We start from the raw sequence: 55,508 nt of genomic DNA, 5'->3' as shown, positions 1-55,508 counted from the left end.
ATAAATAAAACTAGATAAATAATTGTAGTTAAAATATCCATAAAATTCACAGCCATCTAATAATAAACATATATATTGTATTTATAATATTTAAAATAATTTTTTATAAATCAACATATTTTTACTATTTTGAGGCCATTCCACAACAATAATATTCTCGCCGCTATTTAGGGAAAAAGATGTTTCTTTTATGTTGGAATTAACGTGCTCCATAATACGTTTATTCGAATTATCATTAAGTCTTATATTTGAACTGATATAATCCTCTGCGATGTTTATTTGAACATCTTTTGATATATGCAACCTTATAATTTGTTTTGAACCCTGTCCTTGGCCATAAACTATTTTAATAGCTTGAGATATCTTTGACAAATCTGATTTTGCACTTAACGCATCATTGACATCCATTGTATCCCTGATTGATTCCTCCGTTAGCGGCAATGTGAAGACTATTATGACTATTAATGAGATTGTGAATATCAACAGGTATTCCAATGAAATTTGCGCAGTATCCTCTTTAATCAATTAAATCACCAAATAGAAGTTTTTTGTAAATAACATCATCAAATCCCCATAAAAAACCGAAATCAACAGTCCCAGTAAAATTGATGGTGTGAATGGAAATGAAATTTTAATGGAAAGATTGTCAGGAATGAATTTTTTTTCATTCATAATTTTAAGCAAACACATATCCCTATCTGTGATTCCGCCTGCACTTTGTGACTTAAAATAATATTTGAACTCATCATTTCCTTTGGTTCTATAAACTTTAAGATTTCCATCCACATCGTTTATTAAATCGACGATATGCTCATCATTAAAATAGCAGTCATTGACAATCATCCCCTCCTTTAAATCCAAAATTGATATTGTTTTATTAAGTGCTGAATCAAAAATGTATTTTAAACTAGCTAAATTTACTATATTTACCAAAAAATCAATATTGCGGTTAAATATTTTATTCCGGAATGTCAAGTGAGCTAAAAAAATCACCAGAAACGGGAATGAGACCAGAATGCTATTGACTATAACACTGAAAGAAAATGGATAGACAGACAATTTTGGAAATATGTTCAAAAAGTCAATATTTATGCCCAAAGGTATTGCTGCAGCGATAGCAGTAAATAATTTTACATCACCACCACCCCACATATTCAATTTCCAAAGCATATAAGTTACACAATAAGTAAGAAGCATTGAAATAAATGAAGCTAAAATGAATTTAATGTTATTTGAAATTAATGAAAGAATCAAATTGGATATTAATCCGAAAAGCAATAACGAATAATTCAACCTGTTCGGAATGATATTTTTTTTAATATCATAAATTGAAGCCATTAATGAAAAAAATATAGTAACGATTATTTGAACCAGAAATATAATGTTAAAATTCATAGTTTACTATTTAACATGATATAATATTAATTAGATAGAAAATAAGCTTATCAAATTGAAATTGAAAAGAAAAATTGAAATAAAAAAAGAAAAATCAGTATTTAGAATACTTATAAATAGCTTCTAAAAATGATTTAAATAACGGGTGTGGCCTATTAGGTCTTGATTTGAATTCCGGATGGAACTGACATCCAATAGCCCATGGATGATTTGGCAATTCAATAATTTCAACCAAGAAATCATCAGGACTTGTACCAGATATAACCAATCCTTTTTCTTGTAGGTCATCCCTGTAGTCATTGTTGAATTCATATCTGTGCCTGTGACGTTCTTCAATATCGATTTGGCCATAAGCTTCATATGTTTTTGTGCCTTCAACAATTTTACAATCATAAGAACCTAAACGCATTGTTCCGCCCATGTTCTTGATTTTCTTTTGCTCTTCCATCATGTCAATGACAGGGAATTCAAGATTATCATCAAACTCTGAACTGTTAGCTCCAGGATATCCGTTCATTCTTGCAAATTGAGTTACCATACATTGCATTCCAAGACAGATTCCGAATAAAGGCACATCATTTTCAATAGCATATTCGACTGCGCCCAATTTGCCTTCAAAACCACGTTCTCCAAATCCTCCAGGAATCAGTATACCATCCAACTCATCCATAACATCAGGATCCAACTTTTCAACATCAGAACTCAGGAATATGATATTGGCCTTGACACCAATGTTTGCAGCCGCATGAAGCAGGGATTCTCTAATACTGATGTATGAGTCTTCAAGTTCGACATATTTTCCTACAATTCCTATATTGACTTCAGGTTCGGTTATCTTTAAGGATTTGACAATTTCTCTCCATTCATCCAATTTGGAAGAATCAGGTTCTATATCCAATCCTATTCTATTGACAATGAATTTTCCGATGTCATGTTCCTCCAAAACCAAAGGAACTTCATAAATTGTTCCCGCATCAGGAGTGTTTACAACGGCTTCATAATCCACATCACAGAAATGAGCGATTTTTCCTCTTAGTGCATCATCAATTGGCTCTTGTGATCTGCATACTATTACATCAGGATTTATACCGACACTTCTTAATTCTTTTGTAGAGTGTTGGGTTGGTTTTGTCTTGAATTCTCCAGCTGCATTCAGGTAGGGAATAAATGTAACATGGACAAACATGACGTTATCTTTTCCTTCCTCATTTCTCAATTGTCTTAACGCTTCAAGGAAAGGTTGACTTTCAATATCTCCAACAGTACCACCAAGTTCAACTAAAACCACATCATAATCAGCACTTTCAGAGTTTTCCCTAATCATTTCCTTAATACGATTAGTGATGTGCGGAATAACCTGTACACATTCGCCAAGATATCCCCCTTCTCTTTCTTTCGCAATGACTGATTCATAGACTTTACCTGTGGTAATGTTAGCCAATCCATCAAGTTCAACGTCTAAAAATCTTTCGTAGTGACCAAGGTCCAAGTCAGTTTCCATACCGTCGTGAGTTACAAATACTTCACCGTGCTGATATGGATTGAGTGTTCCAGAATCCCAGTTCAAATAAGGGTCTATTTTAATAGCTGAAACTTTTAAACCGTAAGACCTTAAAATCCTTCCCATAGATGCAGAGGTAATACCTTTACCTATGGAACTAACTACCCCACCAGTAATAATAATATACTTTGTCAGAAAAATCCTCTCCATGAATAAAACTTATACTATAATTTTAGTTTTTCATGATATATAAAAATTTAAATCACTATATAAATAGGGAATTTATTTTCCGTTTTTCCAATGATATAATTTATTTGAGATGGCATTGCCAGTTTCATCAAATTGAAACTCACCGCCATTTCCATAGTTTGCAAACTGACTTTCTCTAATGAACAGTTCACAGGAATCGCCAGGGCCGTCTGAAAGCTGGCCTTTTCTGCAGACCATTCCATGAGCTGCCCCATAGGGACTTACGCTCCAAAAAGTGCAATTGAGGCAAATATTCTCCCCATTATTCACCATTGAATCATAATCAGGCTCTTCATAATCATAGGAATTCTCATCCTCATTGAAAAATTCCCCACATTCACTGCAATAGTTGTCCTCATCCAATTCGCTACCGCAATTAGGACATCTCATAATACACACCTTCCTATATACTATTAATATGATATTGTGTTTAAATTGTTATAAACTTAATGTTTTAATGAATTCCTTGATGTATTTGTCACAAAATTCCCATGTATGCTCTCCAGGAGCTTCTATAAATTCAACATCAATGCCTTTAGACATTAAAAAGTCATAAAAATCAACATTCTTCTCAAAAAGGAAGTCATCGACACCGCAGGCCATGAAAATATCCGGAATGTCCTCACAATTTTCAATCAGATATTTTGGATTCTTGTCTGAATCTTCAACCTTTTCCAAATCACCGAAGATTGATTCGTAGAAATCCCTTGATCTTAAAACATTATCATCGCTGACATAACTGGCAACATCATCAGTAATCAAAGCCGCTGAAATCATTCCAATTTTGGAGAAGTTTTGAGAGTATTTCAAACCGTTTCTAATGGCACCATATCCTCCCATTGAAAAACCTGCAATAAATGTATCTTCCCTCCTATCAGACAAAGGAAAAATGTTTCTTGTAATGTCCAGAAGTTCCTGGCCGACATATTCACCATAGTAGGCGTGAGCCTTTTCGTTGTCAAGATAGAAACTGTTGTCACCGCATGGAATTACAACAGCTATCCCATTATCTTCAGCAAATTTCTGAATGGAAGTGTTTGCAAGGAATATGTCATCGCTGCCGTATAATCCGTGAAGCAGATATAATGTCCTGTAAGGCTTCGGAACAATCTCTTCCGCATCCTGCAGGAAATGAATATTGTCTGATGGAAGAATTACGCTGATTGATGTTCTTCTCTGCAAACTCTTGCACTTAATGTCTCCCCTAAATAAAACCATGCTAAAACCTCAAGTCCACAATTTTGTAATGAACATCGGACTGGCATCATCAGCCTTTTCAAAACCGCAATATTCATAAAATTTCATTTCCGCATCATATGCAACAACTACAATACGCATGTAATCTTTATAATGGTCTTTAATTTTTTGAAGCAAAGCTTTTCCGATACCTTTCAATTGGTATTCGGGCCTTACCAAAAGATAATGGACATATGCATTCATTATTCCATCATCCATTGCACAGACCATGCCTACAAGCTCATCTCCGTCCCATGCGGAAAAAACAGTTTCAAAATTCCTCATTGAAATTACCAGTTTTTCCGGAAAATGGCCTGAAGACCATTCAACGGATAAAAACAAATCCTGAAGTTCTTTTTTACTGAAATTATGTGTATTCTTATATACTATCTCATTCATTAAACCACCCTATATTCTGTCCATTTATTTGAAAAATATCTGTAAACGTAAATTCCAGCCCTTACATACCAGTCGATAAACATCGCTATCCATGTTCCGAACACACCAATACCCATCCAGTCTGCTATAACATATGATAGTCCTATTCTGCAGATAAACATTACTGCCAAACTTATGTACATGACTGATTTTGAATCTCCCGCACCTCTGAATGTGGCCGGAAGTGTAAATGAAAGAGGCCATATTATTATTGCAAATATACCATGCCATATAACCATTTCTGTTGTCATCACCGCTGTTTGGGCTGAGAGATTGTAAATTCCTAAAATCAAAGGAAGGCCTGCAAAAATCAGAAGATTTATGGCAATATGTGAAATGACAACAATGACCAAGCATTTCTTATTGTAGTATCTTGCCTGTTCATAGTCGTTGGCTCCGACACATCTTGAAATGACGGCAGTCAATCCCAAATTAATTGCAAAACCCGGCAGAACTGAAAATATTCCTATTGCATAACCGACTGAATTTGCAGCTATCGCCATTGTACCAAATGTGGAAACCAGACTTAAAACCAGAACCCTTCCCAATTGGAAAAGACCGTTTTCAACACCATATGGAATGCCTACCTTCAATACTTTTCCAAGTATATTGAAGTCAAACTTATGTTTAAATGTTCTTTTAATATGCAGCCTGTAGTCATCATCAACAACAAAGTGCAGTATCAAAATTGCAGCCAGCGCTCTTGAAATGACTGTTGGAATAGCTACGCCACGAACGTCCCAGCCCAAATAATAGATGCAAATTGCATTTCCTATGATATTCAAAACATCACAAATGAGCAGTACTCTCATCGGCAAAGATGCATTATTTGTTGTTCTGAAAATTGCCGCACCTGCATTGTATATTGCTAAAAATGGAATTGACAATGCTACGATATATAAATACATGTCGGCATTTGCCCAAACGTCAGCTTCAATCTGGCCGAATAAAATTCCGATTAAAAAATGCCTCAAAATAACTACTGCAATCATTAAAACTGTAGATAAAATTGTTGAAAACCAAACCAGCTGTGTTGCTGAGTTTTGCGCCTTTTCAATCTGGTGATCACCAAGATACTGGCCAGCCACAACCGCACCTCCAGTTGCAAGTGCTGAAAAGGAAAAGATAAGTAGCTGAACCAAAAAGTCAACTAATGAAACCCCTGAAATAGCGGCTTCACCCAATGATGCCACCATGATGGAATCGGCCAATCCTACAAAGAATTCCAAACCATATTCTATTAAAAGCGGAATAAACAATGCTAACAATGCCCTATTTGAATAAATATAACCTTCAGGAGTTTTAAATAAATTAGTTACATTCATAATATCAGAAAAAAATAATTCTAGATTATAGTATCTAAATAACTACATATGAACTTTTTGTAAGTTAACAGTTGAGCTACAAGTTCAGCAAAAACAAGACATTTAACATTATAAACTTGATTCAATATTTCAAAAAAAAAGAATTGAAAGGTAAATAAATTACCTTATGAAATTTGTACGGGCTTTAGGCTCTATTTCTAAAGTAATGCCTTCTTTTTTACCCGCTTCAATGCATTTTAATAAATAAGCCATATTGCGGCCTAATTGCCTCATTGTAGAAAGTCCCTCTTCATCCTGCATGACCTCTTTAGGAGTGTTTCCATGAACCATATTCCAATAATATGATGAAACAATTGGCATTTGGCTAATTCCCAAATATTTTATTAATTGGTCGTAGGTTGAGGTTGTTCCGGCACGCCTTGCAGAACATACCACTGCACCAGGCTTATGTGCAAAGGCTTCCCCACCTTTTCCATGGGAGTTTGAGTAAAATGCACGGTCCAAAAATGAAACCATGGATCCGTTTGCGCCTGCATAGTAAACAGGTGAGCCGAATACGAATGCATCTGCATCATATGCCTTTTCAACAAACTCGTTTACAACATCATTGTCAAAGGTACATTTTCCTTTTTCACCACATTTCATGCATGCAATGCAGCCTGTAATCGGTTTTGTCTTAATCCAGAATATTTCTGTTTCGATTCCGGATTCATTTAATGTTTTTTCAACTTCAGTGAGCGCAGTGTATGTGCAGCCGTTCTTATTTGGGCTTCCGTTTACCAATAATACTTTCATTTAATAATCCCCCTCTATTAATCTTTGAACTAAAAAGTGTCCTTTTTTGAATTCCAGTGACCCCTTCTTAACTCCCTCTTCATCAAATGATTCGCATTCATCACCTTCACGTGCTGAATCATAGATTACCAAAGGCACATCATCACGGGTGTGGGTTCCGACGCTGATTGGAGTTGGATGGTCAGGCAATATCGCTACTCTAAAGTCTTCACCTTCCAAACTGTCAACAATAGGTCCGACGATAAATTCATCAATTCTTTCAATAGCTTTAACTTTTTCAGCTGTATTTTGAGCATGTCCCGCTTCGTCAGGAGCTTCAATATGGATTAACAATAAGTCAGTTTCCTTTAAAGCTTCAATTCCATATTCTCCTTTCTGCTTATAATCTGTGTCAAAGTATCCTGTAGCTCCAGGAACATTGACAATATTCATTCCGGCAAAGTTTCCGATTCCCTTAAGCAAATCAACACCTGTGATTACTGAAGCGGTTATGCCGTAGGTCTGCTCAAAGTTAGGCAAACTTGGAGTTACTCCCTGTCCCCATAACCATACCATATTAGCAGGAATTTCTCTTTTTTGGTTAACTTGATGATTTTTAAGGAATTCCCTTGATTCGAACATTATTGATTGGATTTCCTGAGCCAATTCGCACTCTCCAAATAGATTGTCCACCAATTTCTCACCGGATATGTCATGAGGAGGCATTGTCTTAATGCTGGACAATATCTTCGCATCTTCAATGCTGTCGCAGGAATATATGAAAAGATGCCTGTAGCTTACTCCTGTGTAGAATTTGCCCTTGAAGTCAGGATATTTCTCAGTGAAATATTCGTTTAATCCTTTCATAAGCTCATCAGCTTCTTCAGTAGTGATGTGACCTGCATTAAAGTCATCCATTTCATCATTTTCACTGAATATTGTATTGCATCTGAATATTACATCACAGGGTGTTGTTGGAATGCCTTCACTGCCTGCTTCAAGAGGTCCGCGACCAGTATAGAAATCAGCAGGATTATATCCGAAAATGCTCATATTGGCCACATCAGAACCTGGAGTGTATTGTTCGGGAACGTTGTTTGTAAATCCTCCAAAACCTCCACGAGCCAATTTATCAATGTTTGGAGTGTTTGCTACCATCAAAGGAGTTTTACCGTCTAATTCTTCTACAGGATAATCACTTGATCCATCTGGGATAAATATTACGTATTTCATGCTATCATATAAAAAAATTATAAAAAAAATAAAATATTTAATTAGTTTTTATTTTTTAAAATACTAATTAAATCAGTCAACATCGCAGAAGCAGTTTCAAGGGAACCTGCTCCGAGTCCAATAACAGATATCTCATCAGCCAAATCTGTTTTGATTGTAGCCATGTTCAAGGTTCCGCTTACATCATAGGAACTGCCCCTTTTGACTAAACGTGGAGATACCTGGAGATTATCAGGAGATACTTCAGCTATTAATTTGATTAGATAATCATCTTTTTTGGCAAGTTCAATAGCTTGTGAGTTAATTTTTGAAATACCTTCCACTTTAACATCACTGTATGTTGCATCGATTCCTAAAAGGGAGTTCGCTAAGATTACGGTTTTGCATGCTGCATCAATACCTTCAACATCTTGAGTTGGGTCGGTTTCTGCAATACCCAATTCCTGTGATTCCTTTAAAATAACTTCATATTCTGAACCTTCTGAAGTCATTCTTGATAGAATATAGTTTGTGGTACCGTTTAGGATACCTTTAATTGATTTGATTTCACAGGATGCCAATGTATCTTTTGTGAAATTAATAATCGGCATTGATCCACCAACACTGGCTTCATATTTGAATTCAACACCTGCTTCCTCAGCTGCTCCGACAACTTCCTTAAATTTGAGAGCAAGGTGTCCTTTGTTTGATGTTACGACATCCTTTCCTTGTTGGAATGCTTTAAGGGTTAGTGAGAATGCTGGTTCCGCATCAACAATATTTGTAGGAGTTGCTTCTATAAGACAATCATATTCAACGGCATCCAAAACATCCGCTCCACATTTATCGCTTCCAAACTCAGGATATGCTGATAATTTTCCTTCTTCATTCTTAGTTTTTACAAGTAATTCTTCATCTAGTCCATCTTGTGAGATTGCAGATGAAGATGAGTCGGCTGCAGCCACAACTTTTACTGCAATGCCTGTTTTATCTTTAATTAAATCTTTTTTCATGGAAAGTGCATTAGCCACACCTTGACCTACTGAACCAAATCCCATGATAATGACTTTACATTCATCCATAATAATCACTTAAACTTCATTAATCACTAATAATTCCTTTTCTTCGGCAATTTCTGCAATTTTATTAAATGCTGTCTGTTTTTTGCCAACATCCGCTTCAATATTAATTAATGCTGTGGATTTATCTTCTCCGTTTAATTTAATATCAAATCCAACGATTGTAATACCATCAAGTTTGTTAATTCTATCCATAGTGTCCCTTAAATCCCGATCGACAATATGGCCAAAAAGGATAGTGGTTATTTTTTCCTTTCTGACAACACCATCCATTTCAATAATGGAGAATCCTAACTCTTCAAACTTGTTCACTACACTTTTAAGGTCTTCATGTTCACCCTCCAAAGTGAGCTGAACAGGGACCTTGCCGTCGTCATGTTTATAGTCCCTCTTGTGGATAACGGTTACTAAATTAGCACCAAGTGTGCTTATCGGTTCTAATACTTTAACTAATTGTCCTGGAGTATCTGAAAGCTCTAGAACTAAATTTATTCTCATATGAATTCCTCTTAATTTGTCCAATCTGCTCTTTTAACAATGAGATTTCCCTCTTTATCAATATTGGCATTTCTTAAAATTTTTTCAGGGTTTTTCTCTTGAGATTCATCATTACGGGTTAAATTTAAATTATCGGTAATGTACCATGTTTCATCAGAATCCGGAATATCTTCTAAAATTTTTGAGAATTTTTCAATAATATCCTCTGCATCTTTTTCGATTGTCATAAAATAAAAACTCCTATTAATTAATAATATATTTATTATGTTTTTTAATATTAATAAAGTTAAAGATATTTATAAAAAAATAAGTGAAAAATAGAATTAATTATTTTAAATATTGGGAAATATCAGTATCCTTTATAATCTTCTTCCTTAAGATTTTATCTATGCCTGTCCCATACTGGGCTGCCTTTTTAGGCCTGTATGCAATTTCATAGTCAAGGCCTTCCTCAAAGGCCAATTTCCTTAGAATGCTTTTTCTCATATCATCATGCATTGAAACAATTTTTTTATTGTCCTGAATGTTCAATACCAGCTCGACAAGAGTCTTATCTAAAAACGGCAGTCTCAACTCAACACCGTTGAGCATGGAGCATGCATCATCCCTTTCGAGATTAACATGATACATGTTTGACATATCCATTCTCAAGTCATAGTTGAGGGTTCCATCAACGAAGCTTTTAAGATATCTTTTATATCCTCCGAAGAGTTCATCAGCTCCCTGTCCTGAAATGGCTACCTTAAGACCATCATCTGCCACCATTTTGGTTGCAAAGTAAGTTGTAAGGCCAACACCGACTTTCATCAGATTGTCATCACCTATTGCATTTACAACATCGGGCAAGGCTTCACGCACCAGTTCCTCTGTGACTTCACAGATTTCCAAGTCCATATTCAGGAATTTTGAAGCATATATTGCGGCGTCCACATCTTTTGAATCCTTTGCCCCAACTGCATAAAGTTTGATTTTTAAAGGGATATTTTCAGAGATTTCCTTTAAAAGAAGTGCAAGATATGAACTGTCAAGACCTCCTGAAAATATTACACCAAGCTCGCTTAATCCTTCAACTCTTTTAATAAGGCTTAACCTTAACATCTTGTCTATCTTGGCTACATCACCTTCAAAGACTTTTTCATAAATTGGCTGCGCAGGAGCTATATCCTGCCAGTTAAATAGGATGTGTTCCGGTTTTAAGGTTTCAATTTCATCAAAGCCGACTTCCCTTAATGAATTTCTTGTTGATGCAAATCCTTTCAATCCAGCCTTTTGCGCGTAAAATAATGGCTTGACCCCTAACGAATCTCTTGCAATAGCCAGATTTTCACCATCCCAAATGGCAAAGGCATAATCCCCATCAATCAGTTTGTTTGCCATTTGAATAGCTTTGACTAAATCTTCCTTGTTGTAAAAGTCAATCAGATAAAGCAGGGCTTCAGCATCTGAGGTAATCTTCTTTTCAACACCCACTTTAGAAAGAAGATTTGTAATTGTCTTGAAATTATAGATTTCCCCATTGAAAACCAAAGTAAGATTGTCATTTGATACCGGCTGCGGCTTTGATTGTCTGTCTTCCAAATCATAAATTGAAAGCAGATTATGGCCAAAGGCTATGTCATAATCGTTATCGTCAATGAATTCATCCAGATTTACGCCTGTATAAATTTCATCTAAAAAAAGACCTGATGAGTCAGGACCTCTGTATTTTGAGGTTTTAAGCATTTTGACAATATCATTTCCTTTAAAATTACCTTGCAGGCCAACAATTGAACACATGATATAATATTAAAAAGTAATAATACTTAAAATTTAATTAAAAAAAAAAGAGAAAAGGGATGGAACTAATCATTCGCCCATCTTTTCAATTTAGGAAATACTTCGCTCATCATTGCACTGGCTTCATCCTTATCAATTTCCGGATGAACTTCAACCATTTTATCGATGCAGAAATTCATCATTTCATCCATTGACATGTCTGAAGTGAATTCACCATCTTTAAAGCAGTAGATGCAGTAATCTTCGTTTTTGGTTCCATCTGCATTGGTTCCAAATAATTCATCGTCTGCTAGTGGCATTGCACAGGATTGGCAGAATTTCTGATTTTCAAAGTCATTCATAATATCACCATATCTACTATTTACATGATTATATTTAAATTTGCATTAAGAGCATTTGAAAAGTAAAATCTAAAGCGAAACATCGGCTCTGGTAAAATATAGATATGAAATCGCAAGACCTATTATGAAAGTGGCTAGAATGATGGCATAAGAAACACCAATGCCCGCACTATATTCAGCTATTTCACCGGATGCAATCAGATATGGGCATACCCACGGCACATACGGAGCCCAGTTCTGTCCGTAAACCATCAGATTCACTAATGTCAATCCCGCTCCTCCAACCATTGCGGGAACCATATTTGTAATGAATAATGAAACGAATACAAACGGAGAGAATGTTAAAAACAATAGCATATTAGCATATAGAAGCTGTTCAAAGCTATCAATAAACAGTTTTAAGCTAAATCCTTCAAGACCTGCAATAAAGCCAAATATGAGTGTTGATATGCTTGTCACTACTGTTAGAATCATAATCCATGTCAAAAACATGATATATTTGCTTGCCAGAAATTTTTCCCTTGACACTGGAATGGTCAGCATTGTCTTAAGAGTATGCTCGTTGTATTCCCTTCCGAAGAGGTATGATATGATTATCGCAAAAATCATGATTGCAAACATTGCGGACATGTACATATTCACATTGCTGAACAGCATTTCAAAAGTATTCCCCTCACCAAAAGATGTGACCGCAATAAACATCAGCAATGGCGGGAGAATAGCTCCCATTAAACTTAACAGAAATATTCTTGACCTTTTGAGCTTTAAAAACTCCATTTCAATAAATGTCAACATCAAATCACCTCAATTGTTTGATATGAATCTGGTGAAGAACTCCTCCAGATTTTCTTCACATAGGTTTACTTTTCTTACGTCCATTCCTGCCCGAACAAATAACGCATTGAATTTATCCCTTAACTCCAGATGAGTATACAGGCAAATTCTATTTTCGATGACTGTGAAATCCTCATTCTCTTTGAGTTCCAGTTCTTTAAAAATATTTACTGCCAAATCAGTGTTGGAAACTTCAAATTCAACATGCTTATCCAATCTTTCATACAGCTCTTCGCGTGTAATCTCTTCAATCAAAACTCCCTCATCCATAAAGCCTATTACGTCAGCAATGTTTTCTATTTCGCTTAGGATATGGGATGAAATTAGGATAGTTATACCCCATTCATTAGATAATCTTTTAAGCAATGAGCGGATTTCCTTAATCCCAAAAGGATCAAGCCCGTTGATCGGCTCATCTAAAATCAAAAGTTCAGGACTGTGCATGATAGCCGCCGCTATTCCCAAGCGTTGTTTCATGCCCAGTGAAAAATCCTTGAATTTTTTTGATTTTTCATGGTGCAGGTTAACCATTTCAAGAACTGACTCAATATCTGAAGGGTTATAGTTTCCCCTTAATTTAGCAATGATTTTCAAGTTTTCATATGCTGTGAGATTTTCATAGAAACCTGGAGTTTCAATTATGGAGCCTATCTTAGAATATATCTCCTTTGAATGCTTTCTTGAATCACTGCCAAAGAGAAATATCTCTCCGCCGCTCGGATATGTCAGATTTAAAAGCATACACATTGTTGTGGTTTTTCCGGCTCCATTCTTGCCGAGCAACCCGTAGATCTTTCCTTTCTCAACATGCATGTTTACAGAATCCACCACCATATTTCCGGAATATCTCTTTGTCAAGTTGTTTGTCTCGATAACGTAGTCTAACATGATAAAAATCTCCCCAAAATAATTAAAAAAAAAGTAATTAGAATGTGTTTAAACATTCCAACTATTTAATTGCTTCTCTATATACTAATCCGCAGACTCTATTGAAGAATAAAGCCATATAGGAGTCTATGAATAATCCTTCAATTATTGCAATGACAAATGATATGACTACTGCCTGATTGTTGATAGCTGCAGCAAATCCCACAGTTATAAAGCTTAATATAAAGCTTACCGCAACTGAGATAATCATCATTACAATCAATGTGAATATAATTATTCCTATGTATTTTCCCCATCCGAGATTAGCTATCTTATCAGTTATTTCCCTAAAGTCAAATGCTTTTTTAAGGCTGTCATAATCAACCATATTGTTCAGGGCCATGATCATAAGGAAATATGCGATTATGAACAGCAGCCCTGCAATCAGCATGACAAATAGCAATGCAGATGAGTCGTTCAAAAGCACTACTCCTCCTGCCAGTACTAGCATTGGAATTATATTGTACGCTAGGGTTACGATAAAGTATTTTATTCCTTTAGTAAGCATTCCAATTATGTCGCTGAATCCTGGAAGGTCTGATTTTTTGTCTATTGAGAATTTTAAAATATCATACTGATATCCCAATATGAACAATGAAACAATAAAGCTGAGAACAGCCAAAGCAAGTACAATGTTAATGTCTCCTGCAGGCAACTGTGAAAACGGTATCTTTGAAACAGTGCCATTTGTCATTTCAGCAATATGCACCATATCTCTGAAAATATCAAAAGATTTGAGTCCTATATATGTTGATAATACACTCATTAATGCAAATAGTGCGCCGAATCCTAAAAGTTTTTTGAGGTCATTGAAAGGGTATTTTAACCCTTCAACAACACAGTCTGTTATGCTTGCCATGATAATCACCTAAATTTGCATTGTGTATAATAATCCAATGGATCTTGAATTGAATATGCTCAAATATGGTCCAACAATAAACATTGCTACTGCTGAATTGATGAATACGCCCAATAAGAATATTCCGCTTGGGTCAGCACCCAATACCGCACCTGAAAATCCAAATGCTGCAAATATTAATCCGATAAGTGCGGTTACGACAGATGAAATTACAACAGTTATGATAATCAATCCGATTAAGGTCATAAGACATTCAAACCATCCAATTTCATCAATGACCTCTTTTATCTCACTGAATGCAAATGCTTTTGAAAATGCCCCCTCATTGTATGCCATGTGGCATATTCCCATTTGAATCATCAATTCTGAAACTACAAAACAAACAAATGCAAGCAGGCATCCTATAAGCAACAATACAGATGATAGAGTTCCATCAATAGATCCTGCAGCAACTGCAAATATTAGGAATATGATGCATGGTACAATAAGATAGGCGATTTGAACAATCACTACCTTTACCCCATCAATGAACATGCTTATCAAATCATCAAATTCAGGCAATGGATCTCTTCCGTTGATAATTCCATGTACTGCAGTGTTGATAACCCTATAATTATATCCTGTAATCAAAAAGGCAGGAAGCAATAAGAAACTGAAGAAACAGATTACTCCCAATATCACAAGTTTCTTCCAGTCCTTAGCTGAATATTCTAATGCGTCTTTGTATATATCTAAAATCATTTTTTATCACCTAATAATAATCATCATCGAAAATAAATATTTCTTCCATAACAAAATACTTCTCCCGATCTCCTTTAAACATCATTTTGTTAAAAACCTGGGTTATTTCATATGCTAAAAATAAAGATGGATTATACCTTCCATTTTCAAGCGCATTAATGGTTTGTCGGGTGACTCCAACTTTATCCCCAAGTTCCTTTTGGCTCATTTTGAGCTCTTGTCTTAAATATTTAATCATGGTTCTCATAGTATTGCCACAAATTAATTCATTTTTGCAAAAAGTATTTAAGTACATTAGTAATTATGTTAAAAACTAATTACTTATGTTAATGTTACATTACATAGTATATAAACTTAACTGTTATAAATTAATTTGATTAAATTTATTTTAAACAATTATAAATACTTAAAAATAATTTAATTTAAAATATTAAAATTATAAATTTATTTTTATGTTATTGACAAATTATTAATTATTAAAATATAATTTTAAGCGATTTAATTTCTTTTTTTAATAGCAAAATAAAATCGAAACATTTATATATAAGGTAATCCATCTTTAACATATGTAAAATTTCATTAACACATTTGATGTTACACGCACAGTTTCAAGCAGAAAAAATCATACTAAACAATTCATTATATCCACACCATTTTCCTACAACATCTGCTTGGGACTAAAAAATTTTTTCAAATATATTTTACATTAACAAATAAAAATTCGTTGAATTCACATTTTAACAAAAAGTTTCCGATTTATATTACAGAATAAACCAAATTCATTAATAGACTAAACAAATTGCATATATTATTTAAGTTATTAAAAATATATAATTGATTAGAGATTATGAGCATACATGTACAAGAAATCCAATTAAATCCAGTAAAATCAACAATAATGCTATCCATACCAATCATAATTCTTTTATTTTTAAATTCCCTATATGCCCTTATTGACCTTTTCTGGATTGGCGGTTTAGGCACCACAGCTGTTATATGCATGGGATATATTGCAAATGTCATCTATACTATAAATAAAGTTGGTGACGGTATCGGCAGGGCAGCCAATGTTTTAATTTCAAATGCCTTTGGAGCAAAAGAAATAGAAATGACGGAAAAATATGCCGAACATGGCCTATTTTTAATTTTAGTATGCTCCATCATATTTCCTATTATCACCATACCACTTATCAAACCTATCTGTGCAATGGCGGGTATCATGGAATATAGTAATATGATATATGCTTATATTGCACCTTGTCTAGGCTTCATTATCATGATTATGCTAAACAATTACTTTTCCGCCATTTTAGGCAGTGAAGGAGATACTAAAAGAGCAACCATCATCATTACAGCGGGAAATATTTTAAATATCGTTTTGGACCCGATATTGATTTTTAATTTGAAAATGAGGATGGTTGGGGCAGCTATTTCAACAATCATAGGAGGATTATTTTCAGCCATTTTGTTTATCCACATATATTCAATTAAAAATGATACACTGGTGGAAATTCATCCGAAAAAATTCAAATTAGAATGGAAAATCATAAAGGAAATTATTGTATTGGCCTTTCCAATCATTTTGGACGGCATCATTTTAAGCCTTCTTGGAATGATTATTACAATTTCTATTCACATTTACGCAACGCCTGTTACCGTTTTTTCATACATTATAATGCTTAATATACAAACAACAATATTTACCCCAATTCTAGGCATTGCAAAAGGATTGGGTATTGTTATCGGACATTTAGCGGGTGCAAAAAGATTTATTGAAATCAGAAAAAACAATAATAAAAATATTCGCATTTGGATTAGGCATTGCACTGTTCATTTCACTGGGACTCACAATATTCCACAATCCTATTATAAGCATATTTTCAACGGAATATGTTGTTATTAATGAAGTTAAAAACCTGCTGATATTTTCTATAATCTACATAATTACAGCTCCACTAATCACAGGATGCAGTTATGTATTTTTAGGTCTTGAAAAGAGTATCTACACATTAATTTTCATTATATTTAATCTAATAACCGTTGTGATCTTTATATTAATATTCGGCCATTTATTAGGTCTAAACAGTTTCGGAGTATTACTATCAGTGGCCCTAAGCAATATTATTGAAACAGTCCTAATGCTTTTAGTGCTTAGAAGAATGCTGAATTCAAGAATTGCACGCGATGAACCAGAAAAAACTCGTCCCTTAAGCCTACACATTCAAAAGAAGGGAACAATAGAATAAACCGTTATCAGGACCACCACAGTCAATATTACAATAGCTCCAAGAGGAACTTTCTTCCAGGCAAGTCCTGCAGCTACAACCGCACCAATCAATCCGATATACCATAATTGGCTGTCCACAGTCAATACTCCAGGACATATCAAGGCTGCCAGAGCAGTATATGGAATTAAATTTAAGAATTTCTCCACCTTGGGTGAAAAATCCAGCTTATCAATGAATAAAGCAGGAATCAGCCTCGGTATGAATGTGACAATGGCACACCCTAAAATGACCAGCATGATGTAATCCATCAGGCATCACCCGAAAGCAAGTATTCATCATCAACAATGTACATTCCAGCAGCTGCTCCTACAAGTGTTGATACAATCAATGACCAATTTCCCAAAAATTGGCTTAAGACAACATTTAATACTGCAGTTATCAAAACCAAAAGTGCAATTTGTCTTGATTCCTTGATTGACGGGACCAATATTGCAACAAACAATGCATAAAGTGAAATGTTAAAGCTGTTTGTAACAATGACCGGAAGCAAATCGAGCAGGACAACACCGATTCCGGCTCCCAAACACCAGCTCAGCCAGGCAGTTATCGCGATTCCAAGGTATATCCAAATGTTTGAATCATCACTCAGTGAAAACATTGCAAATGACTCATCGACAGTAACATGTGCCGCCAGAATATTCAGTGGAGTGTTTGATTCTTCAACCTGGTTTAAAACACATGTGGACATTACGAAATATCTCAGATTTACAACAAAATTAGTCAATATGATTGCCATTGCAGTTGTGCCGTTCAAAACCATTGTTGCTGCAATGATTTGTCCTGCACCTGCATAAACCAAAAATGACATTGAAATAGTTTCGAATGGAGTCATTCCCGCTTTTATTGCAATGGCGGCATATCCTATTCCCATCGGAACATACCCCAGGGTGATCGGAATTGCCTTTTTTGCACCATCCATAAACTTAGCTCTTCGTGAAATATTAACGACTCCAAAAAATTAAAAAAAGAAGTAATTTAGCTGAGTAAATTACTTATTTGGTCTGTTGTTATAAGACCTAAAACCTTCATGTCTTCATCAACAACCGGAAGACATGATATGTCGAATTTGCGCATGTGGCGAGCGACTTCCTCTATGGTATCGCCGGCATTACAGTATTTGACGGTTGTTGTCATTATATCCTTCAAGTGGTTGGAACCGGTTGCGATTGACTTTGACAAGTCCCAGCTTGTGACGATTCCAATCAGCTTATAGTCATCAGTCACAACAGGAATGTGAGTCACATGCCTATCCAACATTAATTTGGCCGCTTCAACAACGTCTGCATCCTCCTTAATGGTGGCAATTTCCTCCATCATAAGATCTTCAACAACATTGTCGGATAGGAAATTGGCAAAGATATAGTTCAGTTGCCCCTTTTCAAGTAAAAATGCATCATGACCATAATTGGATTTTATCTCTGAAAATGATACCTCCACGTCATTGGCATTCAATGCTGTTACGATTTCAGTACTCTGTTCTGTTGGATATAACCAATCCGAATCAACTGAAATGACCTCGATTTTTGCTTCGACATCCTTAAATCCATCAATCAATGAACCATTGATGGAAAGGTCAAACAAGTCGACGGCCTTTGTGATGTATAAATAACTGTTAGCATCAAATCGTTTTACAAATGATTCCCCTTGATATTTCAAATAACTTTCAACCTGGAAATCAACCGTAAAGTCATAACTGATTTCATCCTTATCCTGGAGACCGCGTCCAAATTTGATATCCATTGATTCATCGCTTAAATAAGTGATGTGAGCTATCATACGTGCCAGTGACAAACCGTTTCTTGGAATTTCACCGGAATCATAGTAGTTTCCGCTCTTCCAGTTAGGATCTGAGAATATTGATTGGCGGCCGACCGCATTAAATGCAATCTGTTGCGGATAGGACATTGCAGCTGTAGCTATCGGAATAGCTTTTTTCATCATTTTAGGATAGGATACCATCCATTCCAGGACCTGCATTCCTCCCATTGATCCTCCGATGACCGCATATAATTGATTGATGTTAAAATGATCAACTAATTTTTTCTGAACATTAACCATATCTCCAATTGTGATTACTGGAAATTCAAGACCATATTCCTTGCCTGTCTTAGGGTTGATTGAACTAGGGCCTGTTGTTCCTTTACATCCTCCCAATACATTAGAACAGATTATGAAGTATTTTTCACTGTCTAAAGCTTTGCCAGGGCCTATTACCATTTCCCACCATCCAGGTTTTCTGTCACCTTTATGCCAACCTGCTGCATGGGCATCACCGGTTAAGGCATGACAAATTAGGATAGCATTAGATCTTTCCTTATTGAGTTCACCATAGGTTTCATAAGCAATGGTGACTTTTTCAAGAACTTTTCCACTATCCAATTCAATAGGGTCCTCTATATCAAGATATTCTGTTTCAACAATACCCACAGATTCCTTATTCATTTAAAACACCTTAATATTTAATTTTTTAATAGCTACTTTAGCAGCTGCTTGCTCTGCTTCTTTTTTATTCTTACCTTTTCCTATACCCATTTCCTGTCCATCGATTAGGATGGCCATTGTGAAAATTTTATCATGAGGTACGCCCTGCTCATCCAACACTTCATATGTGATTTCCAAATCTTTAGCGTCCCCATACTCTTTCATTGCAGATTTATAGTCTGCAAAAAATATCTTATTCTCATCAATGTATTTGAAAATAATCTTAGACACGTAATCCTTTGCGAATTCCATGCCCTGATCTAAAAATATTGCTCCCAGGAATGATTCGAAGATATCTGCTGTAATTGACAGTATTTCATTTTTAGTCAAATTCGATTCTTCCTCAGCGACCTTAAGGTACTCCTGCAATCCCAATTCATGAGAGTAATAAATTAACGCAGACTGACAGACATAATTTGCCCTTAATTTTGTTAATTTTCCCTCTTCATAATGAGGGTATTTACCATACAGATATTCAGATACAATTAAACTCAAAACGGAATCCCCCAAGAATTCCAATCTTTCGTAATTGTAATCTAACCTATATTTAGTTGAATAGGAACCGTGAGTAAACGCCACATCGTATAAATATTCATTCTCTGTTTTTATATTAAATTTTTCAAATAGATTCATATGTAAAGCCCAAACAAATTAGATTGTACATTAATACTTTACAATTCAAATTATATATAAGTAATTATATTTCTTTTCAAATGCTCTCTTACTTTTTATTTATATGTAAATAAATTGCATACTAAAAATAAAAAGGATTTGATTAGCATGATAATTAATTGGCAAGATGAAATAACAAAAATAGACCCTGACATCAAATTTAGAGCACAGGGCGGATGGCTTAAGACAGTGAAAAAACTAGACAAAAGCGTGAAAAACGGATATTCCCTTGTTGGGGATTTCGTGAATGCAGGGGATTTTGAAGAAAACTATGAAGATGGAATCTATCTTGACTGCAATAAGGAAGGAAGTGCAAAAAAGCCACAGCAGGACTACAGACTATTCCGCTTCAGAGACGGCAAAGTAAGGCTGCTCGATATGGTAATTGACGGAAGCCAAGGCTGGGCAGTCGACCTATGGGAAGCAGTTGAGGATGAACTTTAAAAAGATTATTGTGAAAGTTCATTCCTTATTTTAAATTTTGAAAATCCTGTCTGCTGAATATTGACCCTCAGGTCCAGACAGGTCGGTTCCTGCAATAGAATAATTTTATGGTCCAGATTTTGAGGGAGATTCTTTCCCTTACCATCAATTATTCCCCTAAACCTTACATTAACATTTCCGGTTCCACCTATATCCATCATTATCTGTTCAGAAGTGAGAAGTCCGTCAAAAAAGACTTCCATGTCCATTATGTCAAACACAGGTGCAAGATAGCTTATAGCCATCAAACCGTTTTCATTTTCTCTGATTTTAACCCTTCTCTGATCCATTTTTATGGATTCTTTGGTTTTTGTGTTTGTTAGGGTAATGTAATTTGAAAATTCTGAATTAAACATTTTCATCTATCCTATATGGCAGAACTCACAGCATGCGCATGTTGGTTCAAAGTATGAATCTTCAGGTTCCACGATAGCTTTCTGTGCAAACAGGGTAATGTTGAATTTCGGATGGTATTCGCTGCTGACCTCCTTATTTATAGGGGACAGTCCCCTGTAGTAGACAGGCCTGTATCCTGTTTGTGAAATGTCGAAATAGAATTTTTCTCCTGTTGCAAACTTATTGAAGTATTCCTCCAATTTCAATGTTTCTTTTGGAGAGAGTGAAAATGTGAATCCCATTGTATCGTCACTTCTTTGCCTGATTCCTGCATTGGTTATGTCAACGGCTAAAATATCATCGTTACCTCTTATGAAAACAATACAGTTTTCCAAATCAACATTATTTTCCTTAGCAATATCTCTTAATTCAGTCATGAAAGACCTCCAAAAATTTATCAAATATCTAAAATTATTATAATGTCAATAGTTATATAAATCTATCTAAAAAAAGTTGTTTTGCAGTGTTGAATTGAATTAAAAAAAGTAGTTTGAAGAAGATTAATTAATTAATCTTCAAAGTTTGCCAACTTATACTAGTCTTTGCCTAGTAGTTGGTTTTTTGTTTTGCCAGCTGTATCTCCTTAATTTTTTAGATTTACCGAATCCGCAAGAAGCACAGACTTTTTTACGTATATGGTAAGTGTTTCTACCACATCTTCTGCATCTGATATGGGTTTTCTTATTCTTTTTACCCATTGATGGAGTTCCCTTTGACATTGATACACCTCCTTAATTTATCGTAAGAATATAATCTCGAAAAGTATTGAATAATATTTATGGTGAAATATAAACAATATTGTCTCCTCTTATGAGCACAACACCGAGTCTTCTAGTGACTTCTCCGTCTTGTAACTCTTCTGCATCATTAAGAACCAAGTTCATGTGTAAATCAAAGCTCTTAAGTATACCTCTAAATTCACGATCTCCTTTGAGTTTTATTAAAACTGGAGCATCTACTGATTTTCCTAATGCATCAAGTGGTCTTTGAACATTTTGTCCGCTCATTATATCACCTTATATTATCAAAATTTTAGTTTTTTGTATGAATCGAGTAAATAATACTCATTATTAGACATAATATAATCAAGTTAAGATAAGACAAAACCTAATTAAAACTAATACTATTAATTATAAATTACCTACTATATAAATGTTGCCTTATTTTAAGCCAAAATAATAAAAAATAATAGCATCATTAATTAATTAGAAAATAACTATTAATAATATTTTTCAAATGCTCTCTGACATCTCTTAAAAATGAAACGCCACAAATATATCACCACACAACCATCACAGGCAAAACCATGCACCTTAACCGCGAAAAATATATTGACCTTATAATGTATATTCTATGCAAAACGTACGACAAGCGCCATCTGGGAAAGACTGTCCTCTGCAGCATATTGTATTTCATTGATTCCAACTATTATGAGCTTTACGGAGAGCTTCTCACAAAGGAAACCTACATCAAGTCAAAAAAGGGGATAAAGCCGAAGCACTTCAATGAAATCACCAATGAACTTATTTCAAAAAAGCAGCTATTCCTTAGAAAGGAGCCCTACTACCAGAGAATCCTCTACAGGTACTACCTGACAATAATTCCGACCTTCAGCTTCAGCCAGAAGGAACTTGAAATAATCAACTTCTCGATAATGCGCCTGAGCGACAACAATGCAAGCACAATCCTGAAATATGCCGTGAAAGATCCTCCCCTGATAATGGCCGATTTCGGTGAAAATATCGATTGCAGATATGTCTTTTCAAGAAACAGCAAATATTCAATCGGCAAGATAAGGCAATTAAACAAATAGATTTATTAGTTTTAAATACAAAATATAATTAATTAAAAAAAATATCGGGATTGACATGGCTATAAAAGTTAAAAAAAGAAATTTCTTGAAAAAAAAGAAAATAAAAGAAATAAAAGCTGAATTAGGCGAATACGGTGACTTACTTCAAGGCAAAAAGAACGTGGAAATACTTGAAGCGGAACCTAATTCATTTATCCTAGTGGACGGCGAACCATATATTATTTTAATTGATGAAAAACCTTTCCCAACCCTGAAAGCCGCACTTGCAAATGAAATCGATGCAAAAACCGTGACCGTGGATATGGGAGCCATAAGATTCGTAAGCAATGGCGCGGACATAATGAGTCCGGGAATTGTAGCCACATCCGAAGGTGTTGAACCTGGAGATATAGTCTTAATCATAGACGAAACCCATGGAAAACCGTTGGCCATTGGAGTGAGCTTAATTAGCGGAGAGGAAATGGTTGCAAACGATTCCGGAAAAGCTGTTGAAACCAAACATTATGTCGGTGACGATATCTGGAACTTTGAACTGTAGGTGATGATATGGCTGAGTTAAGATACAGAGCAGGCAACGTACATGACCCAGGAGTTCACAAAATCGGCATAATAGCGCTCGGATCACACCTTGAAAACCATGGCCCTGCACTTCCAATCGACACAGATGCAAAGATAGGAGCTCATATTGCATTCCAGTCCTCCCTTAAGACAGGGGCTAAATTTTTGGGAATAATATTTCCAGCATACGAATTGGATACAATAGACCATGGCATACATGTTTCCCTCGATACACTAAAAGAAAACGTTATAAATACTTTAAACAGCGCCAAAAAATTCCTGGATATTGAAAAGGCAGTTATCGTAAATGCACATGGAGGCAACATCCCGCTTATGGCAGAGTTATGGGACATTGAGGATGCAACCGACATGGCAATAATATTCAACAATAAGGTAATCTCATCAGAAGGACCTCATGGAGGCAGTGGCGAACTGTCCATGGCAAAGGTTCTCGGCATCATCAATGAAAAAGAAGTTGAAAATCAAGCCAATGTCAATGAATATGAGGAAGTTGGCCTATATGGATTTACACAGGCACGCCGTGATGACCCGAACATTGAAGAAGGTGCAATAGACATTGAAGAAAACGGTGTTTATGTGGATGAAGAGTACGGAGAACGACTCTTCAATCTAGCTATTAACTCCGTAATATTGGATGTTGAAAAGCTATTGGATTTTTAAAAAAAATAGGAAAGTTAATTATCCATGGTCAGTTACATTTCCAGAACCCTGACCCTGTGAACCACCATCCTCACTTCCACTTGGAGTATCATGGTCAACAGTAGTCTCTACCTGAGAATCTGAGTATGAACTTTCACTGTAATCATTATAACTTTGATAATCAGAGTCATCATAGCTATTATCAACTGAAACAGGTGAAACATTATTTGATGTATTTCCTGAATCGAAACCAATAGGTATTGATATTGGTCCTGTCATAGCTGCAAAGCAACTGGCTAAACAAAAGGCTACAATAGCCACTACAAATATTACTAAAACTGTAGCAGATTTACTTGTCAATATTACCACCTTGCAAAATTAATTAACAATAATATGTTCAATGTTATATAAAAAGATATGGTTAAAATGAAAACTATTAAAGAAGCAATACAAATCGAAATAAACGTTAAAAAATCCCAGTTCATCTGTTCACTGTTCCCAACAAGGACAAAGGCAGAATCAAAGGAAATCATTCAAAAGATAAACAAACAATACGCAGATGCAACACACAACTGCACTGCATATATCGTGAGTGACGGGGAAGGCTTTGACGATGACGGAGAACCTGGCGGAACAGCGGGAAAACCTATGATCAATGTTTTAAGGAAAAACGAGCTTCACAATGTGACTGCAATTGTTACAAGATACTTCGGAGGAATCAAACTGGGTGCCGGAGGACTTGTGCGCGCATATTCAAAGTCAGTAATGGAAGCCATAGGCGAAGCGGAAATACTTGAAATTGAGGAATATGACGTATATAATCTTCTTTTTGAATACTCCAACATTAAAATAGCTGACTCAGAAGTTAGAAACAATAATCTTGAAGTCATCGATAAGGATTATACGGATAAGGTCAGTTATGATGTCGTGTCAAAGGACAACAGGGACATCATGAAAATATTCGAGAAATATTCCGGAAAAATAAGTGTAAATTTTAAAAATAAGCAATTTTTGGAAAAATAAATAAATGAAGAACTTATTGTTCTTCAAAATTTGCAGCAGGTACACCGCATACAGGACAGGTGTAATCTTCTGGTAATTCGTCTTCGTCTAAAACAAATCCACAGACTTTACAAACATAAGCCATTAAAAACACCTATTCTACTTTTTCAAACATGTCAGCGGTTGCGCCGCACATAGGACATTTAAAGTCTTCTGGGAGTTCTTCAAATTCTTCAGTTGTGTATCCGCAAAGTTTACATTTAAATTTTGCCATTTTTAACAATCTCCTTAAAAGTTGTATTAAATTATATAATTTAATTAATATTATTTTACATTTTACAATATATAAAATTATTTAAATTTTTTCAAACATTGCCTTCGGCATTCTGCATTTAGGGCATTTGAAAGAAGCAGGCAAATCCTCAAATTTGGTTCCCTGAGGAATGTTTAATCCTTCTTCAATGTCATCTTCATCAAAAGTATATCCGCAGATTTTGCATTTATATATAGCCATATTATCTCCTAATTAAAACCTATTCGGAACTTTCAAGTGATCAGGAAGCGGTTTGATACGTGCAGGGGTTCCGATGGCCAGATAAAATGGCGGAACGGAATGAATAACAATAGCTCCTGCCGCAACTATTGACCCTTCACCTATTTCCACATTGGACAGGAATGTAGTGTTACCACCGATAGATGCACCACGTCTGATTTTAGGTCCTTGAAGTTCATAATTAATCCTTACAGGATATTTGTCATTGGTAAAACAAGCGCAAGGTCCGATAAATACGTTATCTTCAATTACAGAATTGGTCGGAATATATACATTGGACTGGATGCTGACATCATTTCCAATAATGACATCCCCTTCAATAACGGTGTTTGTTCCGATTAGAACATCATCTCCTATGTTGGTATTTTCTCTTATGACCACATTGTGCCCGGTTCTGAAATTATCACCGATTACAACATCATTATAAATGATTGAATTTGATCTGATGGTGTAATTGCTACCGATTACAGGCGGCTTTGAGTTCGGAGCATATTCAACACCGAACTGGATGTTCTGGTCAGCAGGGAATTGCAATTCTGGTTTTGAATAATCAGGCTGGATAGATTCTCTTTCAATAGCTGGCCTTTCATAAACGATTTCAGTCGGGTCATTATCCTGGAATTGCCTGTAGAAATCATCATTCTGATAAGCCGGTTTTGCTTGATAAACCTGTCTTGGAGGCTGGCTATACATCCTGTCTACACGAGGCTGCCTATCATATTGATAAGTATTAATTTGCTCATAAGGTTCTTTTCTATTATTTGATTGCCTGTCTCCAAGAGATTGTGAAAACCTAACCATATTATCAAACCCACATTTATTAATGATTTAAGTTATGTTCCTAATTAGTATATATATTAGATGGTTGATTGATTGGCATTCTGATGAAAAACTAGTGAATTGATTAAAAAAAAGAAAAAGAATATTAAATATTCTCCTTTAAAAAGTATCCTAAATAAACACCGAAATAAACTGCTACCGGAACCGCAAGGATGAACATGATTATTTTAAGAATCAAACTTAAAAATAAAGAGGAATCAATGCTTGGAACTGTTGAGCCATATGCGCTTGATGAAGCAGCACTTGATGAAGCAACGCTTGGAGCCAATGGCTCGGAAGAAGCTGGTGCGCCACTACCCAAAGCACCAGCAAAAAGTGACCATGATCCAAATACAAAACTGAATACCAATCCAAATATTGTTAAAACAACAGCATATATACTAGCTAAAAACAGCCAGAAATTTGGAATAACATAAGACTTGTCCCTGCATCCGAAGTACCCTATAAAAATTCCTGCGAAAAATACTGCAAATACAACTGTCAATATGAAGTATGTCACAAAATCAATTGAACCCAAAGCCATGAATGATCCCCAGACATAGGATCCGATGAACAAAAATATTCCAAATACGACAAATGCAAATATTATTATTGAAAAACTTGTCTTATCAATTACATCATCAAAAAATCCATTTGAATTCTTGTCTTTTAAAACAACATTTCTTGATAAGCTGTATCCGCATTCCGTACAAAAGTCAACGTCTTTATCGCCTATTTCATTTCCACAATTTGGACATTTTCTAACAGACATTCAAAACACCTTGTTAATAATTTATTGCTAAATTAATAAAAAGGTTATGAAAAAATTTTAAAAAAAAAGAAAATGGGAATTAAATCCCATTAACAATGGATTTAATCCAGTCTAATAATCCATCTAATGAAAATCCACCAGATGTGTTATTTCCTAAAAAGTCATTTACCTGAGTTTTGTAGTAGTTCACATCACCTTGCACGTTTTGAACTTGCTCAATTGAATCAGCCAAGTTTTCTATATCATTGTTTGTTATGTTAATGTTGTTGTTTTGAACGTAATTGTTGATTATATTCACGATTGTGTCGTGGTCTGTAACATTGTCGCTTGATACTTCATCTTTCACTTGATCCACCAAGTGTGCCAATTCATCAGCGCTTACATCTGAATTGTTTACTATTTCAGCTTCTGTGTAAATTTCATCATTTGCAGCCTGTTTTACACTTTCAGGAATTTCAACATCAGTTACCACTTCATAAGAGTTCATTATTCCTGCAAGAGCGGATTCACCGGTTGCTTCTACAGGACTTGTTACATATACATGTCCTTTTGTAATTCCAGCTGATTTTAATGCTGAAAGGTACATGTCACCTGTTATTGTAGTGATTTTGGATTTGTCTACACTGACTTTCAAATCCGCATTATCATTCAAGTCAACAAGCGCTGAGGACAATATTTGATTTGAATTATAATTTTTACCTGTTATGCCGCTTGAAATTTTATTCACTTGATCGGCAGTGATTACTTTTGAGTTCACATCAACAAGATTCACATGTGCTTGACCAGCAAAGAATGAATCTACGAATGATTTGTAGTTTGAATTTGAATAGGTTGTCTCCCCATAAGTTATTACGACATTGGAATCAGTTGAGAATCCTGCTGGTATTAACATGCCAACGAGGATTAAAGCTAATACTAGTATAGTAATCTTACGCATTTTTTTTCACCTCTTTTAAATTCCTATTAAAGATTATCAGAAGTAGTATTTAAATGTTTCAGTTTTTTGAATAATTTTTAATGATTTTCAGATATAAAAAAATATTTAAAAAATATACAATGCAATAAATAGATATTTTAAAAATTGTTCAATTAAAATATTATGAAAATGGATACTGAAAACTCATATAAAAATCATGACAGCACCCATTCCATAACATTATAGAAAGATAATCAAAAAGATTTTAAAAAACCTTATTGGGCCATCGGATCAAATCCGAAAACCCTTTTTGCAAGTCCGAATCCTATCGGATAGATGACAATGTTAATCAGCAGATATGCAGTCACCCACCTTAAAGGCCACATATACAGGCACAAATCAGGTTCAAGACCCGGCAATCCTATAAAATATGGAACTATCATTCCAAAGATTACTGCCATAATCATACTCATCATCAGGCTGATAAAAAATGCTGCAGGGTTCCATAATCTCATTTTTCACCTCACGTTTTGTCTTTAATTAATTAATGAATTTAAAGTTTAAATACTTTTCACAAAAACGCCGCATATCGCAAACACATTAAATCCCGCAGCCATAGCCATAAATGTATATGATATTGATGCTAATTGCAATCAAAGCCAGTGATAGTTTAATTAAATGTCAATAAATAATTAAAAGAATAAACATATAATATAAAATGTAAAATATATATTATACAAAGATGGAGTTTTGGTTTAAATGAAGCTGATGATTTATGAAGACAAGTGCATCGGATGCGGCCAGTGCAAATCCGTGTGTATCAGAGACAATATAGAAATAGATGAAGTGGCCTTTGAAACGGGAAGCAACTGTTTTGAATGCGGACACTGCATGGCAATCTGTCCGACAGGTGCGCTAACCCTTAAAATCTTTAAGGGACATGAAGACAGAATCGTCGAATACAACGCCAAGGACACGCCTTTAAACTATCATGACCTTTTGAACTTCCTAAAACGAAGGCGATCAGTACGCTGGTTTAAGAATAAAAAGATAGACAAGTTCACTTTTGACAAATTGTTTGAAGGTGCATACTACTCCCCAACAGCCCAAAACGAACAGGATGTGGAGTTTGTAGTTCTGGACAAAAGACTGAATGACTTCATGAAACACGTCTATGACATAATCAAAGTTGAAGAGGAAGAGTTTTTCAGAATTAAACAGCTTGGAGAGTATCTGAAAGACCCGTCAACAAGAAAGTATCATCCCCTACTATGGCAGGGCAAGCAGTTAATTCTGACATTTTCAACAGACAAGACAAGTGCGGTCATTGCAAATACCCGTATGGAACTTTTGGCATATTCATTGGGGCTTGGAGGATTCTATTCACTCTTCATTTTGAAAGCCGACGAAATAGACCATGACAAACTAATGGAATTTTTCCCGCAGATAGACAAGAAAAAGCACATGTACTCCTCATTCATAATCGGATATCCTAAAAAGACTTTTAAAAGAACAATCCCTCACAATGAAATCAAGGTCAAATATATGTAAAATCCTTCAAGAAATGATTTTAATATAAACTTATAAGAAAAATTGGTTAAAGAAAAGTGGTTATATTTTTATATGACACCAAATAGAATTTTAATTATAGGTAAACAAAAAAGTAACATTTTTCGAACAATCCATTCAAAGTATGCAAAAACCGCTGCTTTGGGTGGTGAAACGAATGTTTTGATGCCCTATTGTTCAAGACTTCAGGAGGGATTTTATTTCTGACGATTTTTCAAAGCATATGCACAAACAAGAGTTGGAAAAAAAGCACATGCGAAAACAGCGCAGATTTAAGCAGCACAGATATAGGCGAAGAGCGGATAGGGCAATTAAAAGAAGACCTCCATGGAGAGAGTATAATTTAACAGTTGTTGTATTGATTTTGGTTATTATTTCAATGTCCATTGGAGTTATAGAAATCAAAATAACAGACACAATCAGCTTTCTATTATTGCCGTTAATCTATTCCTTAGTTATGGGATTGGCCCTTTACTTGGCAAAACCCTTTAAATACATAGATGAGGAGCAGGCAAAAGTGGCCGAAGGGGTTATGGTTCTGCTTATAGGTGTTTTGATTTGTAAATTAGCTATTTCAAGCGGACAATCAATCGGCATTATTTTTCAAGTAGGTCCCGCTTTGGTCTTGCAGCTTTTTGGTGATTTAGGTACCCTTATAGCATTGCCTGTCGCTTTGCTTTTAGGTTTTAGAAGAGAAGTTATAGGTATGGCGAGTTCCATTTGTCGTGAACCTAACCTTGGAATCATCATTGACAAATACGGTTTTAACTCTCCCGAGGCGCGTGGAGTTTTAGCTATTTTTGTAATAGGATCAATTATCGGTACCCCATATATCAGTTTCTTATCAAGCATATGTGTTTCGCTCATACCATACCATCCGTATGCCTTTGCAATGGCATCAGGTATAGGAAGTGCAAGTATGAATGCTGCTGCATTGGTTCCGTTAGTGCATATGAACCCTGCCATGGCTACCCAACTGGAAGCATTTGCAGGATGCAGTAATATCCTTTCATTCTGTTTGGGAATTTACATGTGTATCTTCATTTCCCTGCCGCTTGCAGAAAAGCTCTATAAATGGCTATCCCCAATTTTAGGTAAAGGCAATGCTCACATTGATGATGACGGGTATGTTCCTGATGATATGGATGAAGATGATGATTCTTCAGATAAATTAAGTTTCGGCAAACTTAAAAGATGGGGCGCATTGCTATTTGGATTTTCAATCATTGTAGCCGTTGGAAGTGTCGTTGGTTATAACGCTTCCTTTGTTGGTGCATTTATTGCGATGCTTATCATTTCACTAATTACCATTATAGGCATGTCCCTTGAAAGGATTTTCCCTGTCCATATTCCATCAATCGTCTTTATCAGTATAATCGGTTTGTTGGCAGCTATTCCCGGCGCTCCAACCGCTGATTTTTTAGCCCATTATGTTTCTCAAGTCGAGCTAACTACAATATGTACAGCATTCCTCGGTTATGTTGGTATTGCAATCGGTAAAGATTGGGAAGAGTTCAAGAGAATCGGCTGGAAAGGAGTCATCGTTGCTTTAATCGTAATTACCGGAACATATCTCGGTTCTGCAACAATTTCAAATATAACCTTATTCCTGACAGGTATGATTTAAATACCTGTTTCTCCATTTTTCTAATATAAAATTATTTTTAACAGCTATTTTTTTGGTGATATGACAGTTGAGCGAAACTAAGGCTCTTCGCCCAAATCACATGGTTTTACCCAATTTTCACCATCTACAAGAGTTTCGATTGCATCCACAATACAATGGGGATTCCATCCAACTACCGCATCGGATCTTTCCTCCAATTCTTTTAATATATATTCCATACCGAAAAAGCGAATTAAAAGTATAGGAACATTAAATTGGTTGGATTTGGCAATCAATTCCTCAAATAGCTCCTGATTGTTGTGATACAGTCCAAACAATAATACTGTCACATCAACCTCATTAAACAGGTCATCAGTTAAATCATTGTCTTGTGTATTATATTCATTATATAAGAAATCGCTTTGACTATCAATTCTCTCCTTATAAAAGCCATATTGGTCATCCGGATCAATACCTCTGGTTATAAGCAGATTATAAACCCTTTTTTCATTTTCATCTGACATGAAACCACTCCCTATTCTTAATCAGTGAAAAATTATCCTCCATAAATAATCTGAACCAATTTTATCTCGTCACCGTCATTTATTACGCTTTCTTCAAGGGTCAGTTCCCCATTCTGTTTCGCAACAATGGTTTGAGCGGATAAATCCAACTCATTCAACAAATCATTTATGGTATAATCTTCACTTTTTAGTTCTCTAATTTCATCAATATCCTTAAATTTTAAATTAAAACTCATAATATCACTTAAAACAATTAATTATTCTGTTTTTTAAGTTATCACCAAACAGTGCACCAATAGCTGCAGTTCCTCCACAGCGGGCTTTTTAGATGGAATATACTCAAGTTAATAAAAAAACATCAAATGACTAGTCTCCTTATGAATTTGACGTACCAGAAAAATTAACAATTGTTATATTAATTTATGGCAATATAAATCTTTCCATAAGAATCTTTAAACATCATCGACCTCAAGGCTTATGGTTTAGATGATGAATATCCGCTAGAAAAAAAACATTGCACCAAATATGCAAATGCCTTCCTTAATATTTAAGATTTTGTTCGGAAGTTAAAAAATATTAATCAAAAATATTACTAAATGAGACATCTCATAAAAAACAGGAATCATTTCAAAACCAATATATACTGACCACATATAAACTATCATTAACGAGGTAGTTATTATGCAAAGCAAAATATCACAAGGACTGAACATGAGATTTCCGCCAATCGCATTGCTGAAAAGTGACACTAAACCCGAATATGCAATAGGTCCTAAAGAAGGTAAAGGCGGATGTGTAATGAGTTTTATTGCACAGACAATTGCAAAAAGAAAAACAACATGCTTTGGCCGTGAAAACATTACCTGTGGAGGGATTTCTTCAGGTTTTGGCTGGGGAACCGGTCTTGCCAATGAGGATGCTGTAAACTTTCAGGCATCATTTCTTTCATTAGGTGTCGATTCCGCTCCGGATAAAGAGGCATACCTGAAAAGACTGGAAAACTTTGCCAAACCGACACGTGAAATGTTTAGACATGGTGAGAGAATATATTGCGACTTTGAAACTGCAAAAACCAATATTCAAAATAGGCCAATCTACGATAGTGAAGATTATGTAATCTTTAAAGGAATTGAAAACCTGGAAGATGGGGAAATACCAAAATCAGTTATTTTTACAGTTAATCCAATCGAGTTAACCGCGCTGATACAAATCAATTCATCATTCAGAACTAAGGACTCATACATATTGACTCCTCAGGCTTCAGCTTGTCAGGCTATGGGCAATTTTGTATTTGAGCAAGAAGAAAGCGATGACCCTAAACCTGTTTTAGGCCCGATTGACTTTGCAGGAAGAAGCAAAATGAAACACTTTATTCCAAATGACTATTTGAATTTATCAATGCCTTGGAAATTATTCCTGAAGCTGGAAGAGATAAGCGATAACAGTGTTCTCCAGACAGATTTCCTAAAAAAGTTTGATGAATCCTGAATTCCATTAAAGATATTCCCCGGTTGGAAATGATTCCAACTGGCTTTTTCTATTTTTTATTTGCAGGTCATCAATCTTATCCATTCTTCATAATGATTATCATTTTTAAAGTATTTTTCAAAGATTTCCTGCCTATTTTTGATAATCTTTTCGTACTTTTCGGGATCCTCTTCCTTGAACTTATTGTGAATCTCCAATATCAGGCGATTCAGGTAATCGTTCAGATTCTCTTTTTCTTCTTCGCTTAAAGAGTCGAAAATGTCAATATCCCCTGGCTCTTCAAATTTGATGTTTCTTCCTTCTTCAGTCAGCTCGATTAGCAGGACTCTTTTGTCCATTTGTGACGGGACTTTTTTAATGAGGTTCTTCTGTTCCAATTTGTTCAGGGTTTCATTAAGTGAACTGACACTGATATTCAGAATTTCAGACAATACCTTGGTAGATATCTTATCCTTTCGCTTTAAAAGAAGAATCAATCTTCCCTGACCCTTAGTAATGCTTTTCATTTCAGGATTTTGCTTCTTATTTCTTTGGTCCAAAATTTCATTTATCATGGAGAACTGGTAGAACAATAACCGATTGTTTATCTCATCAGTCTTCATATGCAATCCTCCCTTTTTGAGCATTCAGGGTATTATAGTAATATCCTTTCTGTTCCAGCAATTCTTCATGTGTTCCCTGCTCAATAATATGGCCGTCTTCTATTACAAGAATCTTGTCTGCATCCCTTACAGTTGAAAGCCTATGTGCTATGATGAAGCTTGTCCTGTTTTTCATCAGCCTGTCCATTGCTCTTTGGATAAGCTTTTCTGTTCTTGTATCCACTGATGAGGTAGCTTCATCCAGAATCAGTATCTGTTTGTTTGAAAGAATGGTTCTTGCAATTGTCAAAAGCTGCTTTTGGCCATGGGAAATATTGTCAACATCCTCATTCAGCATCATTTCATATCCTTCAGCGCTCTGCATTATGAAATGATCCGCATGGGCCTCTTTTGAAGCTGCAATGACTTCTTCTTCAGTGGCATCCAGTTTTCCATAGCGGATATTGTTGAATATAGTGTCATTGAAAAGCCATGAATCCTGAAGCACCATACCTATAAGAGACCTGATGCTGTGCTTGTCGTATCTGTTGATGTTTACACCATCAATCTTTATTTCACCGCCGTTTAAATCATAGAATCTCATGAGCAGTTTTACGATAGTTGTCTTGCCCGCTCCGGTTTCACCCACAATAGCTATCTTTTCTCCTTTTTTGACCTTGAATGACAAATCCTTAATGATCAGTTCGTCTTCATCATATCCGAAGCTGACATTTTCAAAACTGATTTCATCTGTGATTTCCTCGATTTTCTCTTCATATGGGTTTTCTTCAACACCAATTTCCAAAAAGTCGAATATCCTCTCGCTTGCAGCCATTGCAGTCTGTACCAAGTTCATAATTCTTGTTATCTGCTCGATTGGTGTTGTGAAATTTTTGGAGTATTGTATAAATGCCAAAATATCCCCAACGCTTATTGCATTTTGAAGTACTAGAACGGCCCCAAGAACTGATATTATAACATATTGAAGATTGGAAATGAAGTGCACCAAAGGACCTGATAAGCTTGAAAAGAATTTGGATTTCCATTCCTGATCATACCAGTTTTCATTTTCCTCTTCAAAGACATTCATGGATTCTTCTTCCTGGTTGAATGAACGTATGATTTCATGACCGGTGAAAGACTCTTCAATCTGTCCGTTGAGCCTTCCCCTGTATTCCAATTGCTTTAGATAATAGTTCTGTGAGAATTTGGTTACCTTAATTATAATGAAAAATGCAATCGGAACGAGCACTATTACAGTGAGTGTCATCCATAGATTAATGGACAGCATCATTACTGTAACACCTATTATAGTGACGACACCTGTCAAAAACTGGTTGAATGTCTGAACGATACCTGACTGCAGGGAATCAACATCATTGGTAATTCTTGATAAGATATCTCCCCTTGTATTCCTATCCATGTCCCCCATTGACAGATGAGTTATCTTTTCGATTAAATCCCTTCTTAGATTATAGCTTATGTCGGTTGTAATGTCTAAAAGGAGATAGCTTTGAAGATATGAGAAAACTGAACTTACAACATACAAGATTACGACTATGACAAGCAGATTGAGAATGTATTCTATGTTCATGTTTCCTGAGTTTATGCCGTCAAATATTGCAGTTGTGGCAAATCCTATCAGAAGAGGACTGATTACTGAAAATACTGTTGATATGACGCCACAAATAACTGTCAAACTTAACTTTAATTTATATCCCATTAAAAGACTTAAAATGTTTTTTATGGATTTTTTGGTATTTGCCGGCTTTTCAGGAGGCGCTCTTCTCGGTTTTCTTGCCATATCATTTGCCCCCTGTAGTTTTCTTAATAATACTTGTATCTATAATAAAATTGGATGATTCCTCATCATCATACAGCATCTCTTTGGACTGCTCTATTTGAGAGGCTACAATTTCACTATAAACACCACAATTTTCATTCAAGTAATCATGACTGCCTTTATCTATAATCTCACCTTCATCAAGCACAATTATCTCATCGGCATCCATGATTGTTGAAATCCTCTGTGAGACAATGAGCATTGATGAGTTTTCCTTTAGATTTTTAATGTTTTCTTTCACTTTCGCTTCAGTATTCATATCCAATGCGGAAAAACAGTCATCAAACAGGTAAAAGTCACGTTCAGCTATTACTGACCTTGCCAGCTGAAGGCGCTGCTTCTGTCCTCCTGAGAAATTAGATGCACCCTGTGAAACCGCATCATCAAGACTTTCTATAAAGTCCACTTCCGCCATTTTCAATGCCTTTTCAATCTCCTCATCGCTTGCATCCTCTTTGCCTATCAGCATATTTGACCTTATTGTCCCTTCAAAAAGAATAGCCTTTTGAGGAGCATAGGAGATTCTATCCCTAAGGACAGATAACTTATATTCCTTGATATTTTTACCATTTACAAGAATTTCCCCGTCACTTACATCCTGAAGGCGGGGAATCAGATTAAGAATTGTAGACTTTCCGCTTCCGGTTCCTCCGATAATTGCTGTGGTTTTTCCTTTTTCCAATTTAAAATTAATATCCTTCAATATTTCCTTTTCACTTCCTGGAAAACTATATGTAACATTTTTAAATTCTATAATAGGATTATCATCAATCTTGTCTATTGGCCCGTCGCTGATTGAAATTTCCATGTTTATCACTTCAGCAACACGCCTTCCAGACACTAAAATCCTTGGAATCATTACCAAGAATCCTCCCATCATTAAAAATGCCATCACTATTTGTGTAGCATATTGGATGAATGCTATGATTGTTCCTGTCAATATTTCTCCTCTGATTGCATCATATGCGCCAAAGTAGAGAATAAGGACAATCATTAAATTTAAAATCAGGGTCATTGCAGGCAATAATATTAAAAGGACTCTGAAAACATTCAAGTTTACTGATCGGAATTCTTCATTGGTCTTTTCAAAGCGTTTTTCTTCATAGTTTTGCCTTACGAATGCCTTAATAACAGGCATACCAATCAATATTTCTCTGGAGGTTTGATTAATCTTGTCTGTCAATTCCTGCATTACTTTAAAGTATGGCACTGTTTTTATGAATATCAGGATAAAAGGTATGCTTACAGCTGCAAATGTAACTGCAATAATCCATAAAAGATTGGTTCCGAGTTCCATCGCTTTAATTATACTTCCAATACCCAATATCGGTGAAAACAGTATTGTTGTGAAAAATAATCCCAAAAAGATCTGTATCTGATATACATCGTTGGTATTACGTGTGATAAGGGATGCTCTTGATATCTTATTCAATTCAAAATTTGAAAATTTCAAAATCTTTTCGTAACTTATCTTCCTTAAGTCTCTCCCATATGCCGCAGATACCTTGCTTGAGAAGTATGAAAGTCCTATTGTAGCCAAGACACCAACCAAAACCATGGCCATCATCATGGTTCCAACATTTATTATGTAGCTGAAATCAGTGTTTCGTATACCGACATCAACAATATCTGCAGTATATGCCGGCAGGGTCAAGTTACAGTAAACATCAATCAACAAGAATGCAACAATGAGAAAAAGCGAAATTATATTCTTTTTTAATGGTTTGAGTAATTTTATAATAGTTTTTAGTGTTTTAGATAAATTCATGATTTTTCCTGCTTTTGATATGTTGAATGCAAACTTCTTAAAAGTTAATTTTCTAAAGGTACCTTTAGATTTTATTGCATATAAACATTATCATTCAAAATCAGAAAAAAATGATTATTTAAAAAAAAAGAAATGGAATAAGGTTAAAAATAACCTTATTGTAATACAAATCCACCGTTAGGTGAAATTACTTGTCCAGTTAAGTAATTTGCAGTTAAGATGTATTCTAAAGCGCCAGCGATTTCTTCCACTTCTCCAATGTGTCCGAGAGGGATTGTTGCAGCAAGCGCATTTAATTCATCCTGGTTGACACCACGTAACATGTCAGTCATAATCATACCAGGTGCAATTGAATTAACTCTTACTTTTCTTGGTGCGAATTCTAAAGCGAGTGCACGGCATAATCCGATTACACCAGTTTTAGCAGCACAGTAGTCAGCTTGGTTGATTACTCCGGTCAATCCACCTACGGATGCAGTACATACGATTGCAGTGTCACGGTCTACCATGTAAGGGAGAGCTAAGTGGCACATGTGCATCATACTTACGAGGTTGGTGTTTATTACAGCCTCATATTGTTCAGGTTGCAAATCAATGAAGTTTGAGTTGTTGGTAATACCTGCATTGTTTACCAATGCGTCAATTTCTTCACCGAATGCTTCAACAGTAGCTTCGACTAATTTTTTACAGTCTTCAAATTTACTTACATCAGCTTGTACAGCAATAGCTTCTACACCGTATTCGGATTTAATTTCTTCGATTAAATCTTCGGTTAATTGTTTGGATGAGTCGCTTCTGTAGTTGATTGCTACATTGTATCCAAGTTCACCAAGTTTTAAAGCCATAGCTTTACCTATTCCTCTGGATCCACCAGTAATTATTGCGTTTTTTGCCATTTTTTCACCAAATATATTTTGTAATCTTACTATGTAATTTGATGTTTTTATATTTATTGAATTTTATTGAAAATATACAATTAATAGCATGCTTTAATAAAAGATATTCAGTTTAAGAGATAAATTCTTAATAATTATTCAATGTATAATATTTTACACACAGTATTAAACAACATCAAATATGATTATGACTTTTCTAAACAGATGTCCCAAATTTCTTTTGATTTTTCATCCAAAGATTTAATTGAACTGGCTTTTTTGAAAAACAAAACTGCTTCACCATATTTTTTCCAATAGTAATATGTGAGTGCCTTTCCCTTTAAAGCGTCAAATGAATTTTTATCGATTTCCAAAACATGATCAAACAAAGCAATCGCATTGGCGTATTCCATTTTAAACATGTGTGCAAATGCAATATACATTATGGCGTCAACATTGCCCTCATTTAAGGCTAGAGACTTGGTAAGCTCTTCAATCGCATCATCATATTTATCCAAATTGATTAACGCGATTCCCTTAATGTAATATGCTTCCCAATTCCTATAGTTTACTTCAATAGCCTTATCGCAAAGTTCAACAATTCTGACATTTGACAGATAGTCATCTGCCTTTAATTTTCTTTTTGCCTTTCTTACATAATCCTGATCCCTGTTTAAGGCAAATTTCATATTATTTGAGTAATCCTTAACAAAATCCGGCAATTCAAGACTGTCAATGATATTATCCTTAATTTTAGATGCATCATCCACTGCATCATAGACCCTGTTGATTGATTCCTCACCCAATCTTTCAATATCGAAACTATCCATTTTCTGTTTCAGTTCTGTTGAGTCAAGCTCTTCCAAAAGGGATTCCTGCTCCTTTTTTAAAAATTCAATTCTGTTATAGATTGACTGGATAATTGGAGTTTCGAAATACAATCTGTCTGTGCTTCTTTTGTTAACCTTTATTTCTTCAAAATCTTGTGCGCTATCATTCATGATATCACCGGCAAAAACTATTGAATGCTATTAATTAACACGATGAAATATAAAAAGATTTTTATTTAACAGTGCGTTGGAGAAACTCTTTAATATTCATTGAAATTTTAACATGTGAAATGAAAGAGGACTAACGATTATATTGGATATATGATTTATTGAATCCTAAAACACTAGTATATTCAAATTTACAATTAAGGTCTTTTAAATATTTGATACTTGAAGAGTTGAGTAATTTTTCATTACTGAATGGATTATATAACTCCCCCTCATTAAGGAATTGAACCACTGCCATTTCATTTATTAAACGTACAGTGATGTCCACTTCATGTAATTCTGGGTCATGCTCAAAAATGGTTTCACATGTGTCCCTAATTGATGCTGCAACAATCTGTGAATACTGACCGAAAATTTCTTCAAGGTCAATGGGGTCATTTGAATATCCATAATTCTCATTGAAATATGTGAAAACCACTAAATTGGAGTCCTGAAGCATGAAAAGGGAACGGATTTCATCTCCCCGATTTCTTCTGAAGCGAATAGCATAATATAAATAAACCGCAACAGGCACTGATTCAGATATTAGGATTGCAAACCAAATACCTGATCCTCCAAAGAGATAAGTTAATATCAATACGGATGAATGGCAAGTGCAAACTCCTCTAAAAATGTAAGTGTGAATGAAATTCTATTAAATCCAATAGCCTGAGTATAATTAGCCATCAGATAAGTCACGCATCGGCCAATCAAACCGAATGATGTCACTCGTATTGCAAAAGAGATTATTTGAATATAATCCGGATTAGTAATATTGAATAAGTTAATCAGCAGTTCAGGATAAACAAAGAAAAGAATGCTGACTGGTATGCAAGTCATTAAAAGATGTTTTGTTGAAATTTTCATAATGAACCTTACTGCCTTATAGTCCATCTCCTTATAAAACACAGTCACGATTGGAGACATGGTCTTCATGATTGCAGACAACACAATATAAACAAATGTTTCGGAATTATCATATACCAAATATGCTAAAAGGCCGGCAGCACCGTAATAAGTGGAGCACATATATGTATATACCACCATTCTGGTGGAAAAGAATATTTTTCCGGTAACTTCCGGTGTGTTTAGCGCTATTTCCTTAAGGGAATACAATGCCTGTCAACTTAAGTTTAGCAATTGAAACGAATTTGAAATTACGGTTTTTGCTAAGGAAATACTTGGAGATGTAAATAGAACCAATCAGATATCCCACAACAGATGACAAAGCGGCACCCATAATACCGAGACCGAATACCTTTAAAAATACAATATCCAAAATCAGATTTGAAACATTGGATATTAACACTGCATAAAACGGCAGTTTTGGATAGCCATCGGACCGAAGGAAAAATGAAATAACCAACATATAACAATTCAACGGGAAGAAGAATAGTATCGTCAATAAATAAGATTTGGCATTGCCATAAATATCTGCAGGAGCATTCAGGAAATGCAATACATTATCTGCAAAAACAAAGATTGCCAATATGTAAATTAAAGAAACTATTATTATTCCTATGATTGAAATGGTAAAATAAAAATTCGACTTTTCTTCATCCAACTCCGATTTTGCCCTTAAAGCCAGCAAAACTGCCTCCCTGACCAAACAGGATATAAAAAATACCTGTAATGTAAAGCAAAGGGGAGGTTATACTTATTGCAGATAATTCATTGCCCCCAATAAAGATTCCAATAATGATGACATCAATAACCACAGCTACCTTTTCAGACATTACCATAAACAGTGTGGGCAACAATAGCTCCCTATATTTGTCCCTTAAAAATAAATAATTTCTTTTCATAAAATCTATTAATTTTGATTGGAATTTATAATGATCTAATTTAGTTTATTTTGTTATCGTTAAAGTTTTGAAGAGGATAAAAAAATAAAATCAACAGGTTGTTAACAATTAATCAACAACCCCTTGAATTAGTTTATACTTTTTTAAATGTGTCAGTGATATTTTTCAAAGCGTCTAAATTGTCACCTCTGATTTCATACATAGCTTTACCATCATGATTAACTAAAATGTAACCGGTATATGTTTGATTTCCGCTTGTGGCATTATTCAGATTAATTATAGTCCAATTTCCGTAGGTTCCTCCAAGAGCAGCACCGTCATCTATCCAGTTACTTGCATATTCCTGAGCTGAGTCTACAGCTCCTGAACCTCTTGTAACCTCAACAGTATAGGAATCATCTGGAGTGCTTACAATAAATGTGTTTACAGTGTAACCTGTTCCGTTCCATGTGAAGTTAGCGATAGAAGTATTTGAAGGCAAGTCTAAAGTAAATCCGTCAAATGTATATGTTTCATTGGTAGCTGGTTGAGATCCAGTTCCTAAGAAGTCAAACAAACCTGCACTAGCTACATTCAAAGTACAGAAAACTGCTAAAATTACTAAAGCAAAAGCTAATATTTTCTTCATGTTCATTTTTAAATCTCCTCTTTTTTAAATTATTGAAAAATCTATTCAATTCTAGCTTTTTGATGGTTGTCAAAGGTGAGAATAGTAAGGTTTTAAATATAGATGTGAAACTAATAGTGCTCAATTCAATTTTTGGCAATTGCATTTGAGATTCTTCGAAATTTTTTTCTAAAGCCCAATCTATTAAATTACCCACTGTAAAAACCTCACAAAAATATAATATAATTTTTATGAACATATACATATATAATTTACTAAACAATTTTCAATTTATAAAATTTGATAAAAATAACTAAATTTTAAACATTGAAATAAATTTTTGCTATAAAAAAGTATAAAACATTAAATATTTTTGTAATTTTTTTGAAAAAATTTTTAAATAATTTGACTACTCATTATCATCATAAATATATCCTGTACATGCCGGATATTTTTATATAAAATTTTAAAAACTGTATAATATGATATGTAAAATATAAACAAATATCCATTAATTTAACAGATTCACCCGAAAAATCAGAGCAATACAAATTTATACTATAATGATTTAACAAAAAAATTAATAAAATAAGACAAGTGCTTCAACACCGCTTATTTTTCTTTTTAATTAAAGTGGAAGGCATTAATGCCTCAATAATTAAACTTTTTCTAAAGCCTGATCCACATCAGCCAAAATATCCTCAATGTCTTCAATTCCAACAGAGAATCTGATTAAGTCAGGAGTAACTCCTGTGGACAATTGCTGCTCTTCAGACAATTGGGAATGTGTTGTTGATGCAGGGTGAGTCACCAATGACTTTGCATCACCGATATTGGCTAAAAATGAAAGCAGTTCGACACTTTCTATGAATTTTAAGGCACCTTCATAGCCTGCTTTAAGGCCAAATGAAACTATTCCGCCGTAACCCTTCTCAGCATATTTTTTAGCGACTTCATGGTTCGGGCTGGATTCAAGACCTGAATATGTCACCCATGCAACTTTTGGATGTGCTTCAAGGTGTTCTGCAACAGCCATTGCGTTTGAAGCATGCCTTTCAATCCTGAGTCCCAAAGTTTCCAAACCTTGCAGAAGTAAAAATGATCCAAATGGAGAAGGAACAGCACCGGTATCCCTTCCGACAACAGCTCTGATTCTTGTTGTGAAAGCCGCACCTTCAAATGTTTCGGCAAATACCAATCCGTTATATGTGTCATCAGGCTCTGACAATGTTGGGAATTTTCCGTTCATCCAATCGAAATCCCCTTTTTCAATGATGATTCCTCCAAGTGTGGTACCGTGGCCTCCAATGTATTTGGTAGCTGAACTGGCAATGATATCCGCACCATGGTCAAACGGCCTTACGGATCCTATTCCAACAGTATTGTCTGCAATTAATGGAATTCCGTGTGAATGTGCAATTTCGGCTAATCTGTCAAAGTCAGGGATGTCCAATTTAGGGTTTCCGATTGACTCCACATAAATAGCTTTTGTCTTATCATTGATTGCCTCTTCAAATAGCTCCGGAGATTGTGAATCAACAAAAGTTACTGTACGTCCCAATTCCTCCAATGTGTTTTCAAAAAGTTCATAGGTTCCGCCATAAAGGTTATCCGCAGATACGATATTGTCTCCCACGCCTGTCAGGTTAATGATTGCATAAAAGATTGCAGCCATTCCTGAAGCTGTTGCATATGCTGCGGTTCCCCCTTCGATTGCAGCCATTCTTTTTTCAAAAGCTTCAGTTGTGGGATTTGTAAGTCTAGTGTAAATGTTTCCTCCCTCTTTAAGGGCAAATCTATTAGCCGCTTGCTCGGATGATTCAAACACGTAAGAAGTAGTTTGATAGATTGGAGTTACCCTTGAACCGGTCTCATCAACTTCTTCCTGGCCGGCATGCACGCCGATAGTTGAGATATTCTTTTTGTTTTTAATTTCATACGCCATAATAATCATATGAATATATGTTGAAATAATCTAATAAATTTTAGTGAAAAAAAAGAAAAAAAAGATTTGTTTAAAATCCAAACAAATCGTGCGCATCAAGCATCACATCAACAATATGGACATTGAACGGGCATCTCGGTTCGCAGTCACCGCATGCAATGCAGTCGGTTGCATTATATTTCAGGTTATTGTAATGTTCCTGAACACTGGCAGGGACCTTGTTATGATTTTTTGCAAGATCAAACAGTTTATTGACCATTGCAATGTCTATTTCTGAAGTGCATGGTGCGCAATGACCGCAGTATGTGCATTGTCCCTCAAATGAATGTCTTGGGGCGTCTCTTAAAACGCTGGCGTAATCCCTTTCAGATTCGCTTGCTTCACAATATTTCAATGATTCCATTAATTCATCCACTGTTTTTACACCAACGAAAATGCTGTCAACACCCTTCTGTTCCAGGCAGTAGTGTATGCATTGGACCGGTGTCAGTGCCACACCGAACGGTGAAGTTTCATCAGATAATAGGTTTCCGCCTGCAAATCCCTTCATTACAGTCAGTGCAGTTCCATTCTCTTCACATAATCCATAGATTTCATCCCTTTTAGGATTTATGCTTGAAAATTCCCTATCGTATGCATCCTCTTTTCTATACTCTTCAATATCATCCATTGACCCGAACATGTCGAAAGCAGGATTGATTGAAAACATCAGAAGTTCTATTTCAGGGTTTTTGGCGGCCAGAATACCAATGTCGGGATTGTGTGTGCTTAATCCAATATGGTCTATCACTCCATCGCTTTTTAGCTTGCGGACATATTCTATGAAAGGACCGTTCATTATCTCATCATAATCCTCCAGCTGGTCGACATAGTGAATCATTCCGAAATCCAATGTGTCAATCTGGAACCTTTCCATGAAATCTTCAAATGCCGGAATAACCTTATCCATATCCCGTGTTCTTACATACTGGTTGTTCTGCCAGGTTGACCCGATATGGCCCTGTATAACCCAATTGTCACGATTGCCCTTAATGGCCCTTCCCAAGTGTGAACGCACAACGGGGTCGCTCATCCAGCAGTCAACAAAGTTGATTCCGTTTTCCTCACAGGCTCTGATTAATTCTTCAGTATCCTCATAAGGCCTTTCCACAAGAAATTCCGCCCCAAACGCAATTTCAGATACTTCAATACCAGTATTTCCTAACTTTCGATATTCCATATAATTCCCTCTACCAATATTTCTGTAAAACAAATTACTTAATATTTAATACATTGAAATTCAAAAGTATCATAAGGTGAATATAATGAATATTGCAATACTTGGTGCAACCGGAAACTTTGGACGACTGTTTGCTGCAAAATTGCTTGCAAATCCTGATTATCACATTATAGCCATTTCAAAATCTGCAGGAAATATTTATGAGGACAGCTTTAGAGTAACAACCAAAACTATTGATGCAACCAATAAAAAAGATCTGAAAAATGCTTTGGAAGATGTTGATTTGGTATATTGTGCCGTTTCAGGTCCTGATCAAGCGGTTATCGCTCGCAATCTTGTGGACGTAAAACCAAAAAGAGTAATTTACATGACCGTTGTTGGAATCTATAATGAGCTTGAAGGCGAAGGTGCCGAATTCAATCTGGAAAATGAAACAGAACAGATTCCAAATAGAAACGCCACCGACATAATCGAAGAAAGCGATTTGAACTACACAATCCTAAGGTCAGGATATCTGGTTTACGGCGAAGATGACGATTATGCAATAACCAAAAAGGGGGAAACTCCAAAAGGATATGTTTCCACTTTTGAATCCGTTGAAAAGATTGCCCTTGAAATTATTGAAAATCCTGAAATCTACTTAAAGGAAAGCATCAGCGTTACAAGAGACATGAGTTAAATGTACACTAAAGAATTCATTTTATCCGAAGTCAATCAAATCCGTGAAGAAATCGGACACGATAAAGTCAACATTTTCATTGAGGAAATGTATTTCAGCGAAAAGACCAATGAATTATGGATTATCACAGAAGACCGGCCTGATAAATCAGCAATTATAGGCAAAGGCGGATGGGTAGTTGGCAAACTAAGGGAAAAACTCGGTTTGGAAAGCATTCATGTTGAATCCTATGGTGATTTTTTAAACAAGGAATATAAATTGAAATTGGCTAAAAAAACAATACATAATCTAAATTCCAATTTGACCGGATTGAAAAACCTGGAAAAAGCAATCGATGCAAAATTGTCAAACGTCTACAGTTTCAACATTGACAATTACCTTAATAAAAACGAATTTGAAGAATCTGATAATGTTGAAGCCGTAGTAGCCCTTTCGGGAGGGGTAGACAGCAGTTTCTCATTGATACTTGCTAAAAAATTAGGTTTCAATCCGAAAGCCGTTACGGTAGATCCGGGAACAATCATCCTGCCTAACCAATTTAAAAACAACATCAAGAAATTAACAGAATCTCTTGATATAGAACATGAGTATATTGAAAGTGACTACTCAGACATTGTTCAAGACTCATTTACTGGCAAGGTTCATCCATGCGGACGATGTTCCAAAAACACATCACATCTTGTAAATGAATATGCCAAAACTGAAGAAATCCCCATAATTATATTCGGTGATATGCTTGCAACTGGCAGTCAATGCATAAATTTGCAGGACGATTCATTATATCGCTTGAACCTTCCAGCAAGTTTAAGTGTGGGTAAACAAGAGATAAAATCATTGATAAGAAACTATAATCTGAAAGAGTTTAAAGGATTCGGATGTCCACTGCTATACGAGGTTCACAGAAAGTTCCCCTACATGAAAAAATTTTCGATTCAAAGGATTCTCAGGGAAACACGTTCAGGTGCACTTGAACCCGGTGAAGCCCTAGACCTAATATGGAGTTTTTACAGAACCGAATAAATAAACTTAATAATAACCTACCTAATAGTAATTATCATGATGTTTAAAATATGCCCTAGGTGCGGGTCTAGAAATGTAAAATGGATTATACCCCAAAATTGGTCACAATGGGTTTGTTATGACTGCGATTATACAGGACCCATCATAGAAGGAACCCCCGAACTTGCCGAGGAAATTCATGAAAATTATCTGGAATCCCTAAAAGAAGAAAAATAATTTATTACTAACTTTTTTTAAAATGAGTAATGATTATGCGATTAAGATATAAATGGAAGCTGAGCTTTACTTATCGAATTCATTGAGGAACATCTAATAAGTTTCCATAAATATCTCTTCGCCAATCATGCTTCAATAACCATAAGATTATATCCGCAATTAATATTTTATACATATTAGTATATAAATTTTAGGTATGCCTAAAATAATTTATTTTCAAAAAAAATAGTGAAAATGGAATTAAATTCCATGTTTTTCAAATTCATCATTTAAGAACAATTTGATATTGTCACGAGCCATCTGAACCATTTCAGGAGCCGGACCGCCAGGAACTGCTCTAATCCTGACATTTTCAGCAGGATTCAAAGCCCTTTGGATCAAATCATCGGCCAAGTTCAACTCATCAAAGCCCAATTGAACAGCAATCTCATCAATGAATTTGGATGAAATGTCCTCTTCAGCCATTTCATTGGCTGTCGCTTCATTGACTATTCTTCCAACAATTTTGTGAGCTGTCCTGAATGGAATCTGTTTTTCACGAACCATAATATCTGCAAGGTCAGTTGCGGTTGCAAAGTTTTTACCGGCCAGTTCGGCACACCTTTCAACCTTAAACTCGACAGACAGCATCATCTTTGTAACTATGGATAATGTGTCCTGAGTTACTTTAACCGCATTCCATAAATGAGGAGTGATTTCCTGTAAATCCCTATTATATGTGTATGGAATGGCCTTAAGAATGGTTAAAATGGTGATTAGCTCACCGGTAGCAATGCTTGTTTTTCCCCTTGCAAGCTCGGCCACATCAGGATTTTTCTTTTGAGGCATAATAGAAGAAGTTGATGAATATTCATCCGCCATTTCAATAACACCGAATTCATAGGTGCTCCACAATACCAATTCTTCACACATCTTAGCCAATGTTGAGGATAATGCCACCAAATCAAATACGGTTTCTGCAATAAAGTCTCTTGCTGAAACGCCGTCCATGGAGTTTTCAAGATATGCGTCAAATCCGAGCAGGTCTGTGGTCAACTGCCTGTTGATTGGAAAACTGGTGGTCGCCATAGCTGCTGAGCCTAACGGATTCAAGTTAACACGCTTATATGTATCTGCCAAACGTTCATAATCCCTTTTGAGTGCCTGTGCATGAGCCATCAAATGGTGGGCAATTGTAATCGGTTGAGCATGCTGCAAGTGTGTAAACCCGATGAAAACATCATTCAGGTGATCTCCAGCCATTTCAACTAATCCTTCTATAAATTCCAAAATGCCGATTTGAATCTCTTCAATCATTTCACGAAGAACTAATCTCACATCACATGCAACCTGGTCATTACGTGATTTTGCAGTATGCATAAAACCGGCTTCAGGGCCAATTTTGGAAGTCACATAATTTTCTATTGCCATGTGAACATCTTCAACGGAAGGGTCGAATACCAATGCATCATAGCCTTCCTCTTTAAGATTATCGAGTGCGCACAAAATATTGTCTGCAATTTCTTCATCGATTATTCCTTCATGCTTTAGCATTGAAGTGTGTGCAAAATTAGTTTTAATGTCTGCTTCGAAAAGTAGCATATCAGCTTCAAGTGATGAAGTATAAATAGCAGCTTCATCAGTCATTCCAGTTTTAAAACGACCATTTCTAATATTATCCAAAAGAATCCCTTCTTAAAAGCAATTAAAAATAAAAATAAATAAAAAAAAGAAATTAAGATTGATTAATCTTATTTTTTCATTTCAGTGTATCCGCATTTACCACAAGCAACTCTGTCACCATGGTCAGCCATGAATACACCTTCACCACAACGAGGACAAATTTGGTTTTTTCTTACAATTTTGTCTCCATCTACTTCGTATAAGTCAGATTTTCTTACCATTTAAATCACCTATTCTTCTCCTTCTTCTTCAGGTTCTTCTTCAGGTTCTTCATTTTTAGCAATGATATGTTTAGCTTCAATGTATTCTAAATCTTCAACAGTACCATAAACCTTAGCATAACCTAATGCTTTTGGTTCACCGTAATGTGGTTGTACATTGTCTACTACAATTAAATCTTTTTTAGTGTTTAATAAAGCAACTAATTTAGATTTAATGTCTAATACTTTAGGAGTAGCTTCTCCATCGTAATCAATATAAAATTTAATTTCTTTTCTGTTAAATAATTTATTTTCTTTTTCTTCGATAAATTCGATTTCCATGATAAAACCTCATTAAATTTATGATTTAATAAATCCGTCAATAAGCATTTGAGCTTTATTTTTAACATCACGGACTTTCAAAAGCACCAATCCCTCATTCGGTTGACCATATAAAATGGTAGTATTGGGATCTGCCATCAAGATGCAAGGAAGAACTGCAAGATCTTCTTCCCCTGATACTTCAATTACATAACATTCGCCACTGTTAGATAATTCAAGAGCTTTGCCTATGGTTTCCCATAGATCATCTGTAATGGTTCCCGCAGGATTTTCCGCTTTTAAAATATGGTCCGCAAGTATTATTTCATGAGTATGATTTTTTCTTTGAATTAAATTATCAATTATACCAATATTTGGAAATAATTCATATTTAGTAAGATTATTGAATGTTGCATCACCAACAGAAATTAAAAACTCGGAAGACTTTATTTCATCTATAGCATCTTCAAAGTCAGGATATAATTTGCCTAATGGCTTTTTAAGTTCCATTATAATATCTTTACTTAATTCTGCATCTAAACGTAACACAAAAAACCCTCTATCTTACTCTTAAACAATATTCACCAGGAACTTCTATATTCAATTCACGGGCTATTTTAGATTCTTCAGGATCAGTTATAATTAAAAGGCCACTCCAATTGTCTGAAGTTGGACTTCCGCAACTAGGACAATGGTCTTTACTTGAAATCATTTTACAAACAGTACAAGCTTTCATTATTAACCCTTCTTATTCTTTTGTTTAGCTTCTTCTATCCATTCAAATCTACCTAAATTGGTTTGTCTCATTGTAAGAGGAATTTTGGAATTCCTGCTATTATCAATATTATTTGTAGATTCATCTTTAATGGAAACACTAACTGCTCTAGCTCTAACTAAATTTCCTTCTTCTAAAGTTTTATTAGATTCTTTTGCAAGCAATGCTCCTCTTTTAGCATCATAATTAATATAATCATCAGTGACTTGGGAAACGTGGATTAAACCATCCATAGGTCCAATCCTTACAAATGCACCATAATCAACAATATCAATTACTTCACCATCAAAAATCTCATGTTGTTCAGGCTTAAAGAAAATAGCTTCGAAAACGACATTATGGTATGAAGCACCATCTCCCATAATGAGTCTGCCTTCGCTAATTTCAACAATTTCATTAACACAAATGAGTAAACCAAGTTTTTTGTCTAAACGACCCTCATAGGTTTCGTTTAGAGTTTGAATAGCGACTTCTTCAAGAGGACTTTCAAATCTGTAAGGTGGTATTCTTACAGTATCCTCAATTTTTGTTCTATAATACAAAATAATCCCTCATTTAATTAATAAGTTTAATTAATATTATATTTTACCTTCAACAGCAATATATTTTTTTTGCCTCAAATATGCAACAGTTATTCCTCTATCTTTTGCACGTTTTTTTAATTCTATGTCATTTGTAGCTAAAACTTCTGAAACTCTAAGTAACGCATCATCCACAGTTTCATTTTCAAGTAATGAAATATCCTTTATTTCAACTTTTGAAGAATTAGCTAACTTTAAGGCCAAATTTGCATTTAACCTTATTTTTCCTTTGTTGTTCTTTTTCAAACCCTTCAATTCATTGATAACAAAGCTTGGAGTTGTTAATTTGTAAGAAGGTAATAATTTTTCAAGTTCAGTGATGACATCCACATTGAACTGAAAAGGAACCATAAAAAAATTGGTATCTATTACAACTTCTTTAGAGTCCATTATTTTACCTCTACTTAATAATACCGTAACCAATCAATCTCCAACGAGCTCCTACTCTACGGCTTAAAGCAACTCTATCTCCAGGACTTGCACAAACTGGCAATTTAAGAACAACATCGACATCGTTCTTTTTAGCGGATGTTACAACACCTATTGTTGTAGTAGTACCACAATTAATCATTAAAGGTTCTTTAATTTTAATTGGAGCGACTTCACGTTCATCTTTAGTACCTACAACACGGTCAAGCAAATTAGTTTCCATTTTAAAACCATCTAAAATGTCAGGCAAAGTACCTTCTTCACCGGCGACAGTTCCGGACAGTGAATCAGATTTGGTTAATGATGGATCCAATTTTGTTGCAATACCTACAAGACCGCCAGGACCTATTTCTTCCACTTGCTCACCATTAGCCTCAAGGCCAATGATTTCAGATTTCAAAGTGATTCTTTTACCTTCATTGGTAGGGCCAGGTCTTATTTCAATGATGTCTCCAAGTTTAAATTTACCTTGGATAAGACTGCCTCCAATGACACCACCTTTAATCTTATCAGCACCAGAACCAGGCTTATTGATATCGAATGATCTAGCTACATGCATCAAAGCGGTATCATCGATATTCCTTTCTGGAGGTTGAATTTGTTTAAGCATAGTTTCGATTAATATATCTACATTTGCTCCTTGTTGAGCAGATACAGGTATTATTAAAGCATCTTCAGCACAGGTGCCTTTAACAAATTCCTTGATTTCATTATAACTTTCAATAGCTCTTTCTTTTGAAACAATATCTATTTTATTTTGAACTACTATCACATCTTTAACACCGATTACATCGAGCGCCATAAGATGCTCTTTTGTTTGTGGTTGTGGACAAGTTTCATTTGCAGCAATAACCAATACTGCACCATCCATAATTGCAGCACCAGATAACATAGTTGCCATAAGAGTTTCGTGACCTGGAGCATCAACGAATGATACTTTTCTAATTAATTCAGTCTCACTCCCACAGATTTCACATTTATCAGAAGTAGTGTAACATTCAGGCTCACCACAGTTAGGACATTTTCTGAATTCGATATCCGCGTAACCTAAACGAATTGAAATACCTCTTTTTGTTTCTTCACTGTGTGTGTCAGTCCATATTCCTGATAATGCTTTAGTAAGAGTAGTCTTACCGTGGTCTACATGACCAACCAAACCTATGTTAACATCTGACTGTACGTTCACAGATAACCACCTTTTTTATAATTTTAATTCGACTTAAAAATAAATAAGAAAAATAGTAGAACTATTCTTCCTCTTCTTCACCAGCACCAATAATTTCAGCTATTGATTTACTTCCAGCTTGAGTAACTACAGTGTTGATTTGTACGATATCTTCAGCAATAGTGTTTCCTCTAACGGTTTTTCTTCTTTTTACACCATCAGCTTTAGGATGATAACCGATACCACCAGTTAATAAACTTTTAATTCTTCTGGTACCTGAAACATCTTTTTTCATGGTAAAACCATTTTTATCACTACCGCCTGTGATTTTTAAAGTGTAACCATCTAAACCAACAATTCCACCATCAAATTCATCACCGATTACTAATCCGTTAAGAGCTTTAGTTTCATCGATTTCGAATTGATGAGTTTCAGCTTTTTGGGACACAACAACTTTAAATGCCATGGTATTCCTCCTTAATTTTTTATAACAGTAATTTATTATTCGAAAAGACCGAATTTACCCCAATCAGGATCTTTTTTACGTTTGATTTCTAAAAACTCATAGAGAGTTTCAAATTCATCTTCAGTCAGTTTTTCCTTGAATTCCCTTTCAATAAATTTATAATGTTTTTCAGGAACGTCAACGTATAATTCATCCCCTTCATCGAAGTGCTTTCCAACAATAGCATCCTTGATAGCCATAGCCACCCTTTGGCCTCTGGAAATGTCAGGCAATGTTTCACCCTTATCTTCCATACTGGCTATTACTCCAACATATTCTCCGTTTTTATTGATTAGAGTTTGGCCTTGTTTGATTGTTCCGCTTATGGATTCAATTCCGATAATGGCCGGTTTGCTTTGACGGAAAACTAGCTTAGGCAATGCCATAAATTTGGCAGGTTTAATAATCGCATTGTAAAAGGCTTTCTTTTTAGCCTTTTCGATTTCATCAATCCATGATTCATAGTCTTCAATGATTTGATAGATAACATCACCTTTAAATAGATTGATATCTGAATTAGCAAGGTCATCACCCGCATTAGGATGAACATCTACATTAAAAGCAATGATTGCTCCATGAGCGTCATTTTCATTTAAAGCAATGGATGAATTGATTATATCCCTACGACTTACATCACCGATGTCCGCTTCACGAATAGGAATATCCAATTCCCTCAATAACTTGACAATAGCTTCAAGAGAACCTAATGTATCTGCCTTAACTAAAATACCTTCATCTTCAGTATTTATAGTGATATCTTCAAGTTCCTTCAATAGTTCCTCTTCCACATTCTCATCATCGCTTAATACCCTAAGCGGTGAGCCGGAAACAACATCATCCAAATTAGGTGCAGCTATCTTAATACCGGCAGCGGCAACCACTTCATCGAACTTTTGGAATTTCTTTTTGGAGTCTCTCATTTCCTCTAATGGAAGCGGCCTTAAAATGGATCTGATTTTAGTTGTTAAAACTTCATTTGAAGAAGTCATTAAGGCTATTTCATCATTAGTTCGTAAAACACCATCATAAATAATACTATCAATAGTAAGACCTAATCCCACTTCTTCCTTAATTTCCAGTACAGTACCTTTTGCAGGAGCATCCTCGTTGATTTCCAACTGTTCGGTTAAATACTCTTGAGCAAGACCCAATAGCATGGCCAAAACTTCAATAATACCTTCACCGGATCTGGCACTGATAGGAATAATACTGATTTGTGAAGCGAAATTACTGACCCTGTCAAACCTTTCAGACTGGAAACCTTCCTTGTGAAGTGTTCCGACAAGTTCATAAAGCTTATAGTCCAAATCCTGTTGAACACTAGGGGCTTGCTGATTAAAGGATTCTTTAAAAGAAACACCTTCGTGTGTTTCCCATCCGAAAATCATGTCAATTTTATTAGCAACAACAATGAATGGAGTCCTATACATCTTAAGGATATTCAAAGCCTCATATGTTTGTGGTTTGAATCCATCATTGATATCAACAATTAAAACTGCCAAATCAGCCAATGCTCCACCACGTTTTCTTAAACTGGTAAATGCGGCGTGGCCCGGAGTATCAATGAAGAATAATCCAGGTATTAAATCCTTGATAGTCAATTTTGATATAAAATTTCCACAGATTTCTTCAATAGTATCGTTAGGTATTTCAGTAGCACCAATGTGTTGGGTAATACCCCCTGCCTCTTTATCTGCAATGGTACTTCCTCTAATATAATCTAACAATGTAGTTTTTCCATGGTCTACATGCCCTAAAACTGATACAATCGGGGATCTGATTTTCATAATATCGTCTTTGATAATAAATTTTTAATATTTAAGTTTATTCATAAATTAAATCGTTATCAATAATTTGATAATCACAAATTTCGTCTTCATTAAAGAAGAGAGCAATTTCTCTTTCAGCAGATTCAGGAGCGTCTGAAGCATGAATAATGTTTCTGCCTTTATTCATACCGAAATCTCCTCTAATAGTTCCAAGATCAGCTTCTAAAGGATCAGTTGCACCAACTAATTTCCTGATAGTGGTAATAGCTTCATCCCCTTCAATTACCATAGCTAATGATGGTGAAGAAGTTATATATTCAACTAAACCTGGGAAAAATGGTTTATCAGCATGTTCTCCATAATGAGTTTTTGCTAAATCTTCATCAATGTGAATTAATTTACAAGCAACGATTTGAAGACCTTTTTCTTCAAAACGGGACAAAATTTTACCCATAAGACGTCTTTGAACAGCGTCTGGTTTCATCATAACAAAACTTTTTTGAATCATTCTTTAACCCATTTAACTTTTCTTGAAACTCTTCCGAGTTTAATCATATTTTTTTCACATTTGCTGCTACAAAAGAAATAAATTGATCCGTCTCTTTTGACGTACATTTTTCCTGTACCTTCTTCTATTTCTTTTTTACAGAATGAACAAGTTCTCATGTTCTTACACCTTCTTAAGGAGTTCTAATTTCTTTAGCTTCTCTAATTGTATCAA

At 35.2% G+C, this 55,508-nt stretch carries 73 protein-coding genes; 12 read left to right on the top strand and 61 right to left on the bottom strand.

Going from position 1 to position 55,508, the window contains the following annotated elements:
* Positions 1-90: 90 nt before the first annotated feature.
* From E7Z77_RS05220 to E7Z77_RS05130, 19 genes are all read right to left on the bottom strand, one after another.
* Positions 91-525, bottom strand: a complete 435-nt coding sequence (locus E7Z77_RS05220; RefSeq protein ID WP_292750988.1) for a hypothetical protein — start codon at positions 523-525, stop codon at positions 91-93.
* Positions 526-1,395, bottom strand: a complete 870-nt coding sequence (locus tag E7Z77_RS05215; RefSeq protein WP_292750986.1) for an A24 family peptidase — start codon at positions 1,393-1,395, stop codon at positions 526-528.
* Positions 1,396-1,489: 94 nt separating this feature from the next.
* Positions 1,490-3,106: a CTP synthase gene (locus E7Z77_RS05210; RefSeq protein WP_292750984.1), complete on the bottom strand. Its 1,617-nt coding sequence runs from the start codon at positions 3,104-3,106 to the stop codon at positions 1,490-1,492.
* 72 nt (positions 3,107-3,178) lie between these two features.
* Positions 3,179-3,535: a hypothetical protein gene (locus E7Z77_RS05205; RefSeq protein WP_292750982.1), complete on the bottom strand. Its 357-nt coding sequence runs from the start codon at positions 3,533-3,535 to the stop codon at positions 3,179-3,181.
* A 48-nt stretch (positions 3,536-3,583) separates the two neighbouring features.
* Positions 3,584-4,363: an alpha/beta hydrolase-fold protein gene (locus E7Z77_RS05200; protein WP_292750980.1), complete on the bottom strand. Its 780-nt coding sequence runs from the start codon at positions 4,361-4,363 to the stop codon at positions 3,584-3,586.
* Between the two features lie 9 nt (positions 4,364-4,372).
* The gene (locus E7Z77_RS05195) at positions 4,373-4,780 is read right to left on the bottom strand and encodes a GNAT family N-acetyltransferase (protein ID WP_292750978.1); all 408 of its coding nucleotides are present in this window, start codon (positions 4,778-4,780) and stop codon (positions 4,373-4,375) included.
* The gene (locus tag E7Z77_RS05190; RefSeq protein ID WP_292750976.1) at positions 4,780-6,144 is read right to left on the bottom strand and encodes an MATE family efflux transporter; all 1,365 of its coding nucleotides are present in this window, start codon (positions 6,142-6,144) and stop codon (positions 4,780-4,782) included. The genes E7Z77_RS05195 and E7Z77_RS05190 overlap by 1 nt, the downstream gene beginning before the upstream one ends.
* Before the next feature lie 159 nt (positions 6,145-6,303).
* Positions 6,304-6,939: a flavodoxin family protein gene (locus E7Z77_RS05185; protein ID WP_292750974.1), complete on the bottom strand. Its 636-nt coding sequence runs from the start codon at positions 6,937-6,939 to the stop codon at positions 6,304-6,306.
* Positions 6,940-8,151 (bottom strand): cofactor-independent phosphoglycerate mutase, encoded by a 1,212-nt coding sequence (locus E7Z77_RS05180; protein ID WP_292750972.1) that lies wholly within the window; start codon positions 8,149-8,151, stop codon positions 6,940-6,942. It lies immediately after the preceding gene.
* Between the two features lie 41 nt (positions 8,152-8,192).
* Positions 8,193-9,212, bottom strand: a complete 1,020-nt coding sequence (locus tag E7Z77_RS05175; RefSeq protein WP_292750970.1) for a homoserine dehydrogenase — start codon at positions 9,210-9,212, stop codon at positions 8,193-8,195.
* Positions 9,213-9,221: 9 nt separating this feature from the next.
* Positions 9,222-9,707, bottom strand: a complete 486-nt coding sequence (locus E7Z77_RS05170; protein WP_292750968.1) for an amino acid-binding protein — start codon at positions 9,705-9,707, stop codon at positions 9,222-9,224.
* A gap of 11 nt (positions 9,708-9,718) precedes the next feature.
* Positions 9,719-9,934 (bottom strand): Asp-tRNA(Asn) amidotransferase subunit GatC, encoded by a 216-nt coding sequence (gene gatC / locus E7Z77_RS05165; RefSeq protein ID WP_292750966.1) that lies wholly within the window; start codon positions 9,932-9,934, stop codon positions 9,719-9,721.
* Between the two features lie 100 nt (positions 9,935-10,034).
* A complete protein-coding gene (locus E7Z77_RS05160) occupies positions 10,035-11,483 on the bottom strand; it encodes an asparagine synthase-related protein (RefSeq protein WP_292750964.1) in 1,449 nt (482 codons plus the stop codon).
* A gap of 65 nt (positions 11,484-11,548) precedes the next feature.
* Positions 11,549-11,824, bottom strand: a complete 276-nt coding sequence (locus E7Z77_RS05155) for a zinc ribbon domain-containing protein (protein ID WP_292750962.1) — start codon at positions 11,822-11,824, stop codon at positions 11,549-11,551.
* 69 nt (positions 11,825-11,893) lie between these two features.
* A complete protein-coding gene (locus E7Z77_RS05150; protein WP_292750961.1) occupies positions 11,894-12,619 on the bottom strand; it encodes an ABC transporter permease in 726 nt (241 codons plus the stop codon).
* 9 nt (positions 12,620-12,628) lie between these two features.
* Positions 12,629-13,546: an ABC transporter ATP-binding protein gene (locus tag E7Z77_RS05145; RefSeq protein ID WP_292750959.1), complete on the bottom strand. Its 918-nt coding sequence runs from the start codon at positions 13,544-13,546 to the stop codon at positions 12,629-12,631.
* Between the two features lie 61 nt (positions 13,547-13,607).
* Positions 13,608-14,444 (bottom strand): DUF4013 domain-containing protein, encoded by an 837-nt coding sequence (locus E7Z77_RS05140; RefSeq protein WP_292750957.1) that lies wholly within the window; start codon positions 14,442-14,444, stop codon positions 13,608-13,610.
* A gap of 9 nt (positions 14,445-14,453) precedes the next feature.
* Positions 14,454-15,185 carry a DUF4013 domain-containing protein gene (locus tag E7Z77_RS05135; RefSeq protein ID WP_292750955.1) on the bottom strand — a complete coding sequence of 244 codons (732 nt, stop codon included), beginning with the start codon at positions 15,183-15,185 and terminating at the stop codon, positions 14,454-14,456.
* Positions 15,186-15,195: 10 nt separating this feature from the next.
* The gene (locus E7Z77_RS05130) at positions 15,196-15,432 is read right to left on the bottom strand and encodes a helix-turn-helix transcriptional regulator (protein ID WP_116591747.1); all 237 of its coding nucleotides are present in this window, start codon (positions 15,430-15,432) and stop codon (positions 15,196-15,198) included.
* 600 nt (positions 15,433-16,032) lie between these two features.
* Here E7Z77_RS05130 and E7Z77_RS05125 point away from each other — a divergent pair.
* A complete protein-coding gene (locus tag E7Z77_RS05125; protein ID WP_292750953.1) occupies positions 16,033-17,088 on the top strand; it encodes an MATE family efflux transporter in 1,056 nt (351 codons plus the stop codon).
* Between the two features lie 318 nt (positions 17,089-17,406).
* On the opposite strand, the gene E7Z77_RS05120 is transcribed toward E7Z77_RS05125, so the two are convergent.
* The 4 genes from E7Z77_RS05120 to rnc are packed head-to-tail and all read right to left on the bottom strand — an operon-like array spanning position 17,407 to position 20,587.
* Positions 17,407-17,721: an AzlD domain-containing protein gene (locus E7Z77_RS05120; RefSeq protein ID WP_292750951.1), complete on the bottom strand. Its 315-nt coding sequence runs from the start codon at positions 17,719-17,721 to the stop codon at positions 17,407-17,409.
* Positions 17,721-18,392, bottom strand: coding sequence for an AzlC family ABC transporter permease (locus E7Z77_RS05115; RefSeq protein ID WP_292750949.1), 672 nt, complete (start codon positions 18,390-18,392; stop codon positions 17,721-17,723). The genes E7Z77_RS05120 and E7Z77_RS05115 overlap by 1 nt, the downstream gene beginning before the upstream one ends.
* Positions 18,393-18,448: 56 nt before the next feature.
* Positions 18,449-19,915: a homoserine O-acetyltransferase gene (locus tag E7Z77_RS05110; protein ID WP_292750946.1), complete on the bottom strand. Its 1,467-nt coding sequence runs from the start codon at positions 19,913-19,915 to the stop codon at positions 18,449-18,451.
* Positions 19,916-20,587, bottom strand: coding sequence for a ribonuclease III (gene rnc, locus E7Z77_RS05105; RefSeq protein ID WP_292750944.1), 672 nt, complete (start codon positions 20,585-20,587; stop codon positions 19,916-19,918). It lies immediately after the preceding gene.
* Between the two features lie 147 nt (positions 20,588-20,734).
* On the opposite strand from rnc, the gene E7Z77_RS05100 reads away from it, so the two are divergent.
* Positions 20,735-21,070: a hypothetical protein gene (locus E7Z77_RS05100; protein WP_292750937.1), complete on the top strand. Its 336-nt coding sequence runs from the start codon at positions 20,735-20,737 to the stop codon at positions 21,068-21,070.
* 5 nt (positions 21,071-21,075) lie between these two features.
* Here the strand turns inward: E7Z77_RS05100 and E7Z77_RS05095 are convergent, their stop codons facing one another.
* The 4 genes from E7Z77_RS05095 to E7Z77_RS05080 form a co-directional block, all read right to left on the bottom strand.
* On the bottom strand, positions 21,076-21,465 hold the full coding sequence (locus tag E7Z77_RS05095; protein ID WP_292750935.1) for a hypothetical protein: 390 nt from the start codon (positions 21,463-21,465) through the stop codon (positions 21,076-21,078).
* A 6-nt stretch (positions 21,466-21,471) separates the two neighbouring features.
* Positions 21,472-21,882, bottom strand: coding sequence for a hypothetical protein (locus tag E7Z77_RS05090; protein ID WP_292750933.1), 411 nt, complete (start codon positions 21,880-21,882; stop codon positions 21,472-21,474).
* Between the two features lie 153 nt (positions 21,883-22,035).
* Positions 22,036-22,224, bottom strand: a complete 189-nt coding sequence (locus E7Z77_RS05085) for a 50S ribosomal protein L37e (RefSeq protein WP_067042784.1) — start codon at positions 22,222-22,224, stop codon at positions 22,036-22,038.
* Positions 22,225-22,281: 57 nt separating this feature from the next.
* Complete coding sequence (locus E7Z77_RS05080) at positions 22,282-22,512, bottom strand: LSm family protein (protein ID WP_067042787.1); 231 nt, start codon at positions 22,510-22,512, stop codon at positions 22,282-22,284.
* Positions 22,513-22,811: 299 nt separating this feature from the next.
* On the opposite strand from E7Z77_RS05080, the gene E7Z77_RS05075 reads away from it, so the two are divergent.
* Genes E7Z77_RS05075 through arfB form a run of 3 tightly spaced genes read left to right on the top strand, consistent with a single transcriptional unit; the run spans position 22,812 to position 24,557 of the window.
* Entirely contained in the window at positions 22,812-23,318 is a 507-nt protein-coding gene (locus E7Z77_RS05075) for a type II toxin-antitoxin system antitoxin SocA domain-containing protein (protein WP_292750930.1), read from the top strand.
* A gap of 55 nt (positions 23,319-23,373) precedes the next feature.
* A complete protein-coding gene (locus tag E7Z77_RS05070) occupies positions 23,374-23,856 on the top strand; it encodes an RNA-binding protein (RefSeq protein WP_292750928.1) in 483 nt (160 codons plus the stop codon).
* 8 nt (positions 23,857-23,864) lie between these two features.
* Complete coding sequence (arfB, locus tag E7Z77_RS05065; protein ID WP_292750926.1) at positions 23,865-24,557, top strand: 2-amino-5-formylamino-6-ribosylaminopyrimidin-4(3H)-one 5'-monophosphate deformylase; 693 nt, start codon at positions 23,865-23,867, stop codon at positions 24,555-24,557.
* An 18-nt stretch (positions 24,558-24,575) separates the two neighbouring features.
* On the opposite strand, the gene E7Z77_RS05060 is transcribed toward arfB, so the two are convergent.
* Positions 24,576-24,896: a hypothetical protein gene (locus E7Z77_RS05060; RefSeq protein WP_292750924.1), complete on the bottom strand. Its 321-nt coding sequence runs from the start codon at positions 24,894-24,896 to the stop codon at positions 24,576-24,578.
* 66 nt (positions 24,897-24,962) lie between these two features.
* On the opposite strand from E7Z77_RS05060, the gene E7Z77_RS05055 reads away from it, so the two are divergent.
* Positions 24,963-25,559, top strand: coding sequence for a YigZ family protein (locus E7Z77_RS05055; RefSeq protein ID WP_292750922.1), 597 nt, complete (start codon positions 24,963-24,965; stop codon positions 25,557-25,559).
* Positions 25,560-25,572: 13 nt separating this feature from the next.
* On the opposite strand, the gene E7Z77_RS05050 is transcribed toward E7Z77_RS05055, so the two are convergent.
* The 7 genes from E7Z77_RS05050 to E7Z77_RS05020 all read right to left on the bottom strand — a co-directional run bounded on the left by E7Z77_RS05050 (position 25,573) and on the right by E7Z77_RS05020 (position 29,113).
* Positions 25,573-25,683, bottom strand: coding sequence for a rubredoxin-like domain-containing protein (locus E7Z77_RS05050; RefSeq protein WP_292750920.1), 111 nt, complete (start codon positions 25,681-25,683; stop codon positions 25,573-25,575).
* A gap of 9 nt (positions 25,684-25,692) precedes the next feature.
* The gene (locus E7Z77_RS05045) at positions 25,693-25,812 is read right to left on the bottom strand and encodes a rubredoxin-like domain-containing protein (RefSeq protein ID WP_292750918.1); all 120 of its coding nucleotides are present in this window, start codon (positions 25,810-25,812) and stop codon (positions 25,693-25,695) included.
* Positions 25,813-25,893: 81 nt separating this feature from the next.
* Positions 25,894-26,052: a rubredoxin gene (locus E7Z77_RS05040; protein WP_292750916.1), complete on the bottom strand. Its 159-nt coding sequence runs from the start codon at positions 26,050-26,052 to the stop codon at positions 25,894-25,896.
* 12 nt (positions 26,053-26,064) lie between these two features.
* Positions 26,065-26,652: an acyltransferase gene (locus E7Z77_RS05035; RefSeq protein ID WP_292751062.1), complete on the bottom strand. Its 588-nt coding sequence runs from the start codon at positions 26,650-26,652 to the stop codon at positions 26,065-26,067.
* Between the two features lie 364 nt (positions 26,653-27,016).
* The gene (locus E7Z77_RS05030) at positions 27,017-27,682 is read right to left on the bottom strand and encodes a zinc-ribbon domain-containing protein (protein ID WP_292750914.1); all 666 of its coding nucleotides are present in this window, start codon (positions 27,680-27,682) and stop codon (positions 27,017-27,019) included.
* Between the two features lie 79 nt (positions 27,683-27,761).
* The gene (locus E7Z77_RS05025; protein WP_292750912.1) at positions 27,762-28,619 is read right to left on the bottom strand and encodes a DUF1002 domain-containing protein; all 858 of its coding nucleotides are present in this window, start codon (positions 28,617-28,619) and stop codon (positions 27,762-27,764) included.
* A 254-nt stretch (positions 28,620-28,873) separates the two neighbouring features.
* Positions 28,874-29,113: a hypothetical protein gene (locus E7Z77_RS05020; protein WP_292750910.1), complete on the bottom strand. Its 240-nt coding sequence runs from the start codon at positions 29,111-29,113 to the stop codon at positions 28,874-28,876.
* 244 nt (positions 29,114-29,357) lie between these two features.
* Here E7Z77_RS05020 and E7Z77_RS05015 point away from each other — a divergent pair, with 244 nt between their 5' ends.
* Entirely contained in the window at positions 29,358-30,149 is a 792-nt protein-coding gene (locus E7Z77_RS05015; protein WP_292750908.1) for a nitroreductase family protein, read from the top strand.
* A 241-nt stretch (positions 30,150-30,390) separates the two neighbouring features.
* Positions 30,391-31,794, top strand: a complete 1,404-nt coding sequence (locus E7Z77_RS05010) for a DUF3100 domain-containing protein (RefSeq protein WP_292750906.1) — start codon at positions 30,391-30,393, stop codon at positions 31,792-31,794.
* Positions 31,795-31,871: 77 nt separating this feature from the next.
* Here the strand turns inward: E7Z77_RS05010 and E7Z77_RS05005 are convergent, their stop codons facing one another.
* Both E7Z77_RS05005 and E7Z77_RS05000 read right to left on the bottom strand, forming a co-directional pair.
* The gene (locus E7Z77_RS05005; protein ID WP_292750902.1) at positions 31,872-32,297 is read right to left on the bottom strand and encodes a nuclease; all 426 of its coding nucleotides are present in this window, start codon (positions 32,295-32,297) and stop codon (positions 31,872-31,874) included.
* A 32-nt stretch (positions 32,298-32,329) separates the two neighbouring features.
* A complete protein-coding gene (locus E7Z77_RS05000; protein WP_292750900.1) occupies positions 32,330-32,533 on the bottom strand; it encodes a MoaD/ThiS family protein in 204 nt (67 codons plus the stop codon).
* A 445-nt stretch (positions 32,534-32,978) separates the two neighbouring features.
* On the opposite strand from E7Z77_RS05000, the gene E7Z77_RS04995 reads away from it, so the two are divergent.
* Entirely contained in the window at positions 32,979-33,785 is an 807-nt protein-coding gene (locus E7Z77_RS04995; protein WP_292750898.1) for a DUF169 domain-containing protein, read from the top strand.
* 56 nt (positions 33,786-33,841) lie between these two features.
* Here the strand turns inward: E7Z77_RS04995 and E7Z77_RS04990 are convergent, their stop codons facing one another.
* The 12 genes from E7Z77_RS04990 to E7Z77_RS04935 all read right to left on the bottom strand — a co-directional run bounded on the left by E7Z77_RS04990 (position 33,842) and on the right by E7Z77_RS04935 (position 45,465).
* Positions 33,842-34,387, bottom strand: a complete 546-nt coding sequence (locus E7Z77_RS04990) for a MarR family transcriptional regulator (RefSeq protein WP_292750896.1) — start codon at positions 34,385-34,387, stop codon at positions 33,842-33,844.
* On the bottom strand, positions 34,377-36,170 hold the full coding sequence (locus tag E7Z77_RS04985; RefSeq protein WP_292750894.1) for an ABC transporter ATP-binding protein: 1,794 nt from the start codon (positions 36,168-36,170) through the stop codon (positions 34,377-34,379). Before E7Z77_RS04985 ends, E7Z77_RS04990 begins: the two co-directional genes overlap by 11 nt.
* Position 36,171: 1 nt before the next feature.
* A complete protein-coding gene (locus tag E7Z77_RS04980; RefSeq protein WP_292750892.1) occupies positions 36,172-37,977 on the bottom strand; it encodes an ABC transporter ATP-binding protein in 1,806 nt (601 codons plus the stop codon).
* Positions 37,978-38,132: 155 nt separating this feature from the next.
* Positions 38,133-38,873 carry a 3-oxoacyl-ACP reductase family protein gene (locus tag E7Z77_RS04975; protein WP_292750890.1) on the bottom strand — a complete coding sequence of 247 codons (741 nt, stop codon included), beginning with the start codon at positions 38,871-38,873 and terminating at the stop codon, positions 38,133-38,135.
* A 185-nt stretch (positions 38,874-39,058) separates the two neighbouring features.
* Positions 39,059-39,853 (bottom strand): tetratricopeptide repeat protein, encoded by a 795-nt coding sequence (locus E7Z77_RS04970; protein ID WP_292750888.1) that lies wholly within the window; start codon positions 39,851-39,853, stop codon positions 39,059-39,061.
* A gap of 130 nt (positions 39,854-39,983) precedes the next feature.
* Positions 39,984-40,487 (bottom strand): hypothetical protein, encoded by a 504-nt coding sequence (locus E7Z77_RS04965; protein ID WP_292750886.1) that lies wholly within the window; start codon positions 40,485-40,487, stop codon positions 39,984-39,986.
* Entirely contained in the window at positions 40,484-41,005 is a 522-nt protein-coding gene (locus E7Z77_RS04960; RefSeq protein WP_292750883.1) for an MATE family efflux transporter, read from the bottom strand. The genes E7Z77_RS04965 and E7Z77_RS04960 overlap by 4 nt, the downstream gene beginning before the upstream one ends.
* The gene (locus tag E7Z77_RS04955) at positions 40,992-41,480 is read right to left on the bottom strand and encodes an MATE family efflux transporter (protein ID WP_292750881.1); all 489 of its coding nucleotides are present in this window, start codon (positions 41,478-41,480) and stop codon (positions 40,992-40,994) included. Before E7Z77_RS04955 ends, E7Z77_RS04960 begins: the two co-directional genes overlap by 14 nt.
* Complete coding sequence (locus E7Z77_RS04950; protein ID WP_292750878.1) at positions 41,446-41,694, bottom strand: hypothetical protein; 249 nt, start codon at positions 41,692-41,694, stop codon at positions 41,446-41,448. The genes E7Z77_RS04955 and E7Z77_RS04950 overlap by 35 nt, the downstream gene beginning before the upstream one ends.
* 133 nt (positions 41,695-41,827) lie before the next feature.
* Positions 41,828-42,328, bottom strand: a complete 501-nt coding sequence (locus tag E7Z77_RS04945) for a hypothetical protein (RefSeq protein ID WP_292750876.1) — start codon at positions 42,326-42,328, stop codon at positions 41,828-41,830.
* 631 nt (positions 42,329-42,959) lie between these two features.
* On the bottom strand, positions 42,960-44,246 hold the full coding sequence (locus E7Z77_RS04940) for an O-acetylhomoserine aminocarboxypropyltransferase/cysteine synthase family protein (RefSeq protein WP_292750874.1): 1,287 nt from the start codon (positions 44,244-44,246) through the stop codon (positions 42,960-42,962).
* Between the two features lie 70 nt (positions 44,247-44,316).
* Entirely contained in the window at positions 44,317-45,465 is a 1,149-nt protein-coding gene (locus tag E7Z77_RS04935) for an aldo/keto reductase (protein ID WP_292750872.1), read from the bottom strand.
* A gap of 85 nt (positions 45,466-45,550) precedes the next feature.
* Here E7Z77_RS04935 and E7Z77_RS04930 point away from each other — a divergent pair, with 85 nt between their 5' ends.
* From E7Z77_RS04930 to E7Z77_RS04920, 3 genes are read left to right on the top strand one after another with little or no spacing between them, the layout of a single operon-like run.
* Entirely contained in the window at positions 45,551-46,144 is a 594-nt protein-coding gene (locus E7Z77_RS04930) for an NAD(P)H-binding protein (RefSeq protein WP_292750870.1), read from the top strand.
* A complete protein-coding gene (locus E7Z77_RS04925; protein ID WP_292750868.1) occupies positions 46,145-47,164 on the top strand; it encodes a 7-cyano-7-deazaguanine synthase in 1,020 nt (339 codons plus the stop codon).
* 30 nt (positions 47,165-47,194) lie between these two features.
* Positions 47,195-47,380: a hypothetical protein gene (locus E7Z77_RS04920; RefSeq protein WP_366510244.1), complete on the top strand. Its 186-nt coding sequence runs from the start codon at positions 47,195-47,197 to the stop codon at positions 47,378-47,380.
* Between the two features lie 240 nt (positions 47,381-47,620).
* Here E7Z77_RS04920 and argH read toward each other — a convergent pair whose 3' ends face one another.
* From argH to E7Z77_RS04860, 12 genes are all read right to left on the bottom strand, one after another.
* Positions 47,621-49,042, bottom strand: coding sequence for an argininosuccinate lyase (argH, locus tag E7Z77_RS04915; protein ID WP_292750864.1), 1,422 nt, complete (start codon positions 49,040-49,042; stop codon positions 47,621-47,623).
* A gap of 68 nt (positions 49,043-49,110) precedes the next feature.
* Entirely contained in the window at positions 49,111-49,263 is a 153-nt protein-coding gene (locus tag E7Z77_RS04910; RefSeq protein WP_067042875.1) for a 30S ribosomal protein S27ae, read from the bottom strand.
* A 9-nt stretch (positions 49,264-49,272) separates the two neighbouring features.
* A complete protein-coding gene (locus tag E7Z77_RS04905; protein ID WP_292750862.1) occupies positions 49,273-49,584 on the bottom strand; it encodes a 30S ribosomal protein S24e in 312 nt (103 codons plus the stop codon).
* A gap of 18 nt (positions 49,585-49,602) precedes the next feature.
* Positions 49,603-50,112 (bottom strand): DUF359 domain-containing protein, encoded by a 510-nt coding sequence (locus E7Z77_RS04900; RefSeq protein ID WP_292750860.1) that lies wholly within the window; start codon positions 50,110-50,112, stop codon positions 49,603-49,605.
* A gap of 10 nt (positions 50,113-50,122) precedes the next feature.
* Positions 50,123-50,299, bottom strand: coding sequence for a transcription elongation factor subunit Spt4 (gene spt4 / locus E7Z77_RS04895; protein WP_292750858.1), 177 nt, complete (start codon positions 50,297-50,299; stop codon positions 50,123-50,125).
* A 2-nt stretch (positions 50,300-50,301) separates the two neighbouring features.
* Complete coding sequence (locus tag E7Z77_RS04890; RefSeq protein ID WP_292750856.1) at positions 50,302-50,880, bottom strand: DNA-directed RNA polymerase; 579 nt, start codon at positions 50,878-50,880, stop codon at positions 50,302-50,304.
* A 36-nt stretch (positions 50,881-50,916) separates the two neighbouring features.
* Positions 50,917-51,309 (bottom strand): PIN domain-containing protein, encoded by a 393-nt coding sequence (locus E7Z77_RS04885; protein WP_292750854.1) that lies wholly within the window; start codon positions 51,307-51,309, stop codon positions 50,917-50,919.
* Between the two features lie 10 nt (positions 51,310-51,319).
* Positions 51,320-52,534 carry a translation initiation factor IF-2 subunit gamma gene (locus E7Z77_RS04880; RefSeq protein ID WP_292750852.1) on the bottom strand — a complete coding sequence of 405 codons (1,215 nt, stop codon included), beginning with the start codon at positions 52,532-52,534 and terminating at the stop codon, positions 51,320-51,322.
* A 61-nt stretch (positions 52,535-52,595) separates the two neighbouring features.
* Entirely contained in the window at positions 52,596-52,979 is a 384-nt protein-coding gene (locus E7Z77_RS04875; RefSeq protein WP_292750850.1) for a 30S ribosomal protein S6e, read from the bottom strand.
* 35 nt (positions 52,980-53,014) lie between these two features.
* Positions 53,015-54,805, bottom strand: a complete 1,791-nt coding sequence (gene infB, locus E7Z77_RS04870; protein WP_292750848.1) for a translation initiation factor IF-2 — start codon at positions 54,803-54,805, stop codon at positions 53,015-53,017.
* 37 nt (positions 54,806-54,842) lie between these two features.
* On the bottom strand, positions 54,843-55,295 hold the full coding sequence (ndk, locus tag E7Z77_RS04865) for a nucleoside-diphosphate kinase (RefSeq protein WP_292750846.1): 453 nt from the start codon (positions 55,293-55,295) through the stop codon (positions 54,843-54,845).
* Positions 55,292-55,453: a 50S ribosomal protein L24e gene (locus E7Z77_RS04860; RefSeq protein WP_067042904.1), complete on the bottom strand. Its 162-nt coding sequence runs from the start codon at positions 55,451-55,453 to the stop codon at positions 55,292-55,294. The genes ndk and E7Z77_RS04860 overlap by 4 nt, the downstream gene beginning before the upstream one ends.
* Positions 55,454-55,508: the final 55 nt, after the last annotated feature.

It is taken from the genome of Methanobrevibacter sp. (assembly GCF_015062985.1).
Classification (GTDB): Archaea; Methanobacteriota; Methanobacteria; order Methanobacteriales; family Methanobacteriaceae; genus Methanocatella.
The sequence above is the reverse complement of the archived record's forward strand: the minus strand, read 5'-3'. Positions and strand labels throughout refer to the sequence as shown.

Excerpts from the sequence above, each read along its gene's own strand:
- E7Z77_RS04950 (WP_292750878.1), bottom strand. The coding sequence starts at position 41,694 with ATGAAAAGAAATTATTTATTTTTAAGGGACAAATATAGGGAGCTATTG.
- E7Z77_RS05130 (WP_116591747.1), bottom strand. The coding sequence starts at position 15,432 with ATGAGAACCATGATTAAATATTTAAGACAAGAGCTCAAAATGAGCCAA.
- E7Z77_RS04980 (WP_292750892.1), bottom strand. The coding sequence starts at position 37,977 with ATGAATTTATCTAAAACACTAAAAACTATTATAAAATTACTCAAACCA.
- E7Z77_RS05120 (WP_292750951.1), bottom strand. The coding sequence starts at position 17,721 with ATGGATTACATCATGCTGGTCATTTTAGGGTGTGCCATTGTCACATTC.
- gatC (WP_292750966.1), bottom strand. The coding sequence starts at position 9,934 with ATGACAATCGAAAAAGATGCAGAGGATATTATTGAAAAATTCTCAAAA.
- E7Z77_RS04925 (WP_292750868.1), top strand. The coding sequence starts at position 46,145 with ATGTACACTAAAGAATTCATTTTATCCGAAGTCAATCAAATCCGTGAA.
- E7Z77_RS05015 (WP_292750908.1), top strand. The coding sequence starts at position 29,358 with ATGAAGCTGATGATTTATGAAGACAAGTGCATCGGATGCGGCCAGTGC.
- arfB (WP_292750926.1), top strand. The coding sequence starts at position 23,865 with ATGGCTGAGTTAAGATACAGAGCAGGCAACGTACATGACCCAGGAGTT.
- E7Z77_RS04935 (WP_292750872.1), bottom strand. The coding sequence starts at position 45,465 with ATGGAATATCGAAAGTTAGGAAATACTGGTATTGAAGTATCTGAAATT.
- E7Z77_RS05095 (WP_292750935.1), bottom strand. The coding sequence starts at position 21,465 with ATGTTTAATTCAGAATTTTCAAATTACATTACCCTAACAAACACAAAA.
- E7Z77_RS04970 (WP_292750888.1), bottom strand. The coding sequence starts at position 39,853 with ATGAATGATAGCGCACAAGATTTTGAAGAAATAAAGGTTAACAAAAGA.
- E7Z77_RS05055 (WP_292750922.1), top strand. The coding sequence starts at position 24,963 with ATGAAAACTATTAAAGAAGCAATACAAATCGAAATAAACGTTAAAAAA.
- E7Z77_RS05175 (WP_292750970.1), bottom strand. The coding sequence starts at position 9,212 with ATGGATGAATGTAAAGTCATTATCATGGGATTTGGTTCAGTAGGTCAA.
- E7Z77_RS05125 (WP_292750953.1), top strand. The coding sequence starts at position 16,033 with ATGAGCATACATGTACAAGAAATCCAATTAAATCCAGTAAAATCAACA.
- E7Z77_RS05025 (WP_292750912.1), bottom strand. The coding sequence starts at position 28,619 with ATGCGTAAGATTACTATACTAGTATTAGCTTTAATCCTCGTTGGCATG.
- E7Z77_RS05150 (WP_292750961.1), bottom strand. The coding sequence starts at position 12,619 with ATGTTGACATTTATTGAAATGGAGTTTTTAAAGCTCAAAAGGTCAAGA.
- E7Z77_RS05030 (WP_292750914.1), bottom strand. The coding sequence starts at position 27,682 with ATGTCTGTTAGAAAATGTCCAAATTGTGGAAATGAAATAGGCGATAAA.
- E7Z77_RS05075 (WP_292750930.1), top strand. The coding sequence starts at position 22,812 with ATGCACCTTAACCGCGAAAAATATATTGACCTTATAATGTATATTCTA.
- rnc (WP_292750944.1), bottom strand. The coding sequence starts at position 20,587 with ATGAATCTATTTGAAAAATTTAATATAAAAACAGAGAATGAATATTTA.
- E7Z77_RS05085 (WP_067042784.1), bottom strand. The coding sequence starts at position 22,224 with ATGTCAAAGGGAACTCCATCAATGGGTAAAAAGAATAAGAAAACCCAT.
- E7Z77_RS05180 (WP_292750972.1), bottom strand. The coding sequence starts at position 8,151 with ATGAAATACGTAATATTTATCCCAGATGGATCAAGTGATTATCCTGTA.
- E7Z77_RS05115 (WP_292750949.1), bottom strand. The coding sequence starts at position 18,392 with ATGGATGGTGCAAAAAAGGCAATTCCGATCACCCTGGGGTATGTTCCG.
- E7Z77_RS05205 (WP_292750982.1), bottom strand. The coding sequence starts at position 3,535 with ATGAGATGTCCTAATTGCGGTAGCGAATTGGATGAGGACAACTATTGC.
- E7Z77_RS05155 (WP_292750962.1), bottom strand. The coding sequence starts at position 11,824 with ATGAATGACTTTGAAAATCAGAAATTCTGCCAATCCTGTGCAATGCCA.
- spt4 (WP_292750858.1), bottom strand. The coding sequence starts at position 50,299 with ATGAAAGCTTGTACTGTTTGTAAAATGATTTCAAGTAAAGACCATTGT.
- E7Z77_RS04945 (WP_292750876.1), bottom strand. The coding sequence starts at position 42,328 with ATGAACATGAAGAAAATATTAGCTTTTGCTTTAGTAATTTTAGCAGTT.
- E7Z77_RS05190 (WP_292750976.1), bottom strand. The coding sequence starts at position 6,144 with ATGAATGTAACTAATTTATTTAAAACTCCTGAAGGTTATATTTATTCA.
- E7Z77_RS04910 (WP_067042875.1), bottom strand. The coding sequence starts at position 49,263 with ATGGTAAGAAAATCTGACTTATACGAAGTAGATGGAGACAAAATTGTA.
- E7Z77_RS05045 (WP_292750918.1), bottom strand. The coding sequence starts at position 25,812 with ATGGCAAAATTTAAATGTAAACTTTGCGGATACACAACTGAAGAATTT.
- E7Z77_RS05185 (WP_292750974.1), bottom strand. The coding sequence starts at position 6,939 with ATGAAAGTATTATTGGTAAACGGAAGCCCAAATAAGAACGGCTGCACA.
- E7Z77_RS05000 (WP_292750900.1), bottom strand. The coding sequence starts at position 32,533 with ATGAGTTTTAATTTAAAATTTAAGGATATTGATGAAATTAGAGAACTA.
- E7Z77_RS05170 (WP_292750968.1), bottom strand. The coding sequence starts at position 9,707 with ATGAGAATAAATTTAGTTCTAGAGCTTTCAGATACTCCAGGACAATTA.
- E7Z77_RS05090 (WP_292750933.1), bottom strand. The coding sequence starts at position 21,882 with ATGACTGAATTAAGAGATATTGCTAAGGAAAATAATGTTGATTTGGAA.
- E7Z77_RS04985 (WP_292750894.1), bottom strand. The coding sequence starts at position 36,170 with ATGGCAAGAAAACCGAGAAGAGCGCCTCCTGAAAAGCCGGCAAATACC.
- E7Z77_RS05135 (WP_292750955.1), bottom strand. The coding sequence starts at position 15,185 with ATGATTTTAGATATATACAAAGACGCATTAGAATATTCAGCTAAGGAC.
- E7Z77_RS05100 (WP_292750937.1), top strand. The coding sequence starts at position 20,735 with ATGATAATTAATTGGCAAGATGAAATAACAAAAATAGACCCTGACATC.
- E7Z77_RS05200 (WP_292750980.1), bottom strand. The coding sequence starts at position 4,363 with ATGGTTTTATTTAGGGGAGACATTAAGTGCAAGAGTTTGCAGAGAAGA.
- E7Z77_RS04930 (WP_292750870.1), top strand. The coding sequence starts at position 45,551 with ATGAATATTGCAATACTTGGTGCAACCGGAAACTTTGGACGACTGTTT.
- E7Z77_RS05010 (WP_292750906.1), top strand. The coding sequence starts at position 30,391 with ATGCACAAACAAGAGTTGGAAAAAAAGCACATGCGAAAACAGCGCAGA.
- E7Z77_RS05110 (WP_292750946.1), bottom strand. The coding sequence starts at position 19,915 with ATGAATAAGGAATCTGTGGGTATTGTTGAAACAGAATATCTTGATATA.
- ndk (WP_292750846.1), bottom strand. The coding sequence starts at position 55,295 with ATGATTCAAAAAAGTTTTGTTATGATGAAACCAGACGCTGTTCAAAGA.
- E7Z77_RS05210 (WP_292750984.1), bottom strand. The coding sequence starts at position 3,106 with ATGGAGAGGATTTTTCTGACAAAGTATATTATTATTACTGGTGGGGTA.
- E7Z77_RS04975 (WP_292750890.1), bottom strand. The coding sequence starts at position 38,873 with ATGGCAAAAAACGCAATAATTACTGGTGGATCCAGAGGAATAGGTAAA.
- E7Z77_RS04860 (WP_067042904.1), bottom strand. The coding sequence starts at position 55,453 with ATGAGAACTTGTTCATTCTGTAAAAAAGAAATAGAAGAAGGTACAGGA.
- E7Z77_RS05040 (WP_292750916.1), bottom strand. The coding sequence starts at position 26,052 with ATGGCTATATATAAATGCAAAATCTGCGGATATACTTTTGATGAAGAT.
- E7Z77_RS05080 (WP_067042787.1), bottom strand. The coding sequence starts at position 22,512 with ATGAGCGGACAAAATGTTCAAAGACCACTTGATGCATTAGGAAAATCA.
- E7Z77_RS05005 (WP_292750902.1), bottom strand. The coding sequence starts at position 32,297 with ATGTCAGATGAAAATGAAAAAAGGGTTTATAATCTGCTTATAACCAGA.
- E7Z77_RS05020 (WP_292750910.1), bottom strand. The coding sequence starts at position 29,113 with ATGAGATTATGGAACCCTGCAGCATTTTTTATCAGCCTGATGATGAGT.
- E7Z77_RS04885 (WP_292750854.1), bottom strand. The coding sequence starts at position 51,309 with ATGGACTCTAAAGAAGTTGTAATAGATACCAATTTTTTTATGGTTCCT.
- E7Z77_RS04875 (WP_292750850.1), bottom strand. The coding sequence starts at position 52,979 with ATGGCATTTAAAGTTGTTGTGTCCCAAAAAGCTGAAACTCATCAATTC.
- E7Z77_RS04905 (WP_292750862.1), bottom strand. The coding sequence starts at position 49,584 with ATGGAAATCGAATTTATCGAAGAAAAAGAAAATAAATTATTTAACAGA.
- E7Z77_RS05145 (WP_292750959.1), bottom strand. The coding sequence starts at position 13,546 with ATGTTAGACTACGTTATCGAGACAAACAACTTGACAAAGAGATATTCC.
- E7Z77_RS05160 (WP_292750964.1), bottom strand. The coding sequence starts at position 11,483 with ATGTGTTCAATTGTTGGCCTGCAAGGTAATTTTAAAGGAAATGATATT.
- E7Z77_RS04990 (WP_292750896.1), bottom strand. The coding sequence starts at position 34,387 with ATGAAGACTGATGAGATAAACAATCGGTTATTGTTCTACCAGTTCTCC.
- E7Z77_RS05070 (WP_292750928.1), top strand. The coding sequence starts at position 23,374 with ATGGCTATAAAAGTTAAAAAAAGAAATTTCTTGAAAAAAAAGAAAATA.
- infB (WP_292750848.1), bottom strand. The coding sequence starts at position 54,805 with ATGAAAATCAGATCCCCGATTGTATCAGTTTTAGGGCATGTAGACCAT.
- E7Z77_RS05140 (WP_292750957.1), bottom strand. The coding sequence starts at position 14,444 with ATGGCAAGCATAACAGACTGTGTTGTTGAAGGGTTAAAATACCCTTTC.
- E7Z77_RS05195 (WP_292750978.1), bottom strand. The coding sequence starts at position 4,780 with ATGAATGAGATAGTATATAAGAATACACATAATTTCAGTAAAAAAGAA.
- E7Z77_RS05215 (WP_292750986.1), bottom strand. The coding sequence starts at position 1,395 with ATGAATTTTAACATTATATTTCTGGTTCAAATAATCGTTACTATATTT.
- E7Z77_RS04995 (WP_292750898.1), top strand. The coding sequence starts at position 32,979 with ATGCAAAGCAAAATATCACAAGGACTGAACATGAGATTTCCGCCAATC.
- E7Z77_RS04940 (WP_292750874.1), bottom strand. The coding sequence starts at position 44,246 with ATGGCGTATGAAATTAAAAACAAAAAGAATATCTCAACTATCGGCGTG.
- E7Z77_RS05050 (WP_292750920.1), bottom strand. The coding sequence starts at position 25,683 with ATGGCTTATGTTTGTAAAGTCTGTGGATTTGTTTTAGACGAAGACGAA.